This is a genomic window from Geodermatophilus sp. SYSU D00867 (genome assembly GCF_054050315.1).
Genome location: NZ_JBJGZC010000019.1, coordinates 53,924 through 98,443, shown reverse-complemented (window position 1 = coordinate 98,443; position 44,520 = coordinate 53,924). Strand labels below are relative to the sequence as shown.

The following is a 44,520-nucleotide window of genomic DNA, read 5'->3' as shown; positions in this document are numbered from 1 at the left end:
CCCCCCCCCCCCCCCCCCCCCCCCCCCCCCCCCCCCCCCCCCCCCCCCCCCCCCCCCCCCCCCCCCCCCCCCCCCCCCCCCCCCCCCCCCCCCCCCCCCCCCCCCCCCCCCCCCCCCCCCCCCCGGCCGGCCGCCCACCACCGCGCACGCCGGTCCCGGCACCGCGCGCCCCGGAGCCGCGCGGGCCTGCTGCGGCCGGCGCTGGCCGTCCTCGCCCTCGCCGCGGGGGTGGTCGCCCTGCGGGGGCCGGCCGCTCCCCCGCCGGCCGCCGCCGGCACGCCGACCGCCACGGTCTCAGGGCCGGTCGTGCTCGCGCAGCGGTCGGCTCCCGCGGCCGCGCCGCCGGTCCGGGTGCGGGCGCCGGCCATCGGTCTCGACAGCGGGCTGGTCAACCTCGGCCTCGACGCCACCGGCGCGCTGGCGGCCCCGGCCGACCCGGCGGCGGCCGGCTGGTACACCGGCGGCCCGGCGCCGGGTGACGTCGGCCCGGCGGTGCTGGCCGGGCACGTCGACTCCCGCAGCGGCCCGGCGGTCTTCTGGCGCCTGCGCGAGCTCGCTGCCGGGGACGAGGTGCTCGTCGACCGCGCCGACGGCAGCACCGTCGCGTTCACCGTCAGCCGGGTCGAGCGGCACCCGAAGGACGCCTTCCCCACCGCGGCCGTGTACGGGCCGACGGCGGACGCCCAGCTGCGGCTGGTCACCTGCGGCGGCGACTTCGACCGCTCGGCGCGCAGCTACGAGGACAACGTCGTCGTCTTCGCGACCGCGAGGTGAGGGAACGGCCTCCTCGCAGGGGCCCGCCGCGGGCCGGCGAGCGGTGTGGGGCGAGGAGGTCCTCCGTCAGCGGCGGCGGTCGCGGGCCTGCCAGCAGGCGGTATGCCAGTGTCGGCGCAGGTCGGCGGCGGAGTCGGTGTCCCAGGGCTCCAGGTCCGAGTCGCGGGCGTAGGCCGGCCAGCTGACCACGTGCGGGGTGCCCGGCCGGATCTCCTGGTCGCAGCCCGGGCAGCGGTAGGGCTTGGTGCTCGCCGCCCCGGTCAGCCGGCGGACGACCCAGTCGCCGTCGGCGGCCTCCTCGACCTCCTCGCTCCGACGCGCGAGCGGGGGGCGGCCGGCCCGCCGCCCCCCGCTGCGTCGTCCCCTGCGGGGCACCTCAGCGCCGGGAGTAGTCCCGGAACCCGCGGCCGGTCTTGCGGCCCAGGTAGCCGGCGGTGACCAGGTGCTCGAGCAGCGGCGCGGGCGCGAACCCGGGCTCGCGGAACTCGGTGTACAGCTCGCGCTCGATGGCCAGCGACACGTCGAGGCCGACGACGTCGAGCAGCTCGAACGGGCCCATCGGGTAGCCGCAGCCGACCTTCATGGCGGCGTCGATGTCGTCGGCGGTCGCGTAGTGCGCCTCGAGCATCTTCACCGCGTCGTTCAGGTACGGGAACAGCAGCGCGTTGACGATGAACCCGGCCCGGTCCGTGCAGGACACCGCGTGCTTGCCGAGCTGCGCGCAGACCGCGTGGGCGGTGGCCGCGACGTCGGGGGCGGTGGCGATGGTGCTGACCACCTCGACCAGCTTCATCACCGGCGCGGGGTTGAAGAAGTGCAGGCCGACGACGTCGGCGGGGCGCTCGCTGGCCTTGGCGCACTCGATGACCGGCAGGCTCGACGTCGTCGTGGCCAGCACCGCGCCGGGCTTGCAGATCTCGCCGAGGTTGGCGAACAGCGCCTGCTTGGTGGCCAGGTGCTCGACGACGGCCTCGATGACCAGGTCGACGTCGGCGAGGTCGTCCAGCGACGCCGTCCCGGTGACCCGGGCGAGCACCTCGTCCCGGCCGGCCTCGTCGAGCCGCCCGCGCGCGACCTGCTTGTCCAGCGACCTGCGCAGCGCGGTGTGCACGGCCTCGACCTTGTCGAGGGTGCGGGCCACGAAGACGACTTCGTAGCCGCCCTTGGCGGCGACCTCGACGATGCCGGTGGCCATCGTCCCGGAGCCGACGACGCCGATCTTCGACACGGGGCGGGCGCCCTCGGCGGCGCCGCCGGCGGCCGGGGTGCGCTCGTCGGGCACGACCTCGGCGGAGCCGGGCGCGGCGTAGGTGTAGAAGCCGCGGCCGGACTTCCGGCCCAGCAGGCCCGCGGTCATCATCTGCTTGATGACCGGGCTGGGCGCGTGCAGCCGGTTGCGCGACTGCTTGTACATCGTGTCGAGGATCTCGTAGGCGGTGTCGATCCCGATGAGGTCCATGAGCGCGAGCGGGCCCATCGGCAGGCCGCAGCCCAGCCGCATGGCGGCGTCGATGTCCTCGCGGCTGGCGTAGCGGTTCTCGTACATGGAGACCGCGTGGTTGAGGTAGCCGAACAGCAGCGCGTTGGCGATGAAGCCGGCCTTGTCGCCGATGGTCACGTCGACCTTGCCCAGCCGCTCGGCCAGGGCCTCGACGTCCTCGATGACCGCGGGCTCGGTGACGACGGTCCGCACGACCTCGACCAGCTTCATGACCGGCGCCGGGTTGAAGAAGTGCATCCCGATGACCTTGCTCGGCCGGCCGGTGGCCACCGACAGCTCGGTCACCGACAGGCTGGAGGTGTTGGTCGCGAGGATGGTGTCCGGCGGGCAGATCTTGTCCAGCTTCGCGAACAGCTCGGCCTTGAGCTCCATCCGCTCCGGGACGGCCTCGATGACCAGCTCCGCGACGGCGAGGTCCTCCAGCGACGTGGTGAAGCGGATCCGCCCGAGGATCGCCTCGCGCTCGGCCTCGTCGAGCTTGCCGCGCGCGACCGCTTTCCCGGTGGACTGCTCGACGTGCCCGCGGCCGCGGGCCAGCGCGTCGTCGCCGACCTCCACGGCCGTCACGGACAGGCCCGCGCGGGCCAGCACCTCGGCGATGCCCGCACCCATGGTGCCCAGGCCCACCACGCCGACCTCGGTCAGTTCTCTGGCCACGCTGCCATCTCCTCCCGTGCGTTGACCGGGGCAGTCTCCCACCCGGACGGCCCGCGTCCGCTACCGGCCGGTAGGTCCCTCCCTGGCCCCGTCCAGGGTCCCGCCCCGAGCTCGCGAAGGGTGGGGAGGACGGGGTCCTCACGCGGTGGGTGGCGGTCTCAGAACAGGCGCTGGGTGGGGTCGTCGGTGCCCTTGAGGACGGCGTAGTCGACGGTCACGCACTCGATGCCGCGGTCGCCGGCGAGCACCCGCGCCTGCGGCTTGATCTCCTGCGCGGCGAACACGCCCTTGACCGGGGCCAGCAGGGGGTCGCGGTTGAGCAGCTCGAGGTAGCGGGTCAGCTGCTCGACGCCGTCGATCTCGCCGCGCCGCTTGACCTCCACGGCGACGGTGCGCCCGTCGGCGTCGCGGCAGAGCAGGTCGACCGGGCCGATCGCCGTCGGGTACTCGCGGCGGACCAGCGACCAGCCCTGCCCGAAGGTCTCCACGTGCAGCGCGAGCAGCCGCTGCAGCTCGGCCTCGACGCCGTCCTTCTGCAGGCCGGGGTCCACGCCCAGCTCGTGCGCGGAGTCGTGCTCGACCGACTCGATGGTGATGACCAGCTGCTCACCGGCCTTGTTGGTGACCGTCCAGGTGCCGGACCCGTCGACGAGCTCGTCCCGGAGCGTGCACGGCGGGCTCATCCAGTTCAGCGGCTTGTAGGCGCGGTCGTCGGCGTGCACCGACACCGAGCCGTCGGCCTTGACCAGCAGCAGCCGCGAGGCCATGGGCAGGTGGGCGGTCAGCCGCCCGATGTAGTCGACCGAGCAGCGGGCGATGACCAGACGCACGGGGGCCGACGGTACCGGTCCGGTCACGACGGGAACCGCCGAGCCGGGTCGCGCGTCGCAGGACCGTGACGACGACGTCGACGGTGCGCGCGGCCGCGCTGCTGGCCGGGGCGCTGGCGCTGGCCGGGTGCGCGCAGGACGGGACCGACGCCGCGGCGCCGTCGCCCGACCCCCTGCCCGCGGGGCCCGTGCTGCAGGTGGAGCACACCGGCGGCTTCGTGCCCCCGGAGGACCTGGCCACCGGCCTGCCGCTGGTCACCGTCTACGGCGACGGCCGGGTGTTCACCGAGGGCCCGCAGATCGAGATCTGGCCCTCGCCCGCGCTGCCGAACGTGCAGGTGACCGAGGTCGGCGAGGCCACCGTCCGCGACCTGCTCGACCGCGCCGTCGACGCCGGGGTGACGGAGGACGCCGACCTCGGCGAGCCGCCGGTCGCCGACGCGCCCACCACCCGCATCACCCTGACCACCGGCGAGGGCACCGCGGTCCGCGAGGTGTACGCCCTGGCCGAGACCCCCGACGGGTCGCTGACCCCGGAGCAGGCCGAGGCCCGCGGGCGGCTGCAGGACCTCGTCGACGAGCTCACCGGCCTGGCCGCCGCGGGCCCGGCGGAGTCCTACGTGCCGCAGACGGTCGCCGCGGTGGTCCAGCCCCACACCGGCGGCGACCCGGAGTTCCCCCAGCCCGACGTCGCCTGGCCGGGTCCCGGGCTGCCCGGCACGCCGCTGGGCGCCGGGCTGACCTGCGTGAGCGCCACCGGGCAGCAGGCGGCCGACGTGCTCGCGGCCGCCGCGACGGCGAACGTGCTCACGCCGTGGGCCACCCCCGACGGCGCCCGCTGGTCGATCGCGTTCCGGCCGGTGCTCCCGCACGAGACCGGCTGCACCGACCTGACCGGGTGACCCGGCCTCAGTCGGTCCAGGCCGGCGGGCGCTTCTCCAGGAACGACCGCATGCCCTCGCGGGCGCCGTCGATCTGGCTGGCCGACGCCATCACCTCGACGGCGACGGCGTAGGCGTCCCGCTCGGTCCGGTCGAGCTGGGCGTACATCGTCCGCTTGCCCCACGCCTTGCTCGCCCGCGAGCCGCGGGTGGCCCGGGCCACGAGCTCGTCGACGGCGGCGTCGAGCTCGCCGTCGGGCACGACCCGGTTGACCAGCCCCCACTCCAGCGCGGTCCGCGCGTCGATGACGTCGCCGGTGAGCGCCAGCTCCATCGCCCGCTTGCGGCCGACGTTGCGGGCGATCGCCACCATCGGCGTGTGGCAGAACCAGCCGCCCTTCCCGCCCGGGGCGGCGAAGCCGGCCGACTCCGCGGCCACCGCGAGGTCGCAGGAGGCGACCAGCTGGCAGCCCGCGGCGGTGGCCAGGGCGTGCACCCGCGCGACGACGACCTGCGGCACGTCCTGCAGCGTCTGCACCAGCTCGGTGCACAGGGCGAGCAGGCTGCGGACCTCGGTCACCGGCCGGTCGACGACGTCCCGGAAGTCGTGCCCGGCGCTGAACACCGGCCCCTCCGCGCCGAGGACGATGCCCGCCGCGTCGCTGCCGCCGGCGTCGGTGACGGCGGCCAGCAGCTGGGTGAGGTGGTCGCGGGACAGCGCGTTGCGCCGCTGCGGGCGGCACATGGTGATGCGGACGACGTCGCCGTCGCGCTCGACGCGGGGAGCTCCCTCGGCGGTCACGTGACCGACCTCACCACGGGTGGCCGGTCGGGGGCAACGCGGCTGGGGACGCTGGAGGGGTGGACGCCGAGGAGGTCACCGACACCGCGCCCCGCGCCGCCGGGCGGACGCTGTTCACGCAGGGCTGGCGGGACGTCGCCTTCCTGCACTGGGCGGTCGACCCGGACGTCGTCGCGCCGCTGCTGCCGCCGGGCACCCGGCCGGACACCACCCCGGACGGGCGCAGCTGGGTGGGGCTGGTGCCCTTCCGCATGCGCCGCATCGGCGTCCTCGGCTCGCCCGGCCTGCCCTACGTCGGCTCGTTCCTCGAGACCAACGTGCGCCTGTACTCCGTGGACGGGGAGGGCCGGCGCGGCGTCGTCTTCGCGTCCCTCGACGCCGACCGGCTGCTCCCGGTCCTGGTCGCCCGCGCCGCGGGGCTGCCCTACCTGTGGTCGCGGATGCGCCTGACCCGCGACGGCGACCTGCTGGCCTACACCAGCCGGCGGCGCTGGCCCGGGCCGCGCGGCGCCGGCGGCCGGATCGAGGTGCGGGTGGGTCCGCGGCTGGAGCGGCCCGGTCCGCTGGAGCGCTTCCTCACCGGCCGCTGGGGGCTGCACCAGACGAGCCGGGGCCGCACGCGCTACTGGCCCAACGAGCACCCGGCCTGGCCGCTGCACCGCGCCGAGCTCCTGACCTGGGACGGCGACCTGCTCGCCGCGGCCGGGCTGCCCGGCGTCGGCGGCCCGCCGGACAGCGTGCTGTTCTCCCCCGGCGTCGACGTCCGCTTCGGCCCCCGGGTCTGACGCACGGAGCCGTTCCGCAACCCCCTGGGCAAGACGGCGCACAGCCGCGACACTGCCCGGGTGGGAGCACCGCAGCCCGTGGCGACCGCCGGCCCGACGACCGACGACGCCGACGAGGACTGGGTGCACCGCCTGCTCGACCTCGCGCGCGCCCGGCTCGGGATGGACGTCGCCTGGTTGTCGGTGTTCACCGAGGACCGCCAGGAGATCGCCTCGGCCACCGGCGAGCTCGGCGCCATGAACGTCTCCGAGGGCATGTCGATGCCGCTCGAGGAGTCCTTCTGCGTGCGGGTGCTGTCCGGCCAGCTGCCGCCGGTGGTCACCGGCGCCGACCGCAACCCGGTCACCCGCGAGCTCGCGGTCACCCGGCAGCTGGGGATCGGCTCCTACGTCGGCGCCCCGGTGCGCGGCGGGGACCGGCGCCCCCTCGGGATGCTGTGCTGCATCAGCCGGGACGCCGGCGAGCAGCTGGACGGCTCGTCGGTGCGGACGGTGGAGATGCTCGCCGAGCTGATCGGCGAGCGGCTGACCGCCGAGGAGGCCGCCCAGACCGAGCTGGCCGCCCGGCACGCGCGGGTCTGCGACGTCCTGGAGCGGCGCACGGTGGAGGTGCACGTCCAGCCGGTCGTCGACATGCACAGCGGCACCGTCGTCGCGCACGAGGCGCTGTCCCGCTTCCCCGGCAGCGAGGGCAGCCCGGCGACGCTGTTCGCCGACGCCGCGGTCGTCGGCCTGGGCGTGGAGCTGGAGCTGCTGGCCGTGCACGCCGCCCTGGAGGCCGGGGACCGGCTGCCGCGGGGCCTGCGGCTGGCGGTCAACCTCTCCCCCGAGGCGCTGCTCGCCCCCGAGGTCGGCGAGGCGCTCCTCGAGGGCGTCCGGCGGACGGCGCTGACCGTGGAGATCACCGAGCACAGCCCGATCGCGGACTACGGGCCGGTCCTGGGCGCGCTGGCGCCGCTGCGGGCGGCCGGGATCCGGCTCAGCATCGACGACGCCGGCGCCGGCTACGCGAGCCTGCGGCACATCCTGCGGCTGCGGCCGGACACCATCAAGCTCGACATCGCGCTGGTCAGCGGGGTCGACGTCGACCCGGCGCGGCAGGCGATGACCGCGGCGATGGTGGCCTTCGCCGCCGACACCGGCGCCACGCTGGTGGCCGAGGGCATCGAGACCACCGCCGAGCGCGACGCCCTGCTCTCCCGCGGCGTCCGCTACGGCCAGGGCCACCTGTTCGGCCGGCCGGCGCCGATCTCCTGAGCGAGGACCCCGCCCTCCCCCTCGCGGGCTCGGGGCGGTGCCCTGGACGGGGCCGGGCCGGCGGCTCAGACGGAGGCGGGCACCCGCTCGTCCAGGCCGTTCGCCTCGCGGACCACGTCCACGACCTGGCCCATGATGTCGGTGAGCCCGAAGTCCTTCGGCGTGAACACCCGGGCCACGCCCTGCTCGCGCAGCCGGCGGGCGTCGCTGTCGGGGATGATCCCGCCGACGACGACCGGGACGTCGTCCAGGCCGGCCTCCTGCAGGCCCCGCAGCACCGCCGGCACCACCTGCAGGTGCGAGCCGGAGAGCACCGACAGCCCGACGACGTGCACGTCCTCCTCGATCGCGGCCGAGACGATCTGCGCGGGCGTGAGCCGGATGCCCTGGTAGACCACCTCGAAGCCGGCGTCGCGGGCGCGGACGGCGATCTGCTCCGCGCCGTTGGAGTGCCCGTCGAGGCCGGGCTTGCCGACCAGGAACCGCAGCCGCCCGCCGAGCTCCTCGCCGGTGGCGCGCACCCGCTCGCGGACCCGCGCCAGCGTCTCGTCGGCCTCGCCGCCGCCGGTGGCCGCGGCCACGCCGGTGGGGGCGCGGTACTCGCCGAACACCTCGCGCAGCACGCCGGCCCACTCCCCCGTCGTCACGCCCGCCCGGGCGCACCGCAGGGTCGCCTCCATGAGGTTGACGTCGCTGCCGGCGGCCTCCCGCAGCGCGGCCAGCGCGGCCTCCACCGGCGCCGGGTCGCGCTCGGCCCGCCACTTCCGCACCGCCTCCTGGGCGGCGTTCTCGACGGCGGGGTCGACGACCTGGATGGCGGCGTCGAGGTCGGCCAGCAGCGGGTTGGGCTCGGTGCCCTCGAAGCGGTTGACGCCGACGATGACGTCCTCGCCGTTCTCCATCCGGCGCCGCCGCTCGGCCAGCGAGGCGACGAGCTGCCCCTTCATGTAGCCGGACTCGACGGCGGCCACCGCCCCGCCCATCTCCTGCACCCGGGCGATCTCGGCGCGGGCGCCCTCGACCAGCTCGGACACCTTCCGCTCCACGACGACCGACCCGGTGAACAGGTCGTCGTACTCGAGCAGGTCGGTCTCGTAGGCGAGCACCTGCTGCAGCCGCAGCGACCACTGCTGGTCCCACGGCCGGGGCAGGCCCAGCGCCTCGTTCCACGCCGGCAGCTGCACCGCGCGGGCGCGGGCGTCCCTGGACAGCGTGACCGCGAGCATCTCCAGCACGATCCGCTGCACGTTGTTCTCCGGCTGCGCCTCGGTCAGGCCCAGGGAGTTGACCTGCACGCCGTAGCGGAAGCGGCGGTGCCTGGGGTCCTGCACGCCGTAGCGCTCCTGCGTCAGCTCGTCCCAGAGCTGGGTGAAGGCGCGCATCTTGCACATCTCCTCGACGAAGCGGACGCCCGCGTTGACGAAGAAGGAGATGCGCGCGACCACCTCGCCGAAGCGCTCCTGCGGCACCTGGCCGGAGTCGCGCACCGAGTCCAGGACGGCGATCGCGGTGCTCATCGCGTAGGCGATCTCCTGCACCGGCGTCGCCCCGGCCTCCTGCAGGTGGTAGCTGCAGATGTTGATCGGGTTCCACTTCGGCATCGCCGTCACCGTGTAGGCGACCATGTCGGTGATCAGCCGCATCGAGGGCCCGGGCGGGAACACGTAGGTCCCCCGCGACAGGTACTCCTTGATGATGTCGTTCTGCGTCGTCCCGGCGAGCTTCGCGACGTCGTGCCCGTGCTCCTCGGCGACCGCCTGGTAGAGCGCGAGCAGCCACATGGCGGTGGCGTTGATCGTCATCGACGTGTTCATCTCGTCGAGCGGGATGCCGTCGAACAGCGCCCGCATGTCGCCGATGTGCGTCACCGGGACGCCGACCTTGCCGACCTCACCGACGGCGAGCTCGTCGTCGGGGTCGTAGCCGGTCTGCGTCGGCAGGTCGAAGGCGACCGACAGGCCGGTCTGCCCCTTCGCCAGGTTCCGGCGGTAGAGCGCGTTGGACTCGGCCGGCGAGGAGTGGCCGGCGTAGGTGCGCATGACCCAGGGACGGTCGCGCTCCTTCGGCGATGAAGGGAACGGCATGCCAGCGGAGTGTAGGGCTGTTACCGGCCAGTAGCAGCACCGGTCCGGGAGCCCCGCGGTGGCACACTCGGTCGTGTGCGACCGGGCCGGGAGAGGCCCGGACGCCGCCCGCCGAGGGGAGGCACCGTGCTGCAGCCGGGCAGTCTGAGCTACATCGCCGGGCCGGTCATCGCGATCGTCGTCATGGTGCTGCTGGCCCTCTTCATGCGCTGGGCCTTCGGCGGGAGCCCCACCGGGGGCGTGCGCCGGCGCCGTCCCCCACCCACCGACGACGGTCTGCTCACGCGGGTCGCCACGCTGTCCCGCCGCGAGTCGGCGCTCGCGCTGCGCGCGGTGCTCTCCGACGCCGGGATCCGCTCGACGGTCCGCTTCCCCGAGGCGCACCGCGCCGACGTGCTGGTCTTCCCCGAGGACGCCGCCCGCGCCCGGGCGCTCGCGTCCTCCTTCCCTGCGGCGTAGCCCTCCCGCGGGCTCAGAGGTCGCCCGGGCGCTCGACGCGCTCGATCTGCACGCCCAGGCCGCGCAGCTGCTCGACGAAGTCGGGGTAGCCGCGGTCGACGTGGTGCACGTCCTGCACCTCGGTGACGCCGTCGGACAGCAGCCCGGCCAGCACCAGCCCGGCGCCGGCGCGGATGTCGGTGGCCACCACGGGCGCCGACGACAGCCGCTCCCGCCCGCGCACGACGGCGTGGTGGCCGTCGATGCGCACGTCGGCGCCCAGGCGCACCAGCTCGTTGACGAACATGAACCGGCCCTCGAACACGTTCTCGGTGATCAGGGCCGTGCCGGTGGACACCGCGGCCAGCGCGACCGCCATCGGCTGCAGGTCGGTCGGGAACCCGGGGAACGGCAGCGTGACGACGTCGACCCCGCGCGGCCGCTCGTCCATGGCGATCCGGACGCCGTTCTCGACGACCTCCACGGTGGCGCCGGCGCTGACCAGCTTGTCCAGCGGGACGGCGAGGTGGTCGGGGACGGCCCGCTCGACGACGACGTCGCCGCGGGTCATCACCGCGCCGATCGCCCACGTCCCGGCGACGATGCGGTCGGGCACCGTCGAGTAGGTCACCGGCGACAGCGCGTCGACGCCCTCGACGGTGAGCGTGGAGGTGCCCGCGCCGTCGATGCGGGCGCCCATCGCGGTGAGCATCGAGCAGATGTCGACGATCTCCGGCTCGCGGGCGGCGTTGTCGATGACCGTCGTCCCCTCGGCCAGGACCGCGGCCATGAGCAGGTTCTCCGTGGCGCCGACCGACGGGAAGTCCAGCCAGATCGAGGTGCCCACCAGCCGCGGCGCGGAGGCGACGAGGAAGCCGTGCTCGCTGTGGATCGAGGCGCCGAGCCGCTCCAGGCCGGAGATGTGCATGTCCAGCCCGCGGGAGCCGATCGCGTCGCCGCCGGGCAGCGCCACCCGGGCGCTGCCGCAGCGGGCGACCAGCGGGCCGAGCACGCTGATCGAGGCGCGCATCTTGCGGACCAGGTCGTAGTCGGTCTCGGTGGCGGGGTCCTCCGGCACGTCGACGACGACCCGGCCGCCGCCCCCGGGCTGCCCCGAGCGCTCGTAGCCGACGCCGCAGCCGAGCCGGCGCAGCACCTCGCTCATGATCGCGACGTCGAGGATGTCGGGGACCTCGTCGATCGTCGTCCGCCCGGAGGCCAGGAGCGCGGCCGCCATGAGCTTGAGGGCGCTGTTCTTCGCCCCCGTGACCCGTACCCGGCCCCTGAGGGCGGTGCCGCCGGTCACCTCGAAGCACTGCACCCGACCACCCTACGGCGCGTGCGCGGGCGGCTCCGGGCAGCGTCCCAGGCCGGTGGGCGCGCCCGCAGCAGCGCCTAGGCTGGGCGACCATGACGGTCCGGCTCACCCGCATCTACACGAAGACCGGTGACGCCGGGCAGACGCACCTGGGCGACATGAGCCGGGTGGCCAAGACCGACCCGCGGCTGGTCGCCTACGCCGACGTCGACGAGGCCAACAGCGTGCTCGGCGTGGCCCTGGCGCTGGGGGCGCCGTCGCCCGAGCTGGTCGAGCTCGTGCGCAGCGTGCAGAACGACCTGTTCGACGTCGGCGCCGACCTGTCCACGCCCGTGGTGCCCGACCCCGCGCACCCGCCGCTGCGGGTGACCGCCGCCTACACCGAGCGGCTGGAGGCGGCCTGCGACGAGCACAACGAGGCGCTGCCGACGCTGACCAGCTTCGTGCTGCCCGGCGGGACGCCGCTGGCGGCGCTGCTGCACCAGGCGCGGGTGGTCGTCCGGCGGGCCGAGCGCAGCGTGTGGGCGCTGCTGGAGGCCGACGGCGAGCGCACCAACCCGGAGACCGCCCGCTACCTCAACCGGCTCTCGGACCTGCTGTTCATCCTCGCCCGCGAGGCCAACCCCGGCGGCGACGTCCTGTGGGAGCCCGGGGCGCACAGCGGCGTCCACGCCCAGCGGGCCGCGCGGGGCTGACTCAGGCCCCTAGTGCACGGGCGGGGCCGACTCCACCCAGGAGAGGAACCCCGTCACCGTGGAGGGGTCCATGGCCAGCTCCTTGCGGCCGGCGCCGGTGGCGCAGGTCAGGACGACGGCGTCGTCGGGCAGGGCGACGTCGTCCCGGCCCGGGGGCCGCCGGCCCTCGACCTGCACCTCCGTGCGGCACAGCCGCTGCTGCGGGCGGACCGACAGCGACAGCGCCCGGTACCAGAGCAGCGCCTCTCCCCCGTACCAGGCGACGCCCACCGACCACCGGGAGCTGCCGACCGGGCGCAGCCACATCGTCACCGCGCCGAGGCCGGAGAGCAGCAGCCGGCGTCGGATGAGGAAGGCGACCACCAGGACGACGACCAGCACCCCGGCGAGGACGAGCAGGGCGGTGGTCACCGTCGGCCGGGGCGGGGTCCGGTCGGGTCAGTCGGCCTGTCCGGCGGCCCGCAGGCGGGACTGGGCGCGGCGGGCGGCGGCGAGGGCCTCGGGGTCGTCGCCGGCGGACTCGGCGCGGCGCAGCGCCTCGCGGGCCCGCTCGACGTCGATCTCGGAGGAGATCTCCGCGGTCTCGGCGAGGATGGACACGCCCTTGGGCGTCACCGACAGGAAGCCGCCGTGGGCGGCGACGACCATGTCCGGGCCCTCGGTCGTCCGGACGGTGACGACGCCACCGGGGGCGAGCTCGCCGAGCAGCGGGGCGTGGCCGGGCAGGACGCCGATCTCGCCCTCGGTCGTGCGGGCGATGACCATGCTCGCCTCACCGGACCAGATGGTCCGCTCGACGGCCACCAACTCGACCTGCAGGGTCGCCACGACACTCCTCCGGGTCCACCGACGGGCGGTGCTGGGACGCCGGCCGGAAAACGGGCACGGCGACGGTCGTCGCCCACTCTAGCCGCGGGACCCGGACCACCCGGCGCGGGCCGCCCGGCGGTCACCCGGCCGGGCGGCGGACCCGGTCCTCCGTCAGGCGGCGCGACGGTAGAGCAGGGTCCAGCGGCCGACGCGGACCCACGGGTGGCGCACCGTCGAGGCGGGTGCCCACTCCTCGGTGTCGTAGGCGATGTCGTGCACGTGCGGTACGGACGTCGGCGGCCAGGTCCACCCGGGATCGGCGGTCCCGGCCGGCAGCCGGGTCACCGTGCCGTCGGTGCTGGTCGCGTCCAGCCACTCCATGGTCTTCTCCCACACCGCGCGTCCGGTCCCTCCGGGCGCCACCTGTCCGATCGGCAGCAAGGCTCCCGCTCTCGAGGTGCACCCGGGAAGGCACCTGCCCACGAGCGCGGGTGCGTCAACCCCCCGGCGCGCCACGCCCGGGCCGGTCCCGACCGTGTGTGACCGGTCCTTCACACGAGGGGTACCCGGACGCACGACGGCCGGGCGTCCCCGCAGGGACACCCGGCCGTGACGTGGTGTGGTGTGGTCCCGTCCAGAGGCTCACCCCGAGCGTGCAAGGGGCGAGGAGGACGGGTCCTTCCTCAGCCGCGCTTGAGCTTCTCCGCGTTGCGCTCGAGGTCCTCGAGCCCACCGCACATGAAGAAGGCCTGCTCGGGCACGTGGTCGTAGTTGCCCTCGGTGAGCGCCTTGAAGGCCTCGAGGGTCTCCGACAGCGGCACGAACGAGCCCGGCTGACCGGTGAAGGCCTCGGCCACGAACATGTTCTGCGAGAGGAACCGCTCGATGCGCCGTGCGCGCTGCACGGTGACCTTGTCCTCCTCGGAGAGCTCGTCGATGCCGAGGATCGCGATGATGTCCTGCAGCTCCTGGTAGCGCTGGAGGATCTGCTTGACCGTCTGCGCGACCTGGTAGTGGTCCTGGCCGACGTACTGCGGGTCGAGGATCCGGCTGGTGGAGTCGAGCGGGTCGACGGCCGGGTAGATGCCCTTCTCCGAGATCGGCCGGGAGAGCACCGTCGTCGCGTCGAGGTGGGCGAACGTGGTGTGCGGCGCCGGGTCGGTGATGTCGTCGGCGGGCACGTAGATCGCCTGCAGCGAGGTGATCGAGTGACCCCGCGTCGAGGTGATCCGCTCCTGCAGCTCGCCCATCTCGTCGGCGAGGGTCGGCTGGTAACCCACGGCGGAGGGCATGCGGCCCAGCAGCGTGGACACCTCGGACCCGGCCTGGGTGAACCGGAAGATGTTGTCGATGAAGAGCAGCACGTCCTGGTTCTGCTCGTCGCGGAAGTACTCCGCCATCGTCAGCGCCGACAGCGCCACCCGCAGCCGGGTGCCCGGCGGCTCGTCCATCTGGCCGAAGACCAGCGCGGTGGACTCGATGACGCCGGACTCGGTCATCTCGGTGATGAGGTCGTTGCCCTCGCGGGTGCGCTCGCCGACGCCGGCGAACACCGACACGCCACCGAACTCCTGGGCGACCCGGCGGATCATCTCCTGGATCAGCACGGTCTTGCCCACGCCGGCACCGCCGAACAGGCCGATCTTCCCGCCGGCCACGTACGGGGTGAGCAGGTCGATGACCTTGATGCCGGTCTCGAGCAGCTCGGTGCGGCCCTCGAGCTGGTCGAACCGCGGCGCGTGCCGGTGGATCGACCAGTGCGGGGCGTCGGCGCCGTGGCCGGGGGCGTCCAGGCAGTCGCCGAGGGCGTTGAAAACGTGGCCCTTGGTGACGTCGCCGACCGGCACGCTGATCGAGGCGCCGGTGTCGCTGACCGCGGCGCCGCGGACCAGGCCGTCGGTGGGCTGCATGGAGATGGTGCGGACCACGTTGTCGCCCAGGTGCTGGGCGACCTCGAGGGTCAGCGTCTTGCTCAGGTCGGCGAGCGCGACGTCGACCCGGAGGGCGTTGAACAGGTCGGGCATCGCGTCGCGCGGGAACTCGACGTCGACGACCGGCCCGGTGACCCGGACGACGCGGCCTGTCGCCTGGGTGGTCGGACGGTCCTCGGTGACGGTCATGAGGGGGCTCCTCGGTCAGGTGGATCGGAGGCCCGGCCCCCGCCTCGGGCGGGGGCCGGGGTGGTCAGTCGTCGGCGTTGGCTGCGACCAGCGCGTCGGCGCCACCGACGATCTCGCTGATCTCCTGGGTGATCTCGGCCTGGCGCGCCTGGTTGGCCTGGCGGGAGAGGCTCTTCGCCAGCTCCTCGGCGTTGTCCGAGGCCGACTTCATCGCCCGCCGCCGCGACGCCGACTCCGAGGCCGCGGCCTCGAGCAGCGCCGCGTAGATGCGGGTGGTGACGTACTTCGGCAGCAGCGCGTCGAGCAGCGCGTCGGGCGAGGGCTCGAACTCGTACGAGGTGGGGACCCCGGAGTCGCCGGTGCGCCCGGCCTCGCGGTCCTCCCGCTCGAAGTCGAACTCCTCGACCTCCTCGACCTCCAGCGGGGCCAGCCGCTTGGCGACCGGGACCTGCGCGAGCAGCGACCGGAACTCGGTGTAGACGATGTGCAGCTCGTCCACGCCGGCCACGCCGTCAGGACCTGCGCCGTCGGCGTCGTCGGCCCCGGCGGTGAACGCGTCGATGAGGACGCGCCCGACCTCCTGGGCGTCGGTGTAGGCCGGCTGCTCGGAGAACCCGGTGAAGGTCTGCACCACCGGCCGGTTGCGGAAGGAGTAGTAGGTCTCCCCCTTGCGGCCGATGACGTAGACCTGCGGCTCCTTGCCCTCCTGCCGCAGCAGCGACAGCAGCTCCTCGGTGCGCCGCAGCACGTTGACGTTGTACGAGCCGGCGAACCCGCGGTCGGAGGTGACCACCAGCACCGCGGCCCGCCGGGTCGACTGCCGCTCGGTGAGCAGCGGGTGCTCGAGCGAGGCGGACGACGCCAGCGCGGACAGGACCCGGGTGATCTCCCGGGCGTACGGCTTGGACGCCTCCACCCGGGCCTGGGCGCGCACGATGCGGGCGCCGGCGATCAGCTCCTGGGCCGAGAAGATCTTCTTCGTCGACTGAGTGGAGCGGATGCGGCGCCGCAGCGCGCGGAGGGAACCGGCCACCGGTCAGGCCTTCTTGACCTGGACGCGCTCCTGGCCACGCTCGGACGCGTCCATGGCCTCGGCCTCGGGCTCGTTGACCAGCGAGGTGCCGTCGGAGGTCGTGAACTGCTGGTAGAAGCTCTCGACGGCGCGCTCGAGGCTGCTCACCGCGTCGTCGCCGAGGGCCCGCGAGGTGCGGATCTCGTCGTAGACGCCGCTCTCGCCGCGGCCGATGTAGTCGAGGAACTCCGACTCGAACCGGCGGACGTCGGACACCGGCACGCGGTCGAGCTTGCCGGTGGTGCCCAGCCACAGCGAGACGACCTCGCGCTCGACCGGGTACGGCTGGTACTGGCCCTGCTTGAGCAGCTCCACCAGGCGCTGGCCGCGGTCGAGGGTGGCCCGGCTGGAGGCGTCCAGGTCCGAGGCGAACGAGGCGAACGCCTCGAGCTCGCGGTACTGGGCCAGGTCCAGGCGCAGGCGGCCGGCGACCGACTTCATCGCCTTGATCTGCGCCGAGCCGCCGACCCGGGACACCGAGATGCCCACGTTGATGGCCGGGCGGACACCGGAGTTGAACAGACCGGTCTCGAGGAAGATCTGCCCGTCGGTGATCGAGATGACGTTGGTCGGGATGTAGGCCGACACGTCGTTGCCCTTGGTCTCGATGAGCGGGAGACCCGTCATCGACCCGGCGCCCAGGTCGTCGGAGAGCTTGGCGCAGCGCTCCAGCAGCCGGGAGTGGAGGTAGAAGACGTCACCCGGGTACGCCTCGCGGCCCGGCGGGCGGCGCAGCAGCAGCGAGACCGCGCGATAGGCCTCGGCCTGCTTGGACAGGTCGTCGAAGACGATCAGGACGTGCTTGCCCTCGTACATCCAGTGCTGGCCGATGGCCGAGCCGGTGTAGGGGGCGATGTACTTGAAGCCGGCGGCCTCCGACGCGGGAGCGGCGACGATGGTCGTGTACTCCATCGCGCCGGCCTCCTCGAGGGAGGCGCGGATCGCCGCGATCGTGGAGCCCTTCTGGCCGACGGCGACGTAGATGCAGCGGACCTGCTGCTTCGGGTCGCCGGTCGCCCAGGCCGTCTTCTGGTTGATGATCGTGTCGAGCACGATCGCCGTCTTGCCGGTCTGGCGGTCGCCGATGACCAGCTGGCGCTGCCCGCGGCCGATCGGGGTCATGGCGTCGATGGCCTTGATCCCGGTCTGCAGCGGCTCGTGCACCGACTTGCGCTGGACGACGGTGGGGGCCTGCAGCTCCAGCGCGCGGCGGCCGGTGGTGGCGATCTCGCCGCCGCCGTCGATCGGGTTGCCGAGCGGGTCGACGACGCGGCCGAGGTAGCCGTCGCCGACCGGCACCGACAGGACCTCGCCGGTGCGGCGGACCTGCTGGCCCTCCTCGATGCCGGCGAAGTCACCGAGGATGACGACGCCGACCTCGCGGACGTCGAGGTTCAGCGCGAGACCGCGGACGCCGCTCTCGAACTCGAGCAGCTCGTTGGTCATGACCGAGGGCAGGCCCTCGACCCGGGCGATGCCGTCGCCGGCCTCGGTGACGATCCCGACCTCCTCCCGGGACACGTCCGGGGAGTACTCGGTGACGTAGTTCTGGATGGCACTGCGGATCTCGTCTGCGGAGATCGTCAGCTCGGCCATGGCACGCGTCCTCTTCCCTGCTGGGTCGTGCTGTCTGTGGTCTGGGGTGGGGCGGGTCAGCCGGCGAGCCGGCGGCCGGCGGACTCGAGCCGGTTGGCGATGCTGCCGTCGATGACCTCGTCACCGACGCGCACGACCAGGCCGCCGAGCACCTCGGGGTCGACCGTCACCTGCAGGCCGATCGTCCGCCCGTAGATCCGGCCGAGCACGTCGCGCAGCCGCTGCTCCTGCGTCGCGGTCAGCGGCACCGCCGTCGTGACGTGGGCGACCGAGCGGCCGCGCCGGGCGGAAGCGGCCACGGACAGCCGCTCGACCCGGTTCTCCGCGTTACCGACGTGCCGGACGGTCAGCGAGTTCCGCAGCAGCTGCTCGGTGACCGGGCTGACCCGGCCCGACAGGAGCCGGTCGAGCAGCGCCGCGCGCCCCTCGGCCGGTGCCGCGTCGTCGGAGAGGATGCGGGACAGCCCCGGGTCGCCGCCGACGATCCGGCCGAAGCGGAACAGCTCGTCCTCGACGCCCTCGAGCTCGCCACGCGCCTCGGCGGCGTCCAGCGAGGCCTCGGTGGCCAGGGTCTCGGCGGCCTCGACCAGGTCCAGCGGCCGCGACCACCGCTGGCGGGCGACGGTCTCGACCAGGTCGACGGCGGCCTCGGAGACCCGCCCGCCGAGGATCCGGCGGGCCAGTCCGGCCCGGTCGGCCGGCTTGGCCGCCGGGTCGGACAGGGCCCGGCGCAGCGCGACGTTGCCGTCGAGCAGCCGCGCGACGGCGAACAGCTCGTCGGCCAGGGCCAGCAGGCCCGGGCCGGCGGCACCGGCCGTCGTCGCGGCGAGGCGCTCGCGGCTGGCCGCGAGCGCCTCCCGGCTGGAGGCGTCCATCAGCGGTCGCCGCCGGGGACGAACACCGTGCTGCCGGTGCGGCCGTTGCCCGCCGCACCGCCGGCCATGCCGTCGAGCTGGTCGAGGAACCGGTCGACGGTGCCGCGGCGCCGGGCCTCGTCCTCCAGGGACTCCCCCACCACGCGGCCGGCGAGGTCGACGGCCAGCGTGCCGATCTGGCCGCGCAGCTCGTTGATGACCGACTGGCGCGAGCTGGCCAGCTGCTCCTCGCCGCGGGCGACGATGCGCGCCGACTCCTCCTGCGCCTGGGCCCGCAGCTCCTCGAGGATCTGCTGGCCCTCGGCCCGGGCCTGGTCCCGGATCTGCGCGGCCTCGGTGCGTGCCTCGGCCAGCTGGGCGCGGTACTGCTCCAGCGCGGCCTTGGCCTCGGCCTGCATGGCCTCCGCCCGCTCGATGCCACCCTCGATGGCCTCGCGGCGGGCCCGGAAGACCTGCTCGAAGCGCGGGGCGATGAACCGGAAGAAGACCAGCATGACGATCGCGAACGCGATCAGCCCGATGACGATCTCGCCCAGCGGCGGGATCAGCGGGTTGTGGGCTTCCTCCGCTGCGAGGATTCTCATGGTCTCAGTGTCCCTGTCTCAGTCGGTGCCGGCCCGCGGGCGCGGATCAGGTGCCGAAGACGAAGGGGACGACGAAGCCGATGAGCGCGAGCGCCTCGGAGAGCGCGAACCCGAGGAACGCGTAGGTACGGGTCAGGCCGGCCGACTCGGGCTGCCGGGCGGTGGCCTGGATGTAGGCGGCCCACACGATGCCGACGCCGATGCCCGGGCCGATGGCGGCGAGGCCGTAGCCCACGGAGCCGATGCTGCCGGACAGCTCAGCCAGAAGATCCATGACGGGGTGTTCCTCCTGTGTCGTCGCCCGGTGTCTCCGGGCGGCTTGCGGGGGTCTTGGGGGGGTGGTGCGGTCCGGGAGGTGCGCGCTCAGCCGGTCAGTGCTCGGCCTCGATCGAGCCGTTGAGGTAGGTCCCCATCAGCACGGTGAAGACGTAGGCCTGCAGGAAGATGACCAGCAGTTCGAAGAAGGTCATGACGATCGCCATCAGCGCCGAGATCGGGCCGAAGACGATCGAGAAGTTGTCCCGGCTGAACAGGTAGACCGCGCCGAGGGAGAAGACCACCAGCAGCATGTGGCCGGCGAACATGTTCGCGAAGAGCCGGACGGCGAGCGTGAAGGGCCGGACGATGAAGTTCTGCAGGATCTCGATCGGCGTGACCAGGACGTACATCGGCTTGGGCACGCCGGGCAGGAACAGGATGTCCTTGAAGTAGCGGCCGGCGCCCTGCTCGCGGATGCCGATGTAGATGTAGAGCACCCAGCAGATGCCGGCGAGGACCAGCGGGAACGCGAACCGCGACATGGGGGAGATCTGCGCCAGCGGCAGGATCGCCATCAGGTTGTTCGCGAGGATGAAGAAGAACAGCGACGCGAGGAACGGCGCGAAGGGGATCCCCTTGGGGCCGACGACGTCGCGGGCGATCCCGTCCCGGACCAGCGAGTAGCCGCTCTCGCCGATGAACTGCATCTTGCCCGGCACGATCTGCGGCCTGCGGACCGTGAGGACCATGAAGACGAGCATCGCCAGCGTGGCGAACCACAGGCCGAGCGTGATGCGCGTGATCTCGAAGTCGATGCCGAGCAGCGAGAACTCGGCGAGGGGCTCCGGGTAGAACTCGCTCAGGCCGGGGGCCTGGAAGCCGTCGCCGGACCCGCCGCCCTCGGCGGCGAGCACGTCCGTGAGCGCGAGGGCGCTGGAGGTCACCGTGGTCCCTTCTGCGTCCTGGGCCGGCTCCGTCGTCCGCCCGGGGTGTTGCCCTGCTCGGGTGCACCAGGGTCTGGTGGCAGCCCGCCGAACCGTTTGACGACCAGGTAGATGGCCGCCGAGATGCCGAGGAGGATCCCGACCGGCAGGAACACCCGCGTGTCCAACCACCGGTCGAGCAACCACCCGGCACCGCCCCACACGGCCATCCCGGAGATCATGGTCCCGATGACGGCCCAGCCGGTCTCGGCACCGCTGCCCCGAGGGGCTGGTCGCGCAGGTCGGGGCCGGGGCTCCCCACGGGTGGGGTCGTCCTCGGCCATCGCCGGGACACTATCAGCCGGGCGTGGGGGCGCCTCCCGGTGCCGGGGGGACCGTCGCCTGACCGGGTGGCGCGGGCGGCGTGACGTAGTACAGCGGGCGGGTCCAGACCCACCGCAGCTGCACGCCGCTCCACAGCAGGGCCCCCACGACCACCGCCCACGCGAGGGTCCGCCGGTCGAGCCAGCCGTCCTCCGGCAGCGCGTTGAGGATGCCGAACAGCACGACCGCCTTGACGAAGAAGGTGCCCAGGGCGGCCGGCAGCGTGAAGGTGTCGTCGACCCGCCCGGCCCAGGCGATGACCACACCGGAGAGGACGAAGAACGCCGTCACGACCAGGGCTCCGACCAGCACCCCGACCGCGTCGGCCCACCCGGCGACCAGCCCGGCCACCAGCGCGGCGACGACCGCGACCGTGCCGGTGACCAGCGTGCCGACCTTGAGGAACGACAGGTCCCACGGGACCTGCGGGGCCGGGCGGGGCGCGCTCACCGCAGCCCCTGGCCGGCGCCGGCCGCACGGGGGGCGGACGGGGTCGGCGGCGCCGGGGCAGGTGCGGCGGCCGGCACCGGGGGCGCCGCGGGCGTCGCCGGCTCCGGGGACCGGCGCCCGGCGCGGTGCGCCCGCGCGGTCGGGTGGGCGGCGCGGCTGCGGCGGCGCTGCTCGGCGATCTCGGCGGCCCGGGCCTCGCGGGCGGCACGCCGGGCGTGCGGGGCGAGGACGACGACGACACCCACGACGAGCAGCACCCCGATCACGACGAGCAGCTCGACCGTCCCGCCGGTGACCGACAGGGCCACCGCGCCGAAGGACAGGAGAGCCGCCCAGAAGTACATGGTCAGCACCGCCCGGCGGTGCGAGTGTCCGATGGACAGCAGCCGGTGGTGCAGGTGCATCTTGTCCGGCGAGAACGGCGACTGCCCGCGCCGGGTGCGGCGGACCACCGCGAGGAGCAGGTCGACGAACGGGATGAAGAGCACCGCGATCGGCACCAGCAGCGGCAGGGCCAGCGGCAGGAGGCTGGCCGCGGAGTCGAAGGACTGGGCGTCGACCCGGCCGGTGGCGCTCACCGCGGCGGCCGAGAGCATCAGCCCCACGAGCATCGACCCGGAGTCGCCCATGAAGATGCGCGCCGGGCTGAAGTTGTGCGGCAGGAAGCCCAGGCAGGCGCCGGCGAGCACCGCCGTCACGAGGGCCGGGGCGCTGGCGACCTCGTCGTAGCCGACCCGGCTGAGGTTGTAGCTGTAGGCGAAGAAGGCCAGCGCCGCGATGGCCGAGACGCCCGCGGCCAGCCCGTCGAGGCCGTCGATGAAGTTGAGCGCGTTGACCGTGAGGACGGTCAGCAGGATGGTCAGCGGCACGCCGACGTCCGGGCCGAAGGAGATGGTCCCGATGTCGGCGACCGGCAGGAACAGGAACGCCAGCTGGACACCGAGCAGCACCATGACGCCGGCGGCGGCGATCTGGCCGGTGAGCTTGGTGAGCGCGTCGAGGCCGAACTTGTCGTCGAGCACGCCGAGCAGGCAGATGAGCCCGCCGGCGACGAGGACGGCGGCGGTCTGCGAGTCGTCGAAGGTGCGCTGCAGGGCGGGCAGCCGGGTGGCCACCAGCACCGCCGCCGCGACCCCGAGGTACATGGCCACGCCGCCGCCGCGCGGGGTGGGGATGACGTGCACGTCGCGCTCGCGGGGGGCGGCCATCATCCGCAGCCGCACCGCCGCGATCCGCACCACCGGCGTGGCCAGGAAGGTGACCAGGCCCGCGGTCAGCAGGACGACGGCGTACTCGCGCACGGCTCAGCCCCCGTGCGGACCGCGCGCGGTCCCGGCCGGGCGCGCGGCGGGCGTGCTCATCGCGACGGGGCTCCCGGGGGCGAGGCGGCGGGCGGACGGGACTGGCGGTACCCCCACGGTATCCCCCCGTCACCGGACGGAGCGGGATCCGCAGCCGCCGGCGACGGGGCCCTAGTCCGTGACCTCGGGCACGACCTCGCGCAGCCGCTCGACCGGCACCGCGCCCACCCGCAGCACGCGCGGCACCGGGCCGGTGCAGTCGACGATCGTGCTGGCCGCCGAGCCCGCGCGCGGGCCGCCGTCGAGGACGACCGCGGCGTGCTCGCCGAGCTGCGCGTCCGCCTCCTGCGCGTTCGTGGCGGCGGGCCGGCCGGAGCGGTTGGCGCTGGACACGGCGAGCGGGCCGGTGCGGCGCAGCAGGTCGCGGGCGACGTCGTCGTCGGGGAGGCGGACGGCGACCGTCCCCTCGGCGTCGCCGAGGTCCCAGGCCAGCGACGGCGCGTGCTCGACGACGAGGGTCAGCCCGCCCGGCCAGAAGGCCTCGGCCAGCCGCTGCGCCACCCGGGGCACGCTCATGGTCAGCCCGGCCATCGTCGAGGCCTCCCCGATCAGCACGGGGACCGGCATGGCGCGGCCGCGGTTCTTCGCCGCCAGCAGGCCGGAGACCGCGGCGGGCGAGAACGCGTCGGCGCCGACGCCGTAGACGGTGTCGGTGGGCAGCAGGACCAGCTCGCCGCGGGCGATCGCGGCGGCGGCGGCGGCGAGACCCGCGGCGCGCTGCTCGGGGTCGGTGCAGTCGTAGAGGTCGGCCACGGGCGGTCAGTCTCCCCCAGCCCGGACGGCGGTCGTGAACCGCGGCCTCCCGGCGAGGTCGGGGTGGTCCGCGACGGCGGTGAAGTCGCCGGTGCCGCGCACCAGCGCGGGCAGCGCACTCCCCTGCGCGTCGGCGTGCTCGACGCCCAGCCCGCCGCCGGGGCGCAGCAGCCGGGCCGCCGTCGTCAGCAGCCCGCGGACGACGTCGAGTCCGTCCGGGCCGCCCCACAGCGCCAGCGGCGGGTCGTGGTCGGCGACCTCCCGCGGCACCCGCGCGCCGTCGGGGACGTAGGGCGGGTTGGAGACGACGAGGTCGACGGTGCCGTCGAGGTCGCGCAGCAGGCCCGGGTCGGTCATGTCGCCGGCGAGCACGGTGACCGGCCGGTCCCCTGCCGCGGCGCGCAGGCCGGCGTTGTGGCGGGTCCACTCGATCGCCTGCGGGTCGCGCTCGACGGCGGTGACCCGCGCGCCGGGGTGCTCGTGCGCGATCGACAGCGCGATCGCGCCGGACCCGCTGCCCAGGTCGACGACGACCGGCTCGTCGACGCCGGCCAGCCGCGCCAGCGCCCACTCGACGAGCTGCTCGGTCTCGGGCCGGGGCACGAACACGCCGGGGCCGACGGCGAGCTCGAGGTGGCGGAACGGCGCCCGGCCGGTGAGGTGCTGCAGCGGGACGCGGGCGGCCCGCTGGTCGAGCAGCGCGGCGAAGCGGGCGGCGGCGTCGTCGTCGACGTCGTCGAGGGTGAGCAGTGCCGTCCGGGTGGCGCCGAGGACGTGGGCGAGCAGCAGCTCGGCGTCCACGCGGGGCGACTCGACGCCGGCCTCGGCCAGGCGGCGGGCGGCGTCGGCGAGCAGCGTGCGGGTGTTCAGGACCCGGCCGCCAGCAGCTCGGCGGTGTGCGCGCGGGTGAGCGCGTCGATGACCGGGTCGAGCTCGCCGTCGAGGACGGCGTCGAGGTTGTGGGCCTTGAAGCCGACCCGGTGGTCGGAGATGCGGCTCTCCGGGAAGTTGTAGGTGCGCACCCGCTCGCTGCGGTCGACCGTGCGGACCTGGCTGCGGCGCTGGTCGCTGGCGGTGGCCGCGGCCTCCTCGCGGGCGGCGGCCAGCAGCCGCGAGCGGAGCACCCGCAGCGCCGACTCGCGGTTCTGCAGCTGGCTCTTCTCGTTCTGCGAGCTGACCACGATGCCGGTGGGCAGGTGGGTGATGCGGACGGCGGAGTCGGTGGTGTTCACGCTCTGCCCGCCGGGGCCGGACGAGCGGAAGACGTCGATGCGCAGGTCGTTCGGGTCGACGGTGACGTCGACCTCCTCGGCCTCGGGCAGCACGAGGACGCCGACGGCGGAGGTGTGGATGCGGCCCTGCGACTCGGTGACCGGCACCCGCTGCACCCGGTGGACGCCGCCCTCGAACTTCAGCCGCGACCAGATGCCCTCGTCGGTGCGGGACTTCACCGCGATCGAGACGTCCTTGTAGCCGCCGAGCTCGGCGGGGACGGCGTCGAGGACCTCGGTGGCCCAGCCGCGGCGCTCGGCGTAGCGCAGGTACATGCGCAGCAGGTCGCCGGCGAACAGCGCGGACTCCGCGCCGCCCTCCCCCGCCTTGATCTCGAGGATGACGTCCTTGTCGTCGTCGGGGTCCTTCGGGAGCAGCAGCTCGCGCAGCCGGTCGGTGAGCTCGTCGATGCGGGTCTCGAGGCCGCGGGCCTCCTCGGCGAAGGAGGGGTCCTCGGCGGCCAGCTCGCGGGCGGCGTCGAGGTCGTCGCGGGCGGTGTCGAGCGCGCGGGCGGTCTCCACCACGGGCGCGAGCTGGGCGTAGCGGCGGCCCAGGCGCCGGGCGCGGCCGGCGTCGGCGTGCACCGCGGGGTCGGCGAGCTCGGTCTCCAGCGCGGCGTGCTCCTCGAGCAGCCCGCGCAGCCGGTCGGGCGCGGCGTCGGTCGGGCTGCTCATGGCGTACCTCTCGTGCGGGGTGGAGCGGGGGTGGACACGACGACGGCGCCCGTCCCACGCGAGGTGGGACGGGCGCCGTCGGGGGTGCTACTTGCCGGCGGTGGCGCCGCGCTTGCCGAACCGCTTCTCGAAGCGGGCCACGCGGCCACCGGTGTCGAGGATCCGCTGCTTGCCCGTGTAGAAGGGGTGGCAGGCGGAGCAGGTCTCGACGGTCAGCGTGCCGCCGGGGGCGGTGCTGCGGGTGGTGAAGGTGTTCCCACACCCACAGGTCACCGTGGTGGTGTGGTAGTCGGGGTGGATACCGGACTTCATGATGCGGGCCTCTTCCGGGGACGTCTCGGTGCTGTTGTCGTGAACGCCGGCGGCCGGCCGGTCATTCCGGCCCTGCTCGGGGCGCTGGCGCGGGGCTCGGCCGACCAGTATCCCCGATCGGCCGAGCGCGGCGGCGGGCGGTGCGTCAGTCGCGCTCGGGGCCGAGCGTCGTCTTCTGGATCTGCATGAGGAACTCGACGTTGTTGCGCGTCTTGCGCAGCTTGTCGAGCAGCAGCTCCAGCGCCTGCTGCGGCTCGAGCGCGGCGAGCACCCGGCGCAGCTTGATGACGATGGCCAGCTCGTCGGGCGAGAGGAGGATCTCCTCCTTGCGGGTGCCCGACGCGTTGACGTCGACGGCCGGGAAGACCCGCTTGTCCGCCAGCCGGCGGTCGAGCTTGATCTCCGCGTTCCCCGTGCCCTTGAACTCCTCGAAGATGACCGTGTCCATCGTCGAGCCGGTCTCGACCAGCGCCGACGCGAGGATGGTCAGCGAGCCGCCGTTCTCGATGTTGCGGGCGGCCCCGAGGAAGCGCTTGGGCGGGTAGAGCGCCGTCGAGTCGACACCGCCGGACAGGATCCGCCCGCTGGCGGGGGCGGCCAGGTTGTAGGCGCGGCCCAGGCGGGTGATCGAGTCCAGCAGGACGACGACGTCGTGGCCCATCTCGACCAGGCGCTTGGCGCGCTCGATCGACAGCTCCGCGACGGTGGTGTGGTCCGACGGCGGCCGGTCGAAGGTCGAGGCGATGACCTCGCCCTTCACCGAGCGCTGCATGTCGGTGACCTCCTCGGGCCGCTCGTCGACGAGGACAACCATGAGGTGGCACTCGGGGTTGTTCGTGGTGATCGCGTTGGCGATCGCCTGCAGCACCATCGTCTTGCCGGCCTTGGGCGGCGACACGATGAGCGCGCGCTGCCCCTTGCCGATCGGCATGACCAGGTCGATGACCCGGGTGGTCAGCTGGTGCGGGTCGGTCTCCAGCCGCAGCCGCTCCTGCGGGTAGAGCGGGGTCAGCTTGGTGAACTCCGGCCGGTTGCGTGCCTGCTCGGGGTCCAGGCCGTTGACCGAGTCGAGGCGGACCAGCGCGTTGTACTTGTCCTTGCGCTCGCCCTCGCGCGGCTGGCGGACCGCGCCGGTGATCGCGTCACCGCGGCGCAGGCCGTGCCGGCGCACCTGGGACAGCGACACGTAGACGTCGTTGGGGCCGGTCAGGTACCCCGAGGTCCGGACGAACGCGTAGTTGTCCAGGACGTCGAGGATGCCGGCGACCGGCAGCAGGACGTCGTCCTCGCTGACCGTCGGCTCGTTGGGCTGGTCGAAGCGGTCCCGGCCGTTGCGGCGGTTGCGGTCCCGGTAGCGGCGCCCGCGGCGGCCGCGGCCGCCCTCGAAGTCGTCGTCGTCCTCGTCGTTGCGGTTGTCCGCGCGCTCGTTCCGGTCGGTGCGGTCGTTCGGCCGGGCGTTGCGGTCGGTGCGCTCGCCGCGGTCGGGGCCGCGCCCGTCGCGCTGGCCGTCGCGCTGGCCGTCGCGCTGGCCCTCGCGGTTGCCGTCGCGCTGCCCGTCGCGGTTGCCGCGCTCGGCGCGGTCGCCGTCGCGGGCGTCGCGGCCGTCCCGGTTGCCGTCGCGCTGCCCGTCGCGGTTGCCGCGCTCGGCGCGGTCGCCGTCGCGGGCGTCGCGGCCGTCCCGGTTGCGGGTGCGGTCGCGGTTGCGGGCCGGGCGGTCGCCCTCGGCACGGTCGCCGTCGCCGCGGTCGCCGTCGCCGCGGTCGGCGTCGCTGCGGTCGGCGTCGCCGCGGTCGCCGTCGGTGCGGTCAGCGGCGGGTCGCTCGCCCTCGGTGCGCTCCGCGGGCGGGGCGGCCGGCGGAGCCGCGGCGGGGGCCTCGGCGGCCGGGGCCTCGGCAGCGGGGGCCTCGGCAGCGGGCGCCTCGGCAGCGGGGGCCGCGGCGGCGGGCGCCTCCGTGGTGGGGGCACCGGCCGGGCGGCTGGCGGCACGCCGGCGCCGCGGGGCGCCCTCGGCCGGGGCGTCGGCGGCGGGGGCGGTCACCGGACCGCTGTTGGCGCCCCCGGTGACGGGGGCCTCGACCGGCGTGGCGGTGGCGGCGACGGCGTCGGCGCCCCGCGAGGCCGGGACGTTCGGGGCCGCGTCGGCCGGGGCGCCGGGCGCCGGGACGCTGCCCGGCGTCGCGCCGCCGACCTGGCGGGCGGAGATGGCGGCGACGAGGTCGCCCTTGCGCATGCGGCCCGTGCCGGGGATGCCCAGCTCGGCCGCGAGCCGCTGCAGCTCGGGGAGCAGCATGCCGGCCAGCCCACTGCCGCGGCGGCGGGAGCGGCCCGCCGTGCCGGTGGCCGCAGGTGCCTCGCCCGCAGCGCCCTCGGGGGCGCCGGTGGTGGCGAGGTCGGTGGTTTCGCTCACGTACAGGTCCTTCCCTGCGGTGGCCTGCGCCTACCAGCGCAGGAGGTGACCCGGCGCCGCCCCGTCCATCTGTTCCGGACAGGGGGGACGGCGGATCGAGTGGGTGCGGAGCGGGGATCAGCGTCGACAGGAAGGTCGTCTGCAACGTTCCGCGCGAGGCTCGCCCGAGGGGCGGCTACGCAGCAAGCCTAGGACTCGCCCCACGGACGGGACAACACCGCTGACCAGCGGAGTGTTCCTCGTTACGAAGACGATACCCCAGGCGTCACTCGAACCACTCGGGCGCCGCCGTGGTCCACCTCCAGGGGGTACACCCGCCACCCGTCCGGGGTGATCCCGCTCACCTCGCGCACCGCCGCCGCGTCCCCCGGGACGTCGTCGGGGTGCCGCCGCGCGAGCACGAGGACGCTGGGCCCGGCCCCGGACACGACGGCGGCGTGTCCGGCCGTGCGCAGCCGGTCGACCAGCGCGATCGTGTCCGGCATCGCGGCCGCGCGCTGCCGCTGGTGCAGCCGGTCGTCGGTGGCCTCGAGCAGCATCGCCGGCTCCGCGGTCAGCGCGTGCACCAGCAGTGCGGCGCGGGCGGCGTTGAACGCGGCGTCGGCGTGCGGCACCAGGTCCGGCAGCAGCGTGCGCGCGGTGTGCGTCGACAGGGTCGCCTCCGGCACCAGCACCACCGGCACCACGTCCTCGCTCACCGGCAGCCGGTCGGCCCGCGCGCCCTCGGGCGTCGTCCACGACAGCGTCGCGCCGCCGAGCAGGCAGGCGGCGACGTTGTCCGGGTGCCCCTCGAGCTCGTCGGCCAGCCGCAGCACCGCGCCGTCGTCCCGGACGTCGACGTCGGGGCACAGCTCGAACGCGCCGACCACACCGGCGACGACGGCCGCGGCGGACGAGCCCATCCCCCGGCCCTGCGGGATCGCGTTCTCCGCGCGCACGCACAGGCCCGGCGGCGTCCAGCCGAGCCGCTCGCAGGCGGCGCGGAAGGCCCGCACGACCAGGTGCCGCTCGTCGGTGGGCAGCTCCCCCGCGCCGACGCCGGACACCTCGACGGTGAGCCCGGAGTCGGCCACGGTGAACTCGACGACGTCGTGCAGCGTCAGCGCGAGGCCGGCGCAGTCGAACGCCGGACCGAGGTTCGCGCTGGTCGCGGGCACGCGCACCCGCACGGAGGACCGAGTGGCCACTCAGAGACCCAGCTGCGCGGCGGCCGCGGCGGCGTCCACCGGCACGGTGACCGGCGCGGGCGCTCCGGAGATGGCCCACTCCGGGTCCTTGAGCCCGTTGCCGGTGACGGTGCACACGACGCGCTGCCCCGGCTCCAGGTCCCCGGCCGCGGCCACCTTGAGCAGCCCGGCGACCGACGCGGCGGAGGCGGGCTCGACGAAGACCGCCTCGCTGCGGGCGAGCAGCCGGTAGGCGGCGAGGATCTCGCGGTCGGTGACGGCGTCGATGCGGCCGCCGGACTCGTCGCGGGCGGCCAGCGCCTTGGTCCACGACGCCGGGTTGCCGATGCGGATCGCCGTCGCGATGGTGCTCGGGTTCTCCACCACCTGGCCGGTCACGATGGGCGCGGCGCCGGCGGCCTGGAAGCCGAACATCCGCGGCCGCCTCGTGGCCGGGCCGTCGGACTCGTACTCGCGGTAGCCCTGCCAGTAGGCGGTGATGTTGCCGGCGTTGCCGACCGGCAGGCAGTGCACGTCGGGGGCGTCACCGAGGACGTCGACGACCTCGAAGGACGCGGTCTTCTGCCCCTCGATGCGGTACTGGTTGACGCTGTTGACCAGGCTGACCGGGTAGTCGATCGCCAGCTTGCTGGCCAGCGCGAGGCAGTCGTCGAAGTTGCCCTCGACCTGCAGCAGCTTGGCGCCGTGCACCAGCGCCTGGGCCAGCTTGCCGAGCGCGATCTTCCCCTGCGGCACGAGGACGGCGCAGACCATCCCGGCGCGCGCGGCGTAGGCGGCGGCGCTGGCGCTGGTGTTGCCGGTGGACGCGCAGATGACCGCCCGCGAGCCCTCCTCGAGCGCCTTGGTGATGGCCATGGTCATGCCGCGGTCCTTGAACGACCCGGTCGGGTTCGCGCCCTCGACCTTGAGGAACACCTCGCAGCCGGTGCGCCGGGACAGCTCGACGGCGGGCACCAGCGGGGTGGCGCCCTCGTGCAGGGTGACCACCGGCGTCGTGGCGCTGACCGGCAGCCGCGACCGGTAGGCCTCGATCAGCCCGGGCCAGACCGGCGAGACGGCACCGCGCAGCGTCCCCGTCATGACAGACCCTCCACCCTCAGCACGCTGGTGACCCCGCGGACCGCGGGGACCTCCCGGAGCGCGGCGATCGTCGCCGACAGCGCCGCGTCGGGGGCGCTGTGCGTGACGATGACCAGCGTGGCGGCGTCGCCGTGCCCGTCCTGGCGGACGGTGGCGATGCTCACCCCGTGCTCGGCGAAGGCGGTCGCGACGGTCGCCAGCACACCGGGGACGTCGGCCACGTCGAGGCTGACGTGGTACCGGGTGGGCGTCTCGGCGATCGGCCGGGCCGGCAGGTCGGCGTAGGCGGTCGGCCCGGCCCCGGCGGCGCCGGCCACCCGGTTGCGGGCGACGGCGACCAGGTCGCCGAGCACGGCGCTCGCGGTGGGCTCGCCGCCGGCGCCCTGCCCGTAGAACATCAGCTGCCCGGCGGCCTCGGCCTCGACGAAGACGGCGTTGAACGCCCCGCCGACGGCGGCCAGCGGGTGCGACGTCGGGATCATCGCCGGGTGCACGCGGACGGCGACCGACTCGCCCTCCCCGTCCCCGTTGGCCGGCACCCGCTCGCAGATGGCCAGCAGCTTCACCGTGCAGCCGATCTCGGCGGCGCGGGCGACGTCGGTGGCGGTGACCGACGAGATGCCCTCGCGGTGCACGTCGGCGGCGGTGACCGCGGTGTGGAACCCGAGCGACGCGAGGATGGCGGCCTTCGCGGCGGCGTCGAAGCCGTCGACGTCGGCGGTCGGGTCGGCCTCGGCGTAGCCGAGCTCGGTGGCCTCGGCCAGCGCCTCGGCGAAGCCGTGCCCGGTCTCGGCCATCCGGGAGAGGATGTAGTTGGTCGTGCCGTTGACGATGCCGACCACGCGCCGGATCTGGTCGCCGGCCAGCGACTCGCGCAGCGGCCGCAGCAGCGGGATGGCCCCGGCCACCGCCGCCTCGTAGTAGAGGTCGACGCCGGCCTTGGCCGCGGCGGCGTGCAGCGCGACGCCGTCCTCGGCCAGCAGCGCCTTGTTCGCGCTGACCACGGACTTGCCGGCCTCGATCGCCGCCTGGATCAGCGTGCGGGCCGGCTCGATCCCCCCGATGACCTCGACGACCAGGTCGACGTCGTCGCGGGTGACCAGGCCGAGCGCGTCGGTGGTGAGCAGACCGGCGGGCACGTCGGGGTGCCGGTCGGGCCGGCGGACGGCGACCCCGGCGACCTGCACCGGGCGCCCGACGCGGGCGGTGAGGTCGGCGGCCTGCTCGTCGACCAGGCGCAGCACCGCGCTGCCGACGGTGCCGCAGCCGAGCAGGGCGACCTTGAGCGGTTTCACGAGCGGGCTCCCACCGGGTGCTCGGGCGCGGGCTGGTCGATCGCCGGGGACGGGGCGGGCACCGCGGCCAGCACCGCGTCCAGGGCGAACACGTCGGACAGTGTCTGACGCCGCACGATCTCGGTGGCGGCGCCGTCCCGCACGGCCACCACCGGCGGCTTGAGCAGGTAGTTGTAGTTGCTGGCCATCGACCAGCAGTACGCGCCGGTGGCGGCGACGGCGAGCAGGTCGCCGGGCTGCACGTCCGAGGGCAGCCACAGGTCGCGGACCAGCACGTCGCCGCTCTCACAGTGCTTGCCGACGACGCGGCACAGCGCCGGCGGGGCGTCGGAGGTGCGGTTGGCCAGCACGCAGGTGTAGCTCGCGTCGTAGAGCGCGGTGCGGATGTTGTCGCTCATCCCGCCGTCGACGGAGACGTAGTTGCGCACCTGCGGCCCGCCGTGGCCGCCGCCGCCCAGCCGGACCGGCTTGATCGTGCCGATCTCGTACAGCGTGACCGTGCCCGGCCCGGCGATCGCGCGGCCGGGCTCGACGGCCAGCCGCGGCACCGGCAGGTCCAGCGCGGCGCACTCGGCGGCGACGACGGTGCGCAGCCGGCGGGCGACGTCGGCGGGGGGAACCGGGTCGTCGTCGGACAGGTAGGCGATGCCGAACCCGCCGCCGAGGTTCAGCTCCCCCAGCACCTCGCCGGTGGCCTGGTGCACCTGCCCCATCAGCCCGACGACGCGGTGCGCGGCGGCCTCGAAGCCGGCGGTGTCGAAGATCTGCGAGCCGATGTGGCTGTGCAGCCCGGACAGGTGCAGCGCGGGCTCGCGGATGACCCGCACGGCCGCGGTCAGCGCGTCCCCGGTGGCCAGCGAGAAGCCGAACTTCTGGTCCTCGTGGGCGGTGGCGATGAACTCGTGGGTGTGCGCCTCGATGCCGACCGTGGTGCGCACCAGCACCGGCACCGGGCTGCCGCCGGCGGCGACCCGCGCCTCGGCCATGGGCACCAGCCGGTCGATCTCGTCGAAGGAGTCGAGCACGACGTGGCCGATGCCGGAGTCGACGGCCAGCTGCAGCTCGACCAGCGACTTGTTGTTGCCGTGCAGCGCGATCCGCTCGGCGGGGAAGCCGGCGGCCAGCGCGACGGCGAGCTCGTTGCCGCTGCAGGCGTCCAGGTGCAGGCCGTCGTCGGCGATCCAGCGGGCCACCTGGCCGCAGAGGAAGGCCTTGGAGGCGTAGTGCACGTCGGCGCCGTCGAAGGCGGCCGCGAAGTCGGCGGCGCGGCCGCGGAAGTCCTCCTCGTCGAGGACGAACAGCGGGGTGCCGTGGGTGCGGGCGAGCTCGGTGACCGGCTTGCCGCCCACGTGGAGCTCGCCGTCGACCCGGCGGGCCGTGCGCGGCCAGACCTGCGGGTCGAGCGCGCCGAGGTCGGCCGGGGGCATCCCGGCCGAGGGCTCGGGGGCGAAGGCGCCGTGGAGCGGCCCCGCCGGGTGGGCCCTCACATCCGCTCCGGAGCGGAGACGCCGAGCACGCCGAGGCCGTTGCGCAGGACCACCGCGGTGGCCGCGCACAGCCACAGCCGCGCCGTGGTCAGCGGCGTCGCCTCCTCGTCGCCGCGGGGCAGGACCCGGCAGGCGTCGTAGAAGCGGTGGTAGGTGCCGGCCAGCTCCTCGAGGTAGCGGGCCACCCGGTGCGGCGCGCGCAGCTCGGCCGCCGAGGACACCACCCGCGGGAACTCGCCGATCGCCCGGAGCAGGTCGTTCTCCCGCTCGTGGGTGAGCAGCCCGGGATCGACGCCGTCCGCCTCCCCCAGCGTGAGGCCGAGGTCGGTGGCGTTGCGCAGCACCGAGGAGATCCGGGCGTGCGCGTACTGGACGTAGAAGACCGGGTTGTCGCTGGTGCGCCGGCTCCACAGCTCGACGTCGATGTCGATGGTCTGGTCCACCGAGGCGCGGGCCAGGGCGTACCGGGCGGCGTCGACGCCGATCGCGTCGGTGAGGTCGGAGAGCAGCACGATCGTGCCCGCCCGCTTGCTCATCCGGACCGGCTCGCCGTCGCGCAGCAGGTTGACCAGCTGGCCGATGAGGATCTCGAGGTGGGTGTCGGGGTCGTCGCCGGTGGCGGCCACCAGCGCCCTGTACCGGCCGACGTAGCCGGAGTGGTCGGCGCCGAGCATGATCACGACCCGGTCGAAGCCGCGGGACCGCTTGTCCAGGTAGTAGGCGCAGTCGGAGGCGAAGTACGTCGTCTCGCCGTCGGCCTTGACCAGCACGCGGTCCTTGTCGTCGCCGAAGTCGGTGGTGCGCAGCCACACCGCGCCGTCGGACTCGTAGACGTGCCCCTGCTCCCGCAGCCGGGCCAGGGCCTTGTCCACCGCGCCGGTGTCGTACAGCGACCTCTCGGAGAACCAGACGTCGAAGTCGACGCCGAAGCCCTCCATCGACCGGCGGATCTCGTCGAGCATCAGCGCGACGCCGCGGTCGCGGAAGGTCTGCCGCTGCGCGTCGTCGTCGCGGTCGAGGGCGTCGGGCACCTCGGCGACGACGGCGGCGGCGATGTCGGCGATGTAGGCGCCGCCGTAGCCGTCCTCGGGCACCGGCTCGCCCTTCGCGGCGGCCTGCAGGCTGCGCGCGAAGCGGTCGATCTGGGCGCCGGCGTCGTTGATGTAGTACTCGCGGGTCACGTCGGCGCCGCTGGCCTGCAGCAGCCGGCCGATCGCGTCGCCGACGGCGGCCCACCGGCTGCCGCCGATGTGCACCGGGCCGGTGGGGTTGGCGGAGACGAACTCCAGGTTCAGCCGCTGCCCGGCCAGCGTGGTGGTCCGGCCGTAGGCCTCCCCCGCGGTGACCGCCTGCACGGCGATCCGCCCCAGCGCGCCCTGCGCGAGGGTGACGTTCAGGAAGCCGGGGCCGGCGACGTCGACCCGGCCGACGCCCGGCTGCGCGCGCAGCTCCTCGGCCAGCAGGTCGGCCACCGCGCGCGGCGGCATGCCGGCGGGCTTGGCCAGGCGCAGGGCGACGTTGGTCGCGTAGTCGCCGTGCTCGGGGTTCCTGGGACGCTCGACGAGGACGTCGTCGGGGACGGCGACGGCGAGCGTGCCGCGCTCGACGACCGCCGCGACCGCGGTCCGGACGAGGTCGCGCAGCTGCTCGGGTGTCACTGCGTCATCGTAGGCAGCGTCCGCGACCCGGCTCCCCGCCGCACCCGAGTTGTCAGGGGGCGCACAGGTGCGCGACCTAGACTCGCGTGCCTGGAGGCAGGCGGGAGGCCTGCCGCGCCGGCGCGCACCCATGCTGCGCCACGACCGGCGGACGCACCACTCGACGAGCACTGAGGAGAAGCACGTGGCCAAGGACCGCAAGCCCGAGGCCGGCCGCGCCGGAGGCGGGTCGAGCCGGTCCGGGTCCGGTGCCCGTCCGGTGTCGACGGCCAAGTCGTCAGCCGGCGGGTCGTCGGCCCGCCCGCCCGCCGGCCGGAACGGGGGCCGCGGCCGCACCCGCCCGCCGACGCAAGTCGTGACGCAGCAGCGGCCGTGGGGCCTGATCGCCGCCGCCGTCGCCGTCGTGGTGTTCGCCGCCGCGGCCATCACCTACGCCGTCGTGCAGGTGCGGCAGTCCGACGCCGAGCGGATCGACGCCCTCGACGAGATCTCCGGCATCCAGAGCTTCGACTACGCCGCCGGCCAGGAGCACGTGACCACCCCGGTCGAGTACGAGCAGACGCCGCCGGTCGGCGGGCCGCACGACGGCGAGTGGGCCGACTGCACCGGCACCGTCTACGACGTCGACATCCGGCACGAGAACGCCGTCCACTCGCTGGAGCACGGCGCCGTGTGGATCGCCTACGACCCGGACGAGGTCTCCGGCGCCGACGTCGAGAAGCTCGCCGAGCTGGTCGACGGCGTCTCCGGCCGGCTGCTGTCGCCCTACGCCGGCCTCGACTCCGCGGTCAGCCTGCAGTCCTGGAACCACCAGCTGAAGGTCGACTCCGTCGACGACCCGCGGATCGAGCAGTTCGCCGACTTCCTCACCTTCAACTCCGAGGTCGAGGGCGCCTACCCCGAGGTCGGGGCCAGCTGCGAGAACCCGACCTTCATCAGCGACCCGCTCGTCACCGGCGAGGGCAGCCGCGGCACGGAGGCCATGACCACCGACGCCCCGACGACGCCGACCGCGGCCGCCGGGTCCCCCACGGAGTGAGCCCGCGATGACCGCCACCGCCACCCGCCCCGGGCAGGAGACCCCCGCGCCGGCGCCCCGCCCGCGCGGCCGCGGCCTGCGGGCCGCGCTCCTGGCCGTGATCGCCGTCGCGCTGGTCGCGCTCGGCGGCGGGCTGGCGGTGGGGCTCGGCATCGGGCAGGAGGCGACGCCGACGGCGGACTCCGTCGACGCCGGCTTCTCGCGGGACATGGCGGTGCACCACCGGCAGGGCGTGGAGATGGCCAACCTGGCCCTCGAGCGCAGCACCGACCCCGAGATCCGCCAGATCGCCTTCGACATCTCCAGCACCCAGACCAACCAGGCCGGGCAGATGGAGGGCTGGCTCGCGCTGTGGGGCCTCCCCCGCTCCGGCGGTGAGCACATGGCGTGGATGGGCGGCGGGCACGCCTCGCACGACACGCCCTCGACCTCCGGCTCCGGCGCGCTGATGCCCGGCATGGCCACCGAGGACGAGCTGGCGGCCCTGCGGTCGCTGTCGGGCACGGCGTTCGACGTGGAGTTCCTCCGGCTGATGATCCGCCACCACCAGGGCGGCTTCGACATGGCGCAGTACGCCGCGGGGAACGCCGCCGAGCCGGCCGTGCGGACGCTGGCCCGCTCCATCGCCGAGACGCAGACCGCCGAGGTGACGACGATGGTCGGCATGCTGACCGCGCGGGGCGGGACGCCGCTGCCGGCGCCCTGACCCGCCGCCGGGACGGGCGGGGAGGGCTGGTAACTTCTCTCCTGCCCCGAGCCCCCGTAGCTCAGGGGATAGAGCACCGCCCTCCGGAGGCGGGTGCGCAGGTTCGAATCCTGCCGGGGGCACACACGGACCCACCAGGACGGCCCGGACGGAATCCCGTCCGGGCCGTCCTGCGTCCCGGCCCGCGGTCAGCGCGCGCGGAAGGGGCGGTAGCCGCCCCCGTACTGGACCGGCGCCGGGCCGGGCCACGCCCCGTCGCCGTCGGTCACCGCCCCCTCGGCCCCCACGCCGAGCAGGGTGCGGGTGACCTGCTGGGTGGAGTCCAGCAGGTCGTCGAGGGCCCGGTCGAGGTGCCCCGCGGTGACCGCGACGACCGGGTCCTGCTCGTGCAGCGCCTCGAGCATGGCGCGGCGCAGCAGCTCCTTGAGGAACGACGCCGTCACGCCCTCGCTGCGGTCGACGGCGCGCGTCACGTCGTCGTCGGTCAGCCGCAGCGGCACCGCCCGGCCGTAGAGGAGCAGCAGCCGCCGGCGGGCCGTGGCGTCGGGGAGGTCGACCTGCACGGCGACGTCGACGCGGCCCGGCCGGGCGGCCAGCGCCGGCTCCAGCAGGTCGGCCCGGTTCGTGGTCAGGACGAACAGCAGGTCGGCGTCGGGCGCCGCGCCGTCCATCGCGTCGAGCAGGTCGAACAGCACGGGGCTGCCGCCGGGACCGAAGGAGCGGTCGGCGGCCACGAGGTCGACGTCCTCGAGCACCACCACGGCCGGCTGCAGCTCGCGGGCGAGCTCGGTGACCGAGCCGACGACGCCGAGCGAGCGCCCGGTGAGCAGCAGCCGGGTGTAGTCGCCCATGCGGCCGAGCAGGTAGCGCACGGTGTGCGTCTTGCCGGTGCCGGGCGGGCCGTAGAGCAGCAGCCCGCGCTTGAGGTGCTGGCCGGCGGCGCGCAGGCCGGCACGGTGCCCGGCCACTCCCAGCGCGTGCCGCTCGACGCGGTCGAGGACCGCCGCGGGCAGCACGACGTCGTCGCGCGTGAGGTCCGGCGGGTCGAGGAAGGTGAGCGCGACCTGGCCGGACGGCGTCGGGGTCACCTCCACCAGCCGGCCCCGGTAGACGTTCAGCTCGCGGCGCAGCCGGTCGAGCTCGGCCAGGACGGCCTGCGCCCGCTGCACCGGCAGGCCGGCCACCTCGACGCTCATCGTCGGCCGGTGCTCCCCCGCCTCCTGCACCAGGAGGACGTAGCGGCCGTCGTCGTCGGTGACGAGCAGCAGCGCCAGGCGCAGGCAGGCCAGCGTCGACCCCGGGCCGTTCGGGAGGTCGACCACCGCGGGCGCGCTCAGCCGCACCGGGGGCAGCGCCTCGCCGGTCATCAGCTGCTGCAGGTCGATGCCGACGTAGTGGGGCGGGAGGACGACGCCGCGCACCTCCACGGAGCGCCCGGGCGCGGCGCTCCACGCGTCGAGCGCGGTCTGCAGGTTGACGTGCTCGAAGGCCGGCAGCTCCCGGGCCACGACCGACTGGCCGAGGCCGGCGGGGCCGAGCGTCCCCTGCACCAGCGCGACGACCTCGTTGCCCGCCGCGGGACCCGACAGCTGCAGCCAGTCGAGCAGGGACCGCAGCCCCGCGGCGAACTCCCTGACCTCGTCCTCCGACGCTCCCGCCACCGCGACCCCGCTCCCCTCGACCCACGTGGCGGCGGAGCGTAGCGATCGCCGGCCCGGCGTGTCGCCGGGGAACCCGGGGCCGGTCCCGCCCGCGTGGCGGGGCCGGCTCCCGCGCTCAGGCGGTCTTCGCCGGGCGGTCGAAGCGCCAGCCCCGCTCCCGCAGCAGCGGGACCAGCCGGTCGACGGCGTCGACGGTCTGGCTGCGGTCCCCGCCGCCGTCGTGCATCAGGACGACGGCGCCCGGGGTCACCCCGTCCACGACGCGGCGGACCAGCTCGTCGGTGCCCGGCGGCTCCCAGTCGCCGACGGCCAGCGCCCAGCCCAGCGGCTGCATGCCCAGCTCCGCCGCGACCTCCGGCGTCTGCCCCCAGCTCCCGTAGGGCGCGCGGAAGAACGGGATGTGCGCGCCGGGCACCGCCTCGCGGATGACCGCGGACGTGGCCTCGAGGTCGGCACGGATCTGCTCGGGCGTCCAGCCGGCCATGTCGTCGTGGTGCATCGTGTGGTTGCACAGCGTGTGGCCGTCGCGGGCGATCGCCCGGGCGACCTCGGGGTGCTCGCGGACGTGGTCGCCCCACAGGCAGAACGTCGCCTTCACGTGGTGCTCGCGCAGGACCTCGAGCAGGCGGTGGGTGTCCGGCGGGTTGGGCCCGTCGTCGAAGGTCAGGGCGACCGACCGGTCGTCGTGCCGGGTCGTCGTCACGACCTCGGCGGTGGGCTGCCCGGCCTGCGCCGGCGGTGCGGCGGTCAGGAGGAGACCGGCCGTGAGGGCGGGGACGGCGAGGCGGACCAGGCGGGCGGGACGGCGCACGGGAGCTCCTGTCGGCGATCGGCGGGGCGTCTCGGTTCCCGGGAACTTCCGGAACGAGCGCGGCCGAGCGTGGCACCCGTCACAGCCGAGGGCAAGCGCGGACCGGCACCGGAGGGCGTCCCCCGAGGTCGGGACGGCGAGTCGCGGCGGGTCGGTCAGCGCGGGGCGGCGGTGCTGTCGCGCACGACGAGCCGGGTGGCCAGCTCGACCTTCGGCCCCTCCAGCCGCTCGCCGTTGACCAGCCGCAGCACGGTGCGGACGGCCAGCTCCCCCATCTGCCCGAGGGGCTGGTGCACCGTGGTCAGCGGGGGCGAGGACCACGCGGCCTGCGGCAGGTCGTCGAAGCCGACGACGCTCACGTCGTCGGGGACCCGCAGCCCGCGCCGGCGCACCGCCTCGTAGACGCCGAGCGCCATCTGGTCGCTGGCGGCGAACACGGCGGTCGGCGGGTCGGCCAGCTCGAGCAGCTGCGCGGCGGCCCGGGCGCCGGAGGCGTAGTCGAACTCGCCGGGGACGACCAGCCGCGGGTCCGCCGCCAGGCCGGCGAAGTCCAGCGCGGCCCGGTACCCGTCGAGCCGGGCGCGGGTGCACCACAGCCCGGGCCGGCCGGCGACGTGGGCGATCCGCCGGTGGCCGAGCGCGGTGAGGTGCTCGGTGGCGGCGACCCCGCCGGCCCAGTTGGTCGCGCCGATGGTGGGGACGTCGAGGTCGGGCAGGCCGGCCGGGTCGACGACGACCGCCGGCAGGTGCAGCCCGCGCAGCTCGCTGTGCAGGTCCGGGTCGAGCGCGGTGGTGACCAGGATGACGCCGTCGCTGGCCCGCGCCCGGACGTTGTCCAGCCACAGCCGGGCGGAGCTGCGCCGCCGGTGCACGGCGGAGACGACGGTGCCCACCCCGGCGGCGTGCGCCGCCTGCTCGACGCCGCGGATGACCTCCAGCGCCCACGGGCTGTCGAGGTCGTCGAAGACGAGGTCGACCAGGCCCGCCCGCTCCTCCCGGTGCGGGCCGCGGCGCTGGTAGCCGTGCTCGCGCAGCAGCCGCTCCACCCGCTCCCGGGTGTGCGGCGCGACGTCGGAGCGGTGGTTGAGCACCCGGGAGACGGTGGGCACGGACACGCCGGCCTTCGCGGCGATCTCGGAGATCGTCACGGCATGGCGCTGGGTGTCCGTCACGTCCCCTCCTCCGGGCCGGCGGCCAGCCTACGGCGGTCCCCCGACACGTACCGCCGCTCCGGGCGCCCCACCCCCCTGCGAGGGACCGCAGAAGTTCCGGTAACTTCCGGAAGTGACGCGGGCCACAGGGCCGTGCCCGCGCACCGGACGTCCTTGGAGGGACACCGTGAAGCGAGTTCTCCGACTGGCCGCCGCCACGTGCGCCGCCTCCGCCCTGCTGTCCACCGGCGCCCAGGCCTGGGCCGCGCCGGCGGGCGGGGGCACCGGCACCGCTCCCGGCTACGACAAGCAGGACACCCTGCGCCGCCTCGCGCCGCAGGACCTCGTGATCGGCAGCGCCGTCGCCGGCGGCGGGCACCACGTGGACATGCCCTACCCCGACCCATTCCCGAACGACGCGCAGTACCGCGAGGTCCTCGCCGAGGAGTTCAGCTCGCTGTCGCCCGAGAACCAGATGAAGTGGGAGTTCCTGCGCCCGCAGCGGGACGTGTGGAACTTCGGGCCGGCCGACGAGATCGTCGCCTTCGCCCGCGAGAACCACCAGGTGGTGCGCGGCCACACGCTGCTGTGGCACAGCCAGAACCCCACGTGGCTGGAGCAGGGCGACTTCTCGCCCGAGGAGCTGCGCGAGATCCTGCGCGAGCACATCCAGACGGTGGTCGGCCGCTACGCCGGCCAGATCCAGCAGTGGGACGTGGCGAACGAGATCTTCACCGACCAGGGCCAGCTGCGGACGGAGGAGAACATCTGGATCCGCGAGCTGGGCCCGGGGATCATCGCCGACGCCTTCCGCTGGGCGCACGAGGCCGACCCGGAGGCGAAGCTGTTCTTCAACGACTACGGCGTGGAGGGCGTCAACCCCAAGAGCAACGCGTACTACACGCTCATCCAGCAGCTGCAGGCCGAGGGCGTGCCCGTCGACGGGTTCTCGGTGCAGGGGCACCTGAGCATCCAGTACGGCTTCCCCGGCGACCTGCAGCGGAACCTGCAGCGGTTCGACGACCTGGGCCTGGAGACCGCCGTCACCGAGCTCGACGTCCGCATGGTGCTGCCGCCCGGCGGCGAGCCCACCGCCGAGCAGCTGCAGAAGCAGGCCGACTACTACGGCCGGACGCTGGAGGCCTGCCTCGCCGTCGAGGACTGCAACTCCTTCACCCTCTGGGGCTTCACCGACAAGTACTCCTGGGTGCCGGTGTTCTTCCCCGCCGAGGGCGAGGCCACGGTCATGGACGAGGACTTCGTCCCGAAGCCGGCCTACACCCGGCTCCAGGAGGAGCTGGCCGAGGCCCGGCCCGGCCGGCAGGTCACCGAGCGCTGACCGTCCCGCCCGTCGCGCCGCCCGGCACCGGTCCCGTCCGGTGCCGGGCGGTCGCGCGTCCGGGGTTAGCGTGCGGAGCATGGAGCACACCGGGGTGCAGACCACCCGTGCCGGCGACGTCGAGCTGGCCTACGAGACCTTCGGCTCGCCCGGGGACCCGCCGCTGCTGCTGGTCATGGGACTGGCCACGCAGATGATCGGATGGCCCGACGAGTTCTGCCGGATGCTGGCCGCGCGCGGCCTGTACGTCGTCCGGTTCGACAACCGGGACATCGGACTGTCCACCCACCTCGACGACGCCGGGGCGCCCGACGTCCTCGCCGTCATGGGCGGCGACCACTCGGGGGTGCCCTACCGCCTCGCCGACATGGCCGACGACACCGCCGCCCTCCTCGACGCGCTGGGCATCGACAGCGCCCACGTCGTCGGCGCCTCGATGGGCGGGATGATCGCCCAGACGCTGGCCGTCCGGCACGCGGACCGGGTCCGCAGCCTCACCTCGATCATGTCGACCACGGGCGACCCCGCCGTCGGCGCGCCCGCCGAGGCCGCCATCGGCGTCCTGCTCGCCCCGCCGGCCACCGACCGAGAGAGCGCCGTGCAGCGTGCGGTCGACACCTACCGGGTCATCGGCTCCCCCGGCTTCGAGTTCGACGAGCACGGGCTGCGGGAGCGGGCCGGGCTGTCGTTCGACCGCGCCCACAACCCGGCCGGCGTCGCCCGCCAGCTGGCCGCGATCCTGGCCAGCCCCGACCGCACCGCCGAGCTCGCGCGGGTCGCCGTCCCCACCCTCGTCGTCCACGGCGAGCACGACGCGTTGATCGACGTGTCCGGCGGCCGGGCGACGGCGGCGGCGATCCCCGGCGCCGAGCTGCTCGTCGTCGACGGGATGGGCCACGACCTGCCGCGCGTGTTGGGGCCGCAGCTGGTCGTCCGTATCACGCGGCTCGCCGCCCCGCCGGCGCGCCGCTGACCCACCCCGGCCCCCCGCCCCCGCGGGGCCCCGGGATCGCGGTCAGCTGGTGAGCATGCCGCCCTCCACCGGGATCGTCGTCCCGGTGACGTAGCCGCCCGCGTCGCTGACCAGGAAGACCAGGGCGGCGGCGAGCTCCATCGGGTCGCCGGCGCGGCCGGCGAGCACCCGGCCCATCTGCTGGTCGAGGTAGCCCTCGGGGTACTGGTCGGTCATCTCCGAGGCGAAGAAGCCCGGCGCGAGCGCGTTGACCCGGATGCCCTTGCGGCCGGTCCACTGCTGGGCGAGGTCGCGGGTCAGCCCGATCAGGCCGGCCTTGCTCGCCGCGTAGGCCGCCTGCGGCAGCCCGGCGGTGGTCAGGCCCAGCACGCTGGAGATGTTCACGATCGAGCTGCCCGGCTTCATCACCCGCCCGCAGGCCTGGGCCATCCAGTAGCAGCCGTTGAGGTTGACGTCGATCACCGCCCGGAACTCCTCGGGCTTCTCCCGGGTGGCCGGCGCCGCGGTGCCGATCCCCGCGTTGTTCACGAGGACGTCGACCCGGCCGAACTCGGCCATCGCGGCGTCGACCAGCGCCTGGCAGTCCTCCACCTTCGCCACGTCGGTGCGCACGGTGATCGCCCGCCGGCCCTCCGCCTCGACCGCCTCCTTCGTGGCGGCCATCCGGTCCTCGCGGCGGGCCCCCAGCGCCACGTCCGCCCCGGCCTGGGCCAGCGCCCGCGCGAACACCACGCCCAGCCCCGAGGACGCCCCCGTGACGATCGCCACCTTCCCGTCGAGCCGGAACATGTCCAGGATCGTCCTGTCCGCCACCGTGGTCTCCTCTCCCCTGCTGATCTCGTCCCCGGACCGTAACGGCGCTGTGCGGTAGATCACCGGGCGGGCGGGTAGGGAGGGCCGGCGGGCAGCAGGTCCCAGCCGTAGGAGGTACGTCGATGTCGCCGCAGGACCCCCCGGGCACCCCCTTGTGGCGGCAGGCCTTCGACGCCGCCGAGAAGCGGGTGGCGCCGCACGCCGAGAGCCTGGTGCGGACGCCGTACTTCGCCACCGGCGTCGGGCTGCTGCGCCGGGCGCAGACGCTGGCCCGGGACACCGCCCGCGGCGTCTCCGCGCGCGCCTGGCACCTGGTCAACCTGCCCGCCGGCACCGACCTCGCCCGGCTGCGCGCCCAGGTCGGCGCGCTCGACCGCGAGGTCCGGCGGCTGACCGTGCAGCTGGAGAACGAGCGCCGCCGTCCCCGGACGGCGGACGTCCCGCCCCCCTCGTCCTCGGAGGAAGCCGATGCCGACGGTGCCCAGTCCCCAGGCGGTCCTCGACCGCGTCCGCCGCGACGTGGAGCGCAACGCCCTCCGCGCACGTAACGGCATCAAGCTCGTCGCCGGCGTCGACCGGCCCGGCGTGGGGCTGACGCCCAAGGACGTCGTCTGGGAGCGCGGCCGCACGCAGCTGTGGCACTACCGCAGCGACAAGGTGCGGTACTCGCCGCCGCTGCTGATCGTGTTCAGCCTGATCAGCCGCAGCTACATCCTCGACCTCACGCCGGGGAACTCCTTCGTCGAGCAGCTGCTCGACGCGGGGTTCGACGTCTACATGGTCGACTGGGGCGAGCCCGACGCCCGGGACGCGCAGAACCGGCTCGAGGACTACGTCGACGACTACATCCCCGCCGCCGTCGAGCGGGTCCGCGAGCTGTCCGGCGCCGACGAGGTCAACCTGTTCGGCTACTGCTTCGGCGGCGACCTGACCCTGCTCTACGCCGCCCACCACCCCGACGCCCCGGTCCGCAGCCTCACCGTGCTGGCCACCCCGGTCGACTTCACGAAGATGGGGCCGATGGCCGACGTCTTCCGCGGCGGCCTCGAGGTCGACGACGTGGTCGACGAGGACGGCAACGTGCCGCCGCGGGTCGTCGTCCAGGGGTTCCGCACCCTCACCCCCACCTCCGAGGTCACCCGGTACGTGACGCTGTGGGAGCGGCTCTGGAACGACGAGTACGTGCAGGCCTACCAGGCGATGACCGGCTGGTCCGACGACCACATCCCGTTCCCCGGCGCGGCCGCCCGCGAGACGGTGCAGATGCTGGTCCGGGACAACGGGATGGTCACCGACCGGCTGACCGTCGCCGGGGACCCGGTGCACCTGTCGGACATCCGGCTGCCGTTCCTCACCGTGCGCGCCGACCGCGACCACATCGTCCCGCCGGACGCGACCGCCCCGCTGATCGACCTGGTCGGCTCGGAGGACAAGCACGAGCTGCGGC

At 74.7% G+C, this 44,520-nt stretch carries 45 protein-coding genes and 1 tRNA gene (1 of these 46 running past the window's edge); 13 read left to right on the top strand and 33 right to left on the bottom strand.

Annotated elements, in window-relative coordinates; translation table 11 throughout:
- Positions 1-228 precede the first annotated feature (228 nt).
- Positions 229-774, top strand: a complete 546-nt coding sequence (locus ACI8AK_RS18090; protein WP_456957368.1) for a class F sortase — start codon at positions 229-231, stop codon at positions 772-774.
- 66 nt (positions 775-840) lie between these two features.
- On the opposite strand, the gene ACI8AK_RS18085 is transcribed toward ACI8AK_RS18090, so the two are convergent.
- From ACI8AK_RS18085 to nucS, 3 genes are all read right to left on the bottom strand, one after another.
- Positions 841-1,149 (bottom strand): hypothetical protein, encoded by a 309-nt coding sequence (locus ACI8AK_RS18085; protein WP_456957367.1) that lies wholly within the window; start codon positions 1,147-1,149, stop codon positions 841-843.
- Between the two features lies 1 nt (position 1,150).
- Entirely contained in the window at positions 1,151-2,932 is a 1,782-nt protein-coding gene (locus ACI8AK_RS18080; RefSeq protein ID WP_387992505.1) for a 3-hydroxyacyl-CoA dehydrogenase family protein, read from the bottom strand.
- Between the two features lie 158 nt (positions 2,933-3,090).
- On the bottom strand, positions 3,091-3,762 hold the full coding sequence (gene nucS, locus ACI8AK_RS18075) for an endonuclease NucS (RefSeq protein ID WP_387992502.1): 672 nt from the start codon (positions 3,760-3,762) through the stop codon (positions 3,091-3,093).
- A 65-nt stretch (positions 3,763-3,827) separates the two neighbouring features.
- On the opposite strand from nucS, the gene ACI8AK_RS18070 reads away from it, so the two are divergent.
- Positions 3,828-4,664 carry a hypothetical protein gene (locus ACI8AK_RS18070; RefSeq protein ID WP_456957365.1) on the top strand — a complete coding sequence of 279 codons (837 nt, stop codon included), beginning with the start codon at positions 3,828-3,830 and terminating at the stop codon, positions 4,662-4,664.
- A gap of 7 nt (positions 4,665-4,671) precedes the next feature.
- Here the strand turns inward: ACI8AK_RS18070 and ACI8AK_RS18065 are convergent, their stop codons facing one another.
- The gene (locus tag ACI8AK_RS18065; protein ID WP_456903383.1) at positions 4,672-5,445 is read right to left on the bottom strand and encodes an enoyl-CoA hydratase-related protein; all 774 of its coding nucleotides are present in this window, start codon (positions 5,443-5,445) and stop codon (positions 4,672-4,674) included.
- Positions 5,446-5,504: 59 nt separating this feature from the next.
- Here ACI8AK_RS18065 and ACI8AK_RS18060 point away from each other — a divergent pair, with 59 nt between their 5' ends.
- Together ACI8AK_RS18060 and ACI8AK_RS18055 are read left to right on the top strand one after the other, a co-directional pair.
- Complete coding sequence (locus tag ACI8AK_RS18060; protein WP_456957363.1) at positions 5,505-6,230, top strand: YqjF family protein; 726 nt, start codon at positions 5,505-5,507, stop codon at positions 6,228-6,230.
- Between the two features lie 60 nt (positions 6,231-6,290).
- Positions 6,291-7,487 carry a sensor domain-containing phosphodiesterase gene (locus ACI8AK_RS18055; protein WP_456957361.1) on the top strand — a complete coding sequence of 399 codons (1,197 nt, stop codon included), beginning with the start codon at positions 6,291-6,293 and terminating at the stop codon, positions 7,485-7,487.
- Positions 7,488-7,552: 65 nt separating this feature from the next.
- Here the strand turns inward: ACI8AK_RS18055 and ACI8AK_RS18050 are convergent, their stop codons facing one another.
- The gene (locus tag ACI8AK_RS18050) at positions 7,553-9,571 is read right to left on the bottom strand and encodes a protein meaA (RefSeq protein ID WP_456957359.1); all 2,019 of its coding nucleotides are present in this window, start codon (positions 9,569-9,571) and stop codon (positions 7,553-7,555) included.
- A gap of 126 nt (positions 9,572-9,697) precedes the next feature.
- Between ACI8AK_RS18050 and ACI8AK_RS18045 the strand changes: the two genes are divergently transcribed.
- Positions 9,698-10,030 carry a hypothetical protein gene (locus ACI8AK_RS18045; RefSeq protein ID WP_387992485.1) on the top strand — a complete coding sequence of 111 codons (333 nt, stop codon included), beginning with the start codon at positions 9,698-9,700 and terminating at the stop codon, positions 10,028-10,030.
- 13 nt (positions 10,031-10,043) lie between these two features.
- Here ACI8AK_RS18045 and murA read toward each other — a convergent pair whose 3' ends face one another.
- On the bottom strand, positions 10,044-11,330 hold the full coding sequence (gene murA / locus ACI8AK_RS18040) for a UDP-N-acetylglucosamine 1-carboxyvinyltransferase (protein WP_387992482.1): 1,287 nt from the start codon (positions 11,328-11,330) through the stop codon (positions 10,044-10,046).
- Between the two features lie 89 nt (positions 11,331-11,419).
- Between murA and ACI8AK_RS18035 the strand changes: the two genes are divergently transcribed.
- The gene (locus tag ACI8AK_RS18035; protein ID WP_456951834.1) at positions 11,420-12,022 is read left to right on the top strand and encodes a cob(I)yrinic acid a,c-diamide adenosyltransferase; all 603 of its coding nucleotides are present in this window, start codon (positions 11,420-11,422) and stop codon (positions 12,020-12,022) included.
- Positions 12,023-12,031: 9 nt separating this feature from the next.
- Here ACI8AK_RS18035 and ACI8AK_RS18030 read toward each other — a convergent pair whose 3' ends face one another.
- The 23 genes from ACI8AK_RS18030 to argS form a co-directional block, all read right to left on the bottom strand.
- Positions 12,032-12,433: a DUF2550 domain-containing protein gene (locus ACI8AK_RS18030; protein WP_387992476.1), complete on the bottom strand. Its 402-nt coding sequence runs from the start codon at positions 12,431-12,433 to the stop codon at positions 12,032-12,034.
- Positions 12,434-12,460: 27 nt separating this feature from the next.
- Entirely contained in the window at positions 12,461-12,850 is a 390-nt protein-coding gene (locus tag ACI8AK_RS18025) for a F0F1 ATP synthase subunit epsilon (RefSeq protein WP_387992473.1), read from the bottom strand.
- Between the two features lie 153 nt (positions 12,851-13,003).
- Positions 13,004-13,213, bottom strand: a complete 210-nt coding sequence (locus tag ACI8AK_RS18020; protein WP_456951836.1) for a hypothetical protein — start codon at positions 13,211-13,213, stop codon at positions 13,004-13,006.
- Positions 13,214-13,515: 302 nt separating this feature from the next.
- Positions 13,516-14,952: a F0F1 ATP synthase subunit beta gene (gene atpD, locus ACI8AK_RS18015; protein ID WP_387992467.1), complete on the bottom strand. Its 1,437-nt coding sequence runs from the start codon at positions 14,950-14,952 to the stop codon at positions 13,516-13,518.
- A 64-nt stretch (positions 14,953-15,016) separates the two neighbouring features.
- Positions 15,017-15,985, bottom strand: a complete 969-nt coding sequence (locus ACI8AK_RS18010; RefSeq protein ID WP_387992464.1) for a F0F1 ATP synthase subunit gamma — start codon at positions 15,983-15,985, stop codon at positions 15,017-15,019.
- Between the two features lie 3 nt (positions 15,986-15,988).
- A complete protein-coding gene (gene atpA / locus ACI8AK_RS18005; RefSeq protein ID WP_456951837.1) occupies positions 15,989-17,620 on the bottom strand; it encodes a F0F1 ATP synthase subunit alpha in 1,632 nt (543 codons plus the stop codon).
- A gap of 56 nt (positions 17,621-17,676) precedes the next feature.
- Complete coding sequence (locus ACI8AK_RS18000) at positions 17,677-18,495, bottom strand: F0F1 ATP synthase subunit delta (protein ID WP_456957357.1); 819 nt, start codon at positions 18,493-18,495, stop codon at positions 17,677-17,679.
- Positions 18,495-19,079 carry a F0F1 ATP synthase subunit B gene (locus ACI8AK_RS17995; protein ID WP_387992455.1) on the bottom strand — a complete coding sequence of 195 codons (585 nt, stop codon included), beginning with the start codon at positions 19,077-19,079 and terminating at the stop codon, positions 18,495-18,497. Before ACI8AK_RS17995 ends, ACI8AK_RS18000 begins: the two co-directional genes overlap by 1 nt.
- Before the next feature lie 46 nt (positions 19,080-19,125).
- Positions 19,126-19,353, bottom strand: coding sequence for an ATP synthase F0 subunit C (gene atpE / locus ACI8AK_RS17990; RefSeq protein WP_387992453.1), 228 nt, complete (start codon positions 19,351-19,353; stop codon positions 19,126-19,128).
- Between the two features lie 97 nt (positions 19,354-19,450).
- Positions 19,451-20,281, bottom strand: a complete 831-nt coding sequence (gene atpB / locus ACI8AK_RS17985) for a F0F1 ATP synthase subunit A (protein WP_387992450.1) — start codon at positions 20,279-20,281, stop codon at positions 19,451-19,453.
- Positions 20,278-20,502 carry an AtpZ/AtpI family protein gene (locus ACI8AK_RS17980; protein WP_387992448.1) on the bottom strand — a complete coding sequence of 75 codons (225 nt, stop codon included), beginning with the start codon at positions 20,500-20,502 and terminating at the stop codon, positions 20,278-20,280. Before ACI8AK_RS17980 ends, atpB begins: the two co-directional genes overlap by 4 nt.
- A 115-nt stretch (positions 20,503-20,617) precedes the next feature.
- Positions 20,618-21,094 (bottom strand): hypothetical protein, encoded by a 477-nt coding sequence (locus tag ACI8AK_RS17975; RefSeq protein WP_387992445.1) that lies wholly within the window; start codon positions 21,092-21,094, stop codon positions 20,618-20,620.
- Positions 21,091-22,395, bottom strand: coding sequence for a glycosyltransferase family 4 protein (locus ACI8AK_RS17970; protein ID WP_456903379.1), 1,305 nt, complete (start codon positions 22,393-22,395; stop codon positions 21,091-21,093). Before ACI8AK_RS17970 ends, ACI8AK_RS17975 begins: the two co-directional genes overlap by 4 nt.
- A gap of 171 nt (positions 22,396-22,566) precedes the next feature.
- Positions 22,567-23,208: an L-threonylcarbamoyladenylate synthase gene (locus ACI8AK_RS17965; RefSeq protein WP_387992439.1), complete on the bottom strand. Its 642-nt coding sequence runs from the start codon at positions 23,206-23,208 to the stop codon at positions 22,567-22,569.
- A gap of 6 nt (positions 23,209-23,214) precedes the next feature.
- A complete protein-coding gene (prmC, locus tag ACI8AK_RS17960) occupies positions 23,215-24,063 on the bottom strand; it encodes a peptide chain release factor N(5)-glutamine methyltransferase (protein ID WP_456957370.1) in 849 nt (282 codons plus the stop codon).
- A gap of 11 nt (positions 24,064-24,074) precedes the next feature.
- The gene (prfA, locus tag ACI8AK_RS17955; protein WP_387992436.1) at positions 24,075-25,154 is read right to left on the bottom strand and encodes a peptide chain release factor 1; all 1,080 of its coding nucleotides are present in this window, start codon (positions 25,152-25,154) and stop codon (positions 24,075-24,077) included.
- 87 nt (positions 25,155-25,241) lie between these two features.
- Positions 25,242-25,466 (bottom strand): 50S ribosomal protein L31, encoded by a 225-nt coding sequence (gene rpmE / locus ACI8AK_RS17950; RefSeq protein ID WP_387992433.1) that lies wholly within the window; start codon positions 25,464-25,466, stop codon positions 25,242-25,244.
- Positions 25,467-25,611: 145 nt separating this feature from the next.
- On the bottom strand, positions 25,612-27,873 hold the full coding sequence (gene rho / locus ACI8AK_RS17945; protein WP_456957355.1) for a transcription termination factor Rho: 2,262 nt from the start codon (positions 27,871-27,873) through the stop codon (positions 25,612-25,614).
- Positions 27,874-28,115: 242 nt separating this feature from the next.
- Complete coding sequence (gene thrB / locus ACI8AK_RS17940; protein ID WP_456957353.1) at positions 28,116-29,030, bottom strand: homoserine kinase; 915 nt, start codon at positions 29,028-29,030, stop codon at positions 28,116-28,118.
- Between the two features lie 30 nt (positions 29,031-29,060).
- Positions 29,061-30,140: a threonine synthase gene (thrC, locus tag ACI8AK_RS17935; RefSeq protein ID WP_456957351.1), complete on the bottom strand. Its 1,080-nt coding sequence runs from the start codon at positions 30,138-30,140 to the stop codon at positions 29,061-29,063.
- A complete protein-coding gene (locus tag ACI8AK_RS17930; RefSeq protein WP_387990076.1) occupies positions 30,137-31,435 on the bottom strand; it encodes a homoserine dehydrogenase in 1,299 nt (432 codons plus the stop codon). The genes thrC and ACI8AK_RS17930 overlap by 4 nt, the downstream gene beginning before the upstream one ends.
- On the bottom strand, positions 31,432-32,922 hold the full coding sequence (lysA, locus tag ACI8AK_RS17925; protein ID WP_456957349.1) for a diaminopimelate decarboxylase: 1,491 nt from the start codon (positions 32,920-32,922) through the stop codon (positions 31,432-31,434). Before lysA ends, ACI8AK_RS17930 begins: the two co-directional genes overlap by 4 nt.
- Positions 32,919-34,580 (bottom strand): arginine--tRNA ligase, encoded by a 1,662-nt coding sequence (gene argS / locus ACI8AK_RS17920; RefSeq protein ID WP_456903376.1) that lies wholly within the window; start codon positions 34,578-34,580, stop codon positions 32,919-32,921. Before argS ends, lysA begins: the two co-directional genes overlap by 4 nt.
- A 355-nt stretch (positions 34,581-34,935) precedes the next feature.
- Between argS and ACI8AK_RS17915 the strand changes: the two genes are divergently transcribed.
- The 3 genes from ACI8AK_RS17915 to ACI8AK_RS17905 all read left to right on the top strand — a co-directional run bounded on the left by ACI8AK_RS17915 (position 34,936) and on the right by ACI8AK_RS17905 (position 36,447).
- Positions 34,936-35,619, top strand: a complete 684-nt coding sequence (locus ACI8AK_RS17915) for a DUF3105 domain-containing protein (protein ID WP_456957347.1) — start codon at positions 34,936-34,938, stop codon at positions 35,617-35,619.
- A 7-nt stretch (positions 35,620-35,626) separates the two neighbouring features.
- Positions 35,627-36,325, top strand: a complete 699-nt coding sequence (locus ACI8AK_RS17910) for a DUF305 domain-containing protein (RefSeq protein WP_456903375.1) — start codon at positions 35,627-35,629, stop codon at positions 36,323-36,325.
- A 50-nt stretch (positions 36,326-36,375) separates the two neighbouring features.
- Positions 36,376-36,447, top strand: a tRNA-Arg gene (locus ACI8AK_RS17905).
- A gap of 66 nt (positions 36,448-36,513) precedes the next feature.
- On the opposite strand, the gene ACI8AK_RS17900 is transcribed toward ACI8AK_RS17905, so the two are convergent.
- From ACI8AK_RS17900 to ACI8AK_RS17890, 3 genes are all read right to left on the bottom strand, one after another.
- A complete protein-coding gene (locus ACI8AK_RS17900; protein ID WP_456957345.1) occupies positions 36,514-37,986 on the bottom strand; it encodes an AAA family ATPase in 1,473 nt (490 codons plus the stop codon).
- A 115-nt stretch (positions 37,987-38,101) separates the two neighbouring features.
- Positions 38,102-38,797, bottom strand: coding sequence for a polysaccharide deacetylase family protein (locus tag ACI8AK_RS17895; RefSeq protein ID WP_456957343.1), 696 nt, complete (start codon positions 38,795-38,797; stop codon positions 38,102-38,104).
- Positions 38,798-38,952: 155 nt separating this feature from the next.
- Complete coding sequence (locus ACI8AK_RS17890) at positions 38,953-39,969, bottom strand: LacI family DNA-binding transcriptional regulator (protein ID WP_387990116.1); 1,017 nt, start codon at positions 39,967-39,969, stop codon at positions 38,953-38,955.
- Positions 39,970-40,135: 166 nt separating this feature from the next.
- Between ACI8AK_RS17890 and ACI8AK_RS17885 the strand changes: the two genes are divergently transcribed.
- Complete coding sequence (locus ACI8AK_RS17885) at positions 40,136-41,287, top strand: endo-1,4-beta-xylanase (RefSeq protein ID WP_387990119.1); 1,152 nt, start codon at positions 40,136-40,138, stop codon at positions 41,285-41,287.
- A gap of 79 nt (positions 41,288-41,366) precedes the next feature.
- Complete coding sequence (locus ACI8AK_RS17880; protein ID WP_456957341.1) at positions 41,367-42,260, top strand: alpha/beta fold hydrolase; 894 nt, start codon at positions 41,367-41,369, stop codon at positions 42,258-42,260.
- 42 nt (positions 42,261-42,302) lie between these two features.
- Here the strand turns inward: ACI8AK_RS17880 and ACI8AK_RS17875 are convergent, their stop codons facing one another.
- Entirely contained in the window at positions 42,303-43,073 is a 771-nt protein-coding gene (locus tag ACI8AK_RS17875) for an SDR family NAD(P)-dependent oxidoreductase (protein WP_387990125.1), read from the bottom strand.
- A 122-nt stretch (positions 43,074-43,195) separates the two neighbouring features.
- Here ACI8AK_RS17875 and ACI8AK_RS17870 point away from each other — a divergent pair, with 122 nt between their 5' ends.
- On the top strand, positions 43,196-43,621 hold the full coding sequence (locus ACI8AK_RS17870; RefSeq protein ID WP_387990128.1) for a hypothetical protein: 426 nt from the start codon (positions 43,196-43,198) through the stop codon (positions 43,619-43,621).
- A protein-coding gene (locus tag ACI8AK_RS17865; RefSeq protein WP_387990130.1) for an alpha/beta fold hydrolase crosses the window boundary here: on the top strand, positions 43,542-44,520 show its 5' portion. Its footprint extends 110 nt past the window's final position; only the first 979 of its 1,089 coding nucleotides appear in the window; the start codon lies at positions 43,542-43,544; the stop codon falls past the right edge of the window. Before ACI8AK_RS17870 ends, ACI8AK_RS17865 begins: the two co-directional genes overlap by 80 nt.

Bases quoted from the DNA above. Each gene is read 5' to 3' on its own strand.
- ACI8AK_RS18050 (WP_456957359.1), bottom strand. From the start codon at position 9,571: ATGCCGTTCCCTTCATCGCCGAAGGAGCGCGACCGTCCCTGGGTCATG.
- ACI8AK_RS18035 (WP_456951834.1), top strand. From the start codon at position 11,420: ATGACGGTCCGGCTCACCCGCATCTACACGAAGACCGGTGACGCCGGG.
- ACI8AK_RS18020 (WP_456951836.1), bottom strand. From the start codon at position 13,213: ATGGAGTGGCTGGACGCGACCAGCACCGACGGCACGGTGACCCGGCTG.
- atpD (WP_387992467.1), bottom strand. From the start codon at position 14,952: ATGACCGTCACCGAGGACCGTCCGACCACCCAGGCGACAGGCCGCGTC.
- atpA (WP_456951837.1), bottom strand. From the start codon at position 17,620: ATGGCCGAGCTGACGATCTCCGCAGACGAGATCCGCAGTGCCATCCAG.
- ACI8AK_RS18000 (WP_456957357.1), bottom strand. From the start codon at position 18,495: ATGGACGCCTCCAGCCGGGAGGCGCTCGCGGCCAGCCGCGAGCGCCTC.
- ACI8AK_RS17995 (WP_387992455.1), bottom strand. From the start codon at position 19,079: ATGAGAATCCTCGCAGCGGAGGAAGCCCACAACCCGCTGATCCCGCCG.
- atpE (WP_387992453.1), bottom strand. From the start codon at position 19,353: ATGGATCTTCTGGCTGAGCTGTCCGGCAGCATCGGCTCCGTGGGCTAC.
- ACI8AK_RS17980 (WP_387992448.1), bottom strand. From the start codon at position 20,502: ATGATCTCCGGGATGGCCGTGTGGGGCGGTGCCGGGTGGTTGCTCGAC.
- prfA (WP_387992436.1), bottom strand. From the start codon at position 25,154: ATGAGCAGCCCGACCGACGCCGCGCCCGACCGGCTGCGCGGGCTGCTC.
- rpmE (WP_387992433.1), bottom strand. From the start codon at position 25,466: ATGAAGTCCGGTATCCACCCCGACTACCACACCACCACGGTGACCTGT.
- thrC (WP_456957351.1), bottom strand. From the start codon at position 30,140: ATGACGGGGACGCTGCGCGGTGCCGTCTCGCCGGTCTGGCCCGGGCTG.
- ACI8AK_RS17910 (WP_456903375.1), top strand. From the start codon at position 35,627: ATGACCGCCACCGCCACCCGCCCCGGGCAGGAGACCCCCGCGCCGGCG.
- ACI8AK_RS17880 (WP_456957341.1), top strand. From the start codon at position 41,367: ATGGAGCACACCGGGGTGCAGACCACCCGTGCCGGCGACGTCGAGCTG.
- ACI8AK_RS17870 (WP_387990128.1), top strand. From the start codon at position 43,196: ATGTCGCCGCAGGACCCCCCGGGCACCCCCTTGTGGCGGCAGGCCTTC.